Raw genomic sequence first — 56,190 nt, forward strand, 5'->3', positions numbered from 1 at the left:
GATCTGACGAAAAACGCCGTCGACGCCGCGTTCGACGAGCGCGACCACGAACTCGTCGACGACGCGATCGCCCGCGCGGGCGACCGCGAGATGGTCTGCGTCGATCGGCTGATGGGACGCCATCCCGACGCGACCTTCTGTTGCCGACTGTTCATCCCCGTCGAGCACGCCCACATCGCGCTGGGCTGGCGGGACCTGTTCGAACCGTCGGACGGTCGAGAGCCCGACCTCTATACGGTCATGGACCCCGACTACGACGAGACCGCCGTCCGCGTCCTTCCCGACGAGGGCTTTACGGCCGTCCTGGGGACCGATTACATCGGCGAGGCCAAGAAGTCGTTCCTCCGGCTGTACATGTACCAGATCAAGGAACAGGGCGGCCTCGGCCTCCACGCGGGCAGCAAGCGCGTCCGCGTTCGTAACGAGGAGGGCGACCTCCAGACCGTCGGTCAGGTGTTCATGGGCCTGTCGGCGACCGGCAAGTCGACGCTCACCTCCCACGGCTGCTGGCTCGAGGACCCCGAAGACGCCACGATGCTCCAGGACGACGTCTGCGGCCTCCTGCCCGACGGCACCGTCGCCGGCAGCGAGGGCGAGGGGCTGTTCATCAAGACCATCGGCCTCGACGCCGAGGAACAGCCCGAACTCTACGAGGCCGCGACCCACGAGTCGGCCGTCTTCGAGAACGTCGCCGTCGACGACGACGGGACGGTCCACTTCGACGAGGATCGCTACACCTCGAACTCCCGGGCGGTCGTCCAGCGCGACCAACTCGAGAGCGCCGACGAGGAGATCGACTTAGAGCGGATGGACCAGGCCTTCTTCATCACCCGGAATCCGCTGATGCCGCCGGTCGCGAAGCTCACGGACGACCAGGCGGCCGTCGCCTTCATGCTCGGCGAATCGATCGAGACCAGCGCCGGCGATCCGTCACGCGCGGGCGAGTCGATCCGCGTCGTCGGGACCAACCCCTTCATCATCGGCCCCGAGGGCGAGGAGGGGAACATCTTCCGGGACCTCATCGAGGCGCTGGACATCGAGTGTTACGTCATCAATACGGGCTATCTCGGCGAGAAATCCAAAGACATCGGCGTCGAGGAGTCCGTGACCGTCCTCACCGAAACCGCTCGCGGGACGATCGAATGGACCGACGACGATCGCACCGGGCTGACGATCCCCGAGAGCGTGCCCGGATTCGACATCGGCGAGTACTACGTCCCCGACCACGTCGAGGACTACGACGAGGCCGTCGCGGAGCTGCGAGCCGAACGTCGCGACTACCTCGAGCAGTTCGACGAACTCCGCGAGGAGATCAAAGACGCCGTCTACTGATCGGGACCGCCTGCAGAGCGAGTCTCGCGTCAGTGTCGGTACTGCCGGTTTCAGTTCGGACCCTCGTTTTCGGAATTTCCGTTTCGTAACTGCGAGCACGCAGTCGTCTGCCCGCTACCGACAGGCACGCGACCGCCGGTACTCTCTCTCGTCGTCGAGTCCGAAACCACACGGATCAAAACCCGCTCGAGACGGAGTCAACAGCCCGAACCTAACCGGAAGACTATTTACTCATAACTGAGTATCCATTGTATGTATTGGCACGATCTCGTCTTTCTCGGTGGCAGTTTACTCACCGTCGTCGCGTTGCTCCCGACGCTGCGCGACCTCGACGCGCGAATCCCGCTGGCGACCAGCATCCCCAAGTTCGCGCTCGCCGTGATCTATGCCGGAACCTTCTACTCGCTGGGGATGACGTTCTCGGCGATCGGACTGCTGGGGACCGCAGTCATGTGGTCGCTCGTCGTTCGGTACCGCTCTCCGACGGGGCGATACCTCCCGACCGGTCAGTCGGAACCGCCGGTCGACGGCACGACGGTGGCGGAACCGAGCCAGCGTCTCGGCACCGACGGCGACCGACTCTAAGTCCCGCTCGGCGTTGCCCGCGACCCACGCCGATCGATCGAACGCTGTTATCGGCCCGCTAATTTTAAATCCTCCAAAAATCGTGAACGAATCCGGGGCAGAAGTTGCCGCACACGGATAGTGTTATATGCGTTCAGTTCCCACGGTCGACAATGAGCGCGCAAGTACAACCGCCGACTGCCCGCGTCTGCGAACGGTGCGGTCGAACCGAGCGATGGGACGACAACCTCGAGGCCTGGCAAATCGCCCGCGAAGACGGCGAAAAGCAGGTCGGCAATCCACACTGCATTCACGAGTGGGACATCAACGGAACGTTCAATCCCGTCACCGGCAACGTAAACGCGGACTGACGAGGGCGGCCGTCCGGACCGACGCGGATCCCCGGTGCTAGAGCTTTGCGGTCATCTCGTGACGACGGCGTCACGGGACTTTTCTCCGTCTCGAGCGTAGCCGACGACACGAATGCCAACGGTCTACATCACGGCTCCGCCGTCCGAAGCGGATAGAATCGCCGAGACGCTCGTCGAGGACCGACTCGCGGCCTGCGTCAACCGACTGTCGACGACCTCCACCTACCGCTGGGAGGGCGAGGTTCACCGCGACGACGAAGCCGTTCTGCTCGCGAAGACGACCGCCGACGCCTACGACGACCTGATCAACCGCGTCGAAGCGATCCACCCGTACGACGTCCCCTGTATCGAACGCTTCGACGAGGCCCACGTCCTCGAGTCGTTCGCCGAGTGGCGGACCGAAAGCGTCGAGTAACGGCCGCGGCCGCGAGGCGTACGACACCGTATCACAGACCTCACTGCCCGAATTAGCAACCCTTAAAACTCGCGCACGGGTTGTGACGGGTATGGCTGGAACCATCGAAGTGCTCGTTCCGGGTGGCCAGGCCAACCCTGGCCCACCGCTCGGTCCCGAGCTCGGACCGACCCCTGTCGACGTACAGGCGGTCGTACAGGAGATCAACGACCAGACGGAAGCGTTCGACGGCACCGAAGTCCCCGTCACCGTCGACTACGAGGACGACGGCTCCTTCGAAATCGACGTCGGTGTCCCGCCGACGGCCGAACTGATCAAGGACGAAGCTGACTTCGAGACCGGCAGCGGCGAGCCCCAGAAAGACTTCGTCGCGGATCTGTCGGTCGAACAGGTCAAACAGATCGCCGAGCAGAAACACCCCGACCTGCTCGCCTACGACGCGAAAAACGCCGCGAAGGAAGTTGTCGGCACCTGCGCCTCGATGGGCGTCACCATCGAGGGCAACGACGCTCGAGAGTTCAAGCAGCGAGTCGACGACGGCGAGTACGACGACGTGCTGCTCGACGAAGCGGCAGCGTAGTCGACGAACACTTCATCGTTCTTGTAGTCGACACGGGAGTGTCGTTGCGAGTGCTCGGAACGCGAGTAGAACGAGTGTGTCGGTGTGTTTCGACGACGGAGTGACGGCGTACTCGACGACTCCTCGAACCGGGAACGCACCGCGTATCCTTCGTTCGTACCGCCGACCGATAGCGTAGCTGCGGCGGTCGCCCGCACGCCGTTTACTCGGCCGCTATGGCTGGTTTGCCGGTCCCTACTCGCTTCCGAACGCGGCTTCACGAGAGCCCGACGAGAGGCGAACGGAGCCGTAGCTGTGACCTATCCCGCGTTCGGGTGCGCGTACCGAATCATATTGTGATAATAACAAATGATTCGTGGCTGTTGGAGCCTCGGTATGCGAGTGACCTATCTCGAGTCGGCAGCGATTCTCGTCGAAGACGAGCAGACGTCGATTCTCTGTGATCCCTGGCTGGTGGACGGCGCGTACTACGGCTCGTGGGCCCACTACCCCGAACCCGAGTTCGATCCGGAGGATTTCAACGACGTCGACTACATCTACATCTCGCACATCCATCCGGACCACTTCGATCCCGACACGCTCGAGCGCATGGACAGGGACATTCCGGTGCTCGTCCACGACTACCGGTGGGACTACCTCCACGACGCCGTCGCCGCGCTGGGGTTCGACGTGATCGAGCTGTCCCACGGCGAGCGCACGCCGCTCGAGGGCGACATGCACATCAACGTGCTCGCGGCCGACGGCTGCGATCCGGAGCGCTGCGGGAACTACTTCGGGTGTACGTGGTACGACGACGACGCGGAGGAGCCGGGCTCGACGCAAGTCGACTCGATGGCGGTTATCGACAACGGGGAGCAGACGGTTGTCAACACCAACGACGTGCCGTTTTCGATCGCCGAGTCGGTCTGTCGGACCGTCGCCGACGAGTACGGGACGATCGATCTCCTCTGTCACCAGTACAGCGCGGCGCAGTTCTACCCCCAGGCCGTCACCGATTACAGCCACGAGAAGAAGCTCCGCGAACGCGACCGGGTCATCCGCGAGAAACACGAGCGCGCGCTCAAGTTCATCGACATCTTCGAACCTCGTTTCTACATGCCATTCGCCGGCGAGTACGTGCTGACGGGCGATCTCGCCCACTTGAACGAGTACACGGCGAATCCGCCCCGCGAGGAAGCGCTCGAGTTCTTCACCGACGCCGTCGACCCCGACGACCACGAGTGCGTCTTCTTGAACTCCGGCGAACACATCGACCTCGAGACCGGCGAGCGATCCGCGCCGTTCGAGCCGGCGGACCCGGACGCGAAGCGCCGCTACATCGAGGAGGAACTGGCGTCGCGATCGTTCGAGTACGAGGCCGACCCGATGCCGACGCTGTCGGAGCTCCAGGCGTACGTCCCCTACGCCTACGAGAGTCTCGAGGAGAAGCGCGAGCGGATCGGGTACAGCACCGAGACGACGGTCCTGATCTCGCTGGTCGACGATGTCTATCTCGAGCTCTCGATGAACGGCGGCGGCTACCGGTACGTCTCCGATCCGCGCCCCGTGGAGTACGACGGCTACGTGAAACTCGAGGTCGACGCACGGCTCGTAAAGCGGCTGTTCGAGGGACCTCACAGCGCCTACTGGGCGGACGCGAAGATCGGCTCGCACCTGGGAGTCCAGAAGGAGCCGGACATCTACGAACGCGGGTTGTTCCTCTGTCTCGGGTCGTTCCACACCCACGGCTACGACGTGCCCATCGAGGCGGACGCGACGGCGAGTGCGAAAGCGACACAGGACTAGTCACGGCGTCTGGCGACGTTCGGGTGTGACGTCTCGTTGGTCTCGTTCGTCGGTCGACCGCCGGGTTAGATCTTGTTCGCGGGGGGGACGGTGCGGTCGTCGGGCCGGGACGTCCCGCCGGTAGCCATAATCACGCGCACGCCCGCGCCGATCCCGAGGGCGCCGGCGAAACCCGCTACGACGACGGTCAGCGCAAGCGAGAAACCGGCGATGCCGGCGAGTAGACTACCGAGGAAGATACCCACCGAGAGGCGGTCGCGGCCGAGCCGTGCCGCGATCGACCGTCCGAACGCGACGAAACCGAGGGCGGTGAACGCGGGCACGATCGTTCCGCCGAGGACGATCATCGGAATCCCGAAGAACGGTCCCAGATCCGTACCGAGTATCAGGTACCCCGTACTGCCGATTCCGACGACGACGAGCAGTCCCGGCAGGCCGACGCAGATCGAAATAACCGGGCTCCGGCGGGCCTTCGTTACCGTTCGCGGGGCGTACCCCTGAAGCAATCCGAGCACCACGGCCGCGAACACGAACGCCCCGGCGAACAGGAGCCCCGCCCGCTCGAGCGGGCCGATCGTTTCCAGCGTTTCGAAGCCGAGTCCGCCGATCGTCAGCGGCGTAATCGACCCAGTTCCCGTCGCCCCACTAACACTATATAAATCTAATGGCCACATACAGGAAATATACACAATCAAGTAATATAATATTTTCGCTCGCCGGCTGTATTCCTGTGCTTCCCGGCGAGACGGATGCTCGCGTTTCCCGAGCGAACCGAAAAGCGCGCGGTTCGTCAGCTGATAGTTCGAACGGTACAGAGACTCACGCGTATCGACGAGGTCAGCGCTGGCAGTTCGACGGGTTTAAGTTCGGCATGGCACTCCGTTCAAAGGAGACAGGCCTAGCCTGTTTCACTGACCCGTAGGAGCACTCCTGCGTACTACGGAGGTGAACGATGGCAGATTCGGATATTGAAACAGCAGTCGCTCGCGCACTCGAGGACGCCCCCGATCGGAACTTTACCGAGACGGTCGACCTCGCGATCAATCTGCGCGACCTCGACCTAAACGAACCGTCGAACCGAGTTGACGAGTCTATCGTCCTGCCGTCCGGAACCGGCCAGGATACGCGAATCGTCGTCATTGCCGAGGGAGAAACCGCCGTCCGCGCCGAAGAGGCGGCGGACGAGGTTCTCTCGGAAGACGACGTGGCCGATCTGGACGATGACGAGGCCAAGGACATGGCCGACGAGACGGACTTCTTCATCGCCGAAGAGGCGATGATGCAAGATATCGCCCGGCACCTGGGTACCATTCTCGGTCCCCGAGGGAAGATGCCGGACCCGCTCGCGCCCGACGACGACGTCGTCGAGACCGTCAACCGGCTCAAAAACACCGTGCAGCTTCGCTCCGGCGACCGACGAACGTTCCACACGCTCGTCGGCGCCGAGGACATGGATGCGGAGAACATCGCCGACAACATCGACGTCATCCTGCGTCGCCTGCACGCCGACCTCGAGAAGGGGCCCCAGAACATCGACGCCGTCTACGTGAAGACTACGATGGGGCCGTCCGTGGAGGTGGCCTAATATGAGCGCACAGGCTGAACGCAAGACCGAGAACCTTCCCCAGTGGAAGCGAGAGGAAGTCGACGAGCTCCAGGAGATCATCGAGAGCTACGACAGCGTCGGCATCGTCGGCATCACCGGCATTCCGAGCAAGCAGCTCCAGGACATGCGCCGTGATCTGCACGGTACCGCCGAGCTCCGCGTCAGCCGCAATACCCTGCAGGTCCGCGCACTGGAGCAGTCCGGACTCGAGGACCTCGTCGATCACGTCGAGGGCCAGGTCGGGATCGTCGGCACGAACGACAACCCGTTCACGCTCTACAAGGAGCTCGAGGCGTCGAAGACGCCCGCCCCGATCAACGAGGGCGAGGTCGCCCCGAACGACATCGTCATCCCCGAGGGTGACACCGGGGTCGACCCGGGACCGTTCGTCGGCGAACTCCAGAGCATCGGTGCCAACGCACGGATCGAAGAGGGTTCGATTCAGGTCATGGAGGACTCGACGGTCCTCGAGGCCGGCGGCGAAGTCTCTGCTGATCTGGCGAACGTCCTCAACGAGCTCGGGATCGAGCCCAAGGAGGTCGGACTCGACCTTCGCGCCGTCGTCGCCGACGGCGTCCTCTTCGACCCCGAGGACCTCGACATCGACGTCGAGGCCTACGAGAGCGACGTGTCGACCGCCGCTGCACGCGCACGGAACCTCGCGATCAACGCGAGCTTCCCGACCGCGTCGACGGCGCCGACGCTCATCGCCAAGGCCACGGGCGAGGCCAAGAGCCTCGGCCTGCAGGCCGCGATCGAGGACGAAGAGCTAATGCCCGACCTCGTCAGCAAGGCCGACGCACAGCTGCGTGCGCTCGCGGCCCAGATCGACGACGAGGAGGCGCTGCCTGAGGAACTACAGGACGTCGACGTGTCCGCCGATTCGGCGGCCGCCGACGAGGGCGAGGACGAATCGGCTGACGAAGACGACGACACCGAAGCTGACGCCGACGAGGCCGACGCCGACACCGACGATGACGACGACGACGGCGGTGACGGCGGGGCCGGTCTCGGCGAGATGTTCGGATAATCACTACTGGAGGACACTACAATGGAATACGTTTACGCTGCACTCATCCTGAACGAATCGGGCGAAGAGATCAACGAAGACAACCTGACCGACGTGCTCGACGCTGCCGGCGTCGACGTCGAGGAGTCCCGAGTCAAGGCGCTTGTCGCCGCGCTCGAGGACGTCGACATCGACGAGGCAGTCTCCGAGGCCGCCGCGGTCCCCGCGGGCGGAGCCGCCGCAGGCGGCGCCGCGGCCGGTGACGCCGGCGGCGACGAAGGCGGCGAAGAGGAAGAGGCCGAAGAGACCAGCGACGTCCCGGACACGACGGACGAGGACGACGACGAAGACGACGACGCCGGCGGCGAGGGCCTCGGCGAGCTCTTCGGCTAAGTCGCGACGCGACGATTTCAGCAACCTCGATTTTCTTTCGATGCGACGGACGAACAGCTACTTCTCCGTGCCGCGAGACGAACAGCGTGTGACGACCGCCGTCTACTTCGATCTCGACGGAACGCTGTGTACCTACGCGGTCCCGTTCGCGGACCTGTTCGAGGCGACCGTCTCCCCGTACGGCGAGTCGAGCGACGCCGCCTACGAGACGTACGTCGACCGCCTGCTCGAGGCCCTCGAGCGCTGCGAGGCCGACCCCTACCGCGAGGCGTTCGGGGCGGTCGCGACCGCGACGGAACTCGACGCGACGCCGGAGACGCTCGCTCGGGAGTACCGCCAGCGAGAACTCGAGGCTACTACTGCGCCGGCCGCGGCGACGCAGACCGTCGAGCGAGTCGGAAAGACCTGTCCGACCGGAATCCTGACGAACGGCAACGGGCGACAGCAGCGGGCGAAAGTCGAGCGCCACGGATTCGACGAATCGATCGACGAGATCGTCGTCTCGAGCGACGTCGGCGCGTGGAAACCCGACCGACGGATCTTCGACGCCGCGATAGAGCGGCTGCCGGCCGACGAGTACGTGTTCGTCGGCGACGACTACGAGGCCGATATCGTCGGCGCACGCGACGCCGGACTCCGGACGGTGTACGTGACGGGAGATGACGGTCCCGAGGGCAACGAGCCCGCAGCGGCCGCCGACGCCGTCGTCTCGAACGTCGAGGAGTTACTCGAGCCCGAATCCCTTCCGGCACCCGTTCGGAAGCCGTTCGAGTCGTCGCGCTGAGCCGACCGGCCGGAAGCGATAGAGTGACGCGGAACCGTTCGGAGAAACGACATGATCGGCCACGTCGGGCTCCAGTAGGCCGGGAGCGCCTGGATCGCAGTGACCCGACCGGAGACGGCGCCGGTCGCCGATACGACGCCGCGTTCGCTCCGACAATTCCGAACGCCATGGCGATCGGTTCCTCGCCCCGTCGTTCGATCGACCCTCGAGTTTATCCGACGAGCCGCGGCCAGAGGGAGCGATGGCCGCTGTCCCCGCGTCGGTCGAGATCCTCGCCGAGCCGTCGCTGACGCTGGGACTGCTCGCGTGGCTCCTGGCCGGCGCGGCGCTGGGCTGCTGTAGCGGGCTCGTCCCGGGACTCCACGCGAACAACTTCGCCCTCCTGCTCGCCGGCTTCGCGCCGTCGATCCCCGGCCGGCCGCTGTTCGTCGGCTGCGCGATGCTCGCGGCCGGCGTCGTCCACACGTTCGTCAACGCCGTTCCCGCGATGGCGCTCGGGGTGCCCGACGCCGAGATGGCCGTCACCGCGCTGCCGGGCCACCGGCTGGTCCTCGAGGGCCGGGGCTACGAGGCGATCCGGCTCTCGGCGCTGGGCAGTCTGCTCGCGGTCCTCGCGGCGGTTCCGCTCGCCGTCCCGGTCACGCGGGGCGTGACGGCCGCGTATCCGGCGATCCGGACCCACCTCTCAGTCGTGCTGGCGATGGTCGTCGTCGCGCTGATCGCGTCGGAACGGACGTGGTGGACCCGCCTCGGCGGCCTCGTTTCGTTCGCGCTCGCCGCGACGCTCGGCGTGCTGACGCTCGATCTCGCGACGGACGCGCCCCTCGAGGCCGGCGGGATGCTCGCGCCGCTGTTCGCGGGCCTGTTCGGCGCGCCGGTGTTGATCGACGCGATCCGCGGCGGCGGGGTGCCGCCACAGCGCGACGAGTCGATCGCGATGTCCCGACCGCTCGTCGGCGGGACGGCCATCGCCGGGGCGCTGGCGGGCGCCGTGGTCGGCTACGTTCCGGGCATCTCGGCGGCGATCGCCGCCGTCGCGGTCCTGGTGGTCGTCCCGGGACGATCCGGCGACCGCGGCTACATCGTCGCGACGAGCGGCGTCGACACGGCGAATACGATTTTCGCGCTGTTCGCCCTGGTCGCCATCGGCCAGCCTCGGACCGGCGTGATGGTCGCTTTCGACGCCGTAAACGCGCCCCTCGAGTTGCCGGTCCTGGTCGCTGGAATCGTCCTCGCCGGCTGCGTCGGCTTCGTCCTCGTGATCGTCGTCGGGGACGCCTATCTCGACCTCGTCGGTCGGACGGACTACTGGAAGATTTCGGTCGCCGTCCTCGCGCTCCTGTGCTGTCTCTCCTATCTCTTTACGGGGCTCGTCGGTGTCAGCGTCTTCGCTGTCGCGACCGCGGTCGGACTGGTTCCGATTCGCGTCGGCGCCCGCCGCGTCCACCTGATGGGCGTGCTGATCGGCCCGCTGATCGTCGGCGCGTGACCGCCGCGGCAAAAGTGCTCGCCACCATCTCTGGGTGTGATCCTCACGCAAACGTTTTTTCGCGGAATCAGTGTAGGAACTCGCAGTGTCTTCAAATGGTTGACGCGACCGTCGACGTGATCCACCGGGGTGGTCTCGAGTGCGACCAGAACTACATGATCGAGGGCCAGACCCTCGGAACTCGCGACGAGCCGAATCCGGACCTCGATTACGAGGAGATCCCGGTCTGGAACCTCGTCATCGACCACCCCGAGGCGACGATCCTCTGGGACACGGGCTCTCACCACGAGGCCCTCGAGGGCCACTGGCCGGAGGCGCTCTCGCAGGCGTTCTACCCGCACGACGCCCACGAGCATCGGCTCGACGACGACCTCGAGGCAGCGGGGTACCGCCTCGACGACATCGATGCGGTGTTCCAGACGCACCTGCACCTCGACCACGCCGGCGGACTCGAGTTCTTCGACGGAACGGACGTCCCGATCTACGTCCACGAACGAGAACTCAAGTTCGCCTACTACAGCGCGAAGACCGACAAGGGCAGCGGCGCGTACGTCCTCGAGGACTTCGATCACGACCTGAACTGGGAGGTCGTCCACCGCGACCGCGAGGTGCATTTCACGGACGTCGAGTTCGTCCGGTTCCCCGGCCACACGCCCGGGTTGACGGGCACGGTGATCCACCTCGACGACGACGGGACACTCGTCTTCACCGGCGATCAGGTCTATCAGGCGCCGAACTACGAGGCGGAGGAACCGCTCGGCGCGAGCCTGCTCTGGGGGAAAACCGAGTGGTTCGACAGCCTCCAGCGGATCAAGGAACTCGAGCGCCGCCACGACGCCGAGGTCGTCTACGGCCACGACACCGAGCAGTTCTCCGAGATCGAAGACGGGTGGGGGAACTGATGTCGGGCTACGACCGCTCCGTGTCGGCGCCAGAGCACGACCTCGGGCCGGAGACGGTCTGGCACCTCCAGATGCCCCAGATCCGGTTCGGCCGCAACGCGGTCGAAGAGTTGGGCTTTCAGCTCGCCGATCTGGGTGTCGACGCCGCGGACGACCCGCACGGTCTCGTCGTCACCGACGAGACGCTCGCGGACATCGGCCACGTCGACCGCGTCACGGACCACCTCGAGGACGCAGGCTACGACGTCACCGTCTGGGATGGCGCCGAACGCGAGCCGTCGATCGAGAACGTCGACCGCTGCATCGAGTTCGTCCGCGCGAACGAGGGCGAGGCGGGCTACGACTTCTACGTCGGCTTCGGCGGCGGCAGTTGCATCGACGTCGCGAAGGCCACCCGCGCGGTGATCGCCAACGGCGGGCAGGTACTCGACTACATCGCGGAGCCGACCGGCGCGGGCGAGTCGCTCACCGAGTCGGGCCCGCCGCTGGTACTCATGCCGACGACTGCCGGGACCGGCGCCGAGATTTCGCCGGTCGCCATCCTCTCGGTCGAGGAGCAGGATATCAAGGAGGGGATCTCGAGCAACCACATCCGTGCCGACGCGGCCGTACTCGATCCGACGTTCACGACGACGCTCCCGCCCGAGACGACGGGGAAGACGGCGATGGACGCGCTCGGCCACGCCATCGAGGGGTACACGACCCATCCGTTCGACGGCCTCCTGCGGGCGTCGGATCCGGAGACCCGACCCGTCTACGCCGGTCGGACGGAACTCACCGAGATGTTCTCCGAGAAGGCCATTCAGTTGCTCTCGAGCAACGTCCGGACCGCGGTCCACAACGGCGACGACCTCGAGGCGCGGGCGGCGATGCTCAAGGGCGCCCTCTTCGGCGCCATCGCCGGGCTCACGGCGGGCGCGAGCCTCTGTCACGCGATGGCCTACCCCGTCGGGAACCGGTATCACACCTACCACGGCGAGACGATCGCGGTCCTCACGCCCGCGAGCACGCTGGGGTACAACGTCGCTAGCGACCCCGAGCGGTTCGTTCGCGTCGCGGAGATGCTGGGCGCCGACACCGACGGGCTCGGGACTCGGGAAGCCGCCGACCGCGCTCGAGCGGAGTACGTCCGCCTCCAGCGGGACCTGAACGTGGTCCCCAGCGGACTGAACGAACTCGCCGGCGTCACCGAGGAGGACGTCGACTGGCTCGCGAGCCAGACCGTCGAGACCCAGCAGCGGCTGCTGCGCTGTAACCCGCGACCGGTGACGGAAGCCGACGCGGCGGAAATTTTCCGGGACGCACTGTACAACTGGGAGTAGAGCCGTGTCGGCCGGCCGGAAACGTCAGTCCGCACTCGAGTCCGCGTCCCGTGCGGCCACGAGGTCCCCGACGCGCTCGCTCGAGACGGGGTTGGTCGTCTCGGCGCCCTCCTTCAACGCCGTGCCGACGATGACGCCGTCGGCGCCGGCCGCGAAGCAGTCGGCGACGGTGTCGGTCGTGACGCCGCTGCCGACGAAGACGGGCGGTTCGGAGTCGTCACTGCACCGCTCGGACAGCGCGTCGGCGACCCGCTCGACCGCCTCGAGTGCGGTCTCGGCGCCCGTACCGGGCCCGGAGACGATCACGCCGTCAGCCCGGCCGCGCTCGACCGCCTCGAGGGCGGCTCGATCGATCGATCGGTCGCCGACCGGCGTCGCATGTTTGACGTGGACGTCCGCGAGGATGGCCACGTCGGCGTCGATCCGGTCGCGAAGCCGGAGCGTCTCGTGGGCCCGTCCCTCGAGGACGCCCTGATCGGTCGCAGCGGTGCCGACGTGGACGTTGACGCGGACGAAGTCGGCGTCGACGGCCGCGGCGACCGAGAGGGCGGCGTCGGCGTCGTTACGCAGGACGTTGATCCCGACCGGGACGTCTACGGCGTCGGTTACTTCGGTCGCGACGGCGGTCATCTCGGCGACGGTGTGTTTCGGGACGTCGTCGGGGTGAAAGGGCGCGTCGCCGAAGTTCTCGAGGACGAGTCCGTCGATCCCGCCGGCCTCGAGGCGACGGGCGTCCTCGAGGGCGCGCGTGCGGACGGCGTCGCGGTCGCCGTCGCACGCTGGCGTGCCGGGCAGGGGTGGAAGGTGGACCATCCCGATGACGGGTCGATCGGCGTCGAAGCGCGTTCGGAGCGGCGTAACCGTGGGCATAGCGGCGCTGGCACCGCCAGCGAGATAAATCATCGCGGACATCGTCAGCGCGAGCGGAGTCGGCCGCTGACGGAGGGTCAGTCGCTCGTCCTCGAGTGCGACTGCGGTGGCGTCTCCGGAGTTTTGTCGGGATTCCACCGACCCTCGTGTATCAGCTCGTCGCCGTCGATGCGCTCGCGCCAGCCCTCGCGTTGCAGAACCGGTTGTTGCGGAAATCCGTCTTCGGGGTAGCCGACACAGAGGTACGCGACCGGACGGATGTGCGGCGGAACGTCCAGTACGTCGCGGAGTTCGTGGGGGTAGAGAAAGGACACCCATCCGACGCCGACGCCTTCGGCGCGAGCGGCGAGCCAGAGGTTCTGGACGGCCAGACACGTCGAATACACGTCCATCTCCTGCATCGTGTTGCGACCGAGGACGTGGGGCGCGTCGCGGGTCGGGTCACAGGTAACGCAGATATTCACCGGCGCGTCGGTGATCCCCTCGAGCTTCAGCCGACCGAAGTCCGACTTCCGCGGTTCCCGATACCCTTCGCGCGCGGCGGCGATCGCCCGTTCGGCGATCGATGCGATTTCGGCCTTCGTGCCGTCGTCTCGAACGACGACGAAGTCCCAGGGCTGCGAGAAGCCGACGCTGGGTGCGTGGTGTGCAGCGTCCAGCAACCGCGATAACACCGCATCGGGAATCGGCTCCTCGCTGAAGCGTCTGATATCTCGGCGCGCGTAGATGGCTTTGTAAATCGCCTCTCGCTCGCTCGAACTGAATTCAACCATAGTCGCGGTAGTAAAGATGTACTTGTATATCGGTTTTGGGTGTGGGAGCGCGGCGAGCGCAGCGGGCCGGTCGCTTTCCTCCCGCCGAATCGAGTGGCAGAGGGCTTAACTGGGCGACCGGGCTCTCTTCGAGCATGCAGATCGAGGGAACCGCACTCGTCACCGGCGGCTCTGGCGCGGTGGGACACGCGATCGCGGCGGAACTGGCTCGCGCGGGCGCCGATGTCGCGGTCGGCTACCACACCGACGAGGCCGGTGCGGAGCGGACCGCCGACGTCGTCGAGTCCAGCGGGCGAACGGCGACGGTCGTCGGCGGAGACGTCGCCGATATCGACGACGCGAGGGCGCTGGTCGACGGCGCCGCCGAACTGGGTCCGCTGTCGACGGTCGTCAACGCCGCCGGCGTCGTCGCCCCGGGGCCGGCCGAGTCCGCGCCGTCGCGAGTCGGCGATGTCCTCTCGACCAACCTCGAGGGGGCGATCAACGTCGCGGCGGCCGCGGTCGATCCGCTTCGCGAGACCGAGGGGGCGATCGTCAACGTCGGCAGCGTCGCGGCCGAACTCGGAACGGTCGACGTCACGTACGCGGCCTCGAAAGGGGGCCTCGTGGGAGCCACGCGAGCGCTGGCCCGCGAACTCGGGCCCGACGGGATCCGCGTGTCGGCGGTCGCGCCCGGCCCCGTCGACACGCCGATGAACGACGAGATCACCGAATCGTTCGAGGAGCGGCGCTTCCGGGGCCATCACACCGTCGACACGCTCCTCGATCGCTACGAGGCGACGCCGGCGGAGGTCGCCACGGCGGTCCGGTTCCTCGCGGCCCACGAGTTCGTGACGGGAGAGGTGCTCCGCGTCGACGGCGGCATGTCGATCGACTGAGCGGTGCCGGCGGCGCTACGCCGGATCGTAGGTGGTCGTCTCGTAGAGGAACGACGCGAGGTACGTCTCGTGGGTCTCCCGGAGGTCGACGCTCGCGGGATAGCCGCCGCCGTAGACCTTTCTGAACGCGGGCGAACGAACCAGCCGTCGCTCGAGGTCGTCGTCGCCGATCGCGACCGCGAGGTAGGCGCCCTCGAGGCAGTCCGGAAGCGCCGACCGCGCGCGTTCGGTCACGCCGACGAACGGGAACGGGAACTCGGGCACGAGTTCGTCGGTTCGGAGGACTGTCGGTAGCAGTCGGGCGGCGCCGTCTCGCTCGACGAGGCGCGTCTCGCGGTCGGCCGCGGTGACGTCACTTCCGTCGATGGCCGCGATCGCGTCGTCGATTCTGACGGCCGCCTCGCGATCGACGAACGCGGGAACGTCGGTGCGCTCGTCGTGAAGCGGGCCCGCGTCGGCACCGGCCAGCCGATCCGCCACTCCCTCGGCGAGGGCGTCGGGATCGCAGTCCCCGGTCGCGACGATCCGGGTGAGGTTGAAGCAGGCCCGTCCGCCGGCGCGGCGGACGCCGCGGGCCAGCGTGTCCAGTTCCCGATCCGTCGGGTCGCGGCCGAGGACCGCGACGCTCTCCCCGGGTCCGTAGGTCTCGACGGCGTGATCGTCGCGAAACGGCGCGACCGCCTCCGCGCCGCCGAACGCGAGGGCGTGGTCGGCCTCCCGGCAGATCGTCTCGCCGACGGCCCGATCCCCCGGCAGGACGTGGACCGCCGACGGCGGGATCCCGGCGGCGAGCAGCGCTCGAGCCAGCCGGATCGCGGTGAACGGCTCCCGGTCCGAGGGGCGGAGGACGATCGGAATCCGCATCCCGATCGCCAGCGCCGGCCACGCGTAGACGGTGGGGTCGTTGGCCGGCATCGACGCGCCGAGGACCCGCACTCGAGGGGTGAACGCGAGTCCCACGGTCGTCTCCCGCGTGTAGGTCGGGTCGTCGTAGACGTCGAGCTCGCCGGTCGGCGACTGCGCCCGGAGCGACTCGGCGGCGTGTCGGAGCCCGACGGCGAGCCAGTGGGCGCTGGTTCGGACCCAGCCGGCCGGCAGCCCAGTCGCCTCGGTGACGCGTCGGCGGTACGTCTCGAACGGCTCGAGCGGATCGGCGCCGGCTGACGGAGCGCCCTCACCGAGGAACAGCGCGCCCGCGGTCGCGAGGCGATCGAGCAGTTCCGCGATCGGGACGTCAGCGAGTGCGTCGAACCCCTCCTCTCGAGCGGTCGAGAGCGCGTCGCGGACGCGGACGGTCGGCGCTCGCGCCGCCTCGGCGACGGGACCGTCGATCCCCTCGACCGTCGTCGACCGGACCGTCTCCCGCTCGCCGTCGGAGACGACCGGGAGCACGTCAGTACACCCCTTCGACGGCGTCCTCACTCGCCCGGTCGCTCGTGCCCGGCGTGCGGACCCAGTCCCACGGCAGGTCGCCCGCCCCTTCGATCCGGATCGCCGCGTCGCGCTCCGGCAGCAGCGGGAGGAAGAACTCCTCCGTCAGGACGGTGAGTCGCACCGTTCCCCGCTCGCCGTAGGGGACGACCTCGCCGTCGTCGTCGACGATTTCCGGGACGAAATACGGGTAGCAGGGGACGTAATCGAGGTGGTACGCCCGCTCGGACGGCGACCGGAGCGACGGCGGCGCTTCCGGGGCGACGCCCATCAGCGTGTTGCCGTACTCCCCGGCGAGGGCGACGTCCGCGTACCACTCCTCGCGGAAGACGCGGTGGGTGTCCCGGTCGAGCGCGGTGCCGCCGTGGACGATCCCCTCGATCGAGGAGTCGGCGACGAGGTCTCGAACACGTGGCCGCTCGAGCAGGCGCGCCGTCGTGAACAACACCGCGATCGGCTGACTCTCGAGGACGCGCTCGGCTTGCTCGAGGAGGTGGTCGACGTACTCGTCGAACTCGCGGTCGTCGGGTCGCTCGGAGAGGCGCTTGGCCCACCGGGGGTCCATCGTCACGTGGTACGGCAGCGCGTCCCACTCGTGGGCGAGGTGCTGGACGAACGTGCCGGCGTTGTTCGCGCCGCCCGGCGGAGCCAGTCCGAGGACGTTTCCGGTCGGGAACTCCCACTCCGCCAGCAGTCGGGCCGTCCAGCGGGCCTGTTCGCGCCAGTACTCGCGCATGACGACTCGCTTCGGCGCGCCGGTCGTCCCGCCGGTCTCGTAGACGCGCCGATCGCCGTCGAGCGACTGCGGCGCGAACTCCGCGGCGGAGAGCGTTCGGAGGACGTCCTGGTCGAACGGGTCGAAGACGTCCCGGAGGTCCGCGAACGAGTCGACTCGCTCGCGAACGTCGATCCCGCGGTCGTCCTGCCACTCGAGCCAGTAGGGGGTGCCGCCGTCGGGATCGAAGTGGGTCGCGACCACGGTTTCGACCCACTCGTCGAGCGTGGCGTCGGTCGGTGCGTGCGGGTTCGTGTACGTCGTCTCCATCATGATGGTGAGTGTGATCGTCTGTTCGTGACGTGGGGTGGAATCAGGACCTGTTCGCCTCTACGAGCGCGGTCGTCTTCGACTGCCCCGAAAGCAGCGATCCGACGGCAAGGGCGCCGCAGGCGACGAGCAGCGCGGGGACGAACGGGAGGAACGCGAACGACGGCGCGGGGCCGAACTCCGCCGCGACGAAGTACGCCTGACCGCAACACACCGACGCCAGCGCGCCCCACGCGGAGGCCCGCCGCCAGTACAGCGCGCCGAGGAACGCCGGGAGCAACAGCGCGTTCCCCTGGATGAAGTAGACCGCGAGGTCGATGATCGTCCCCTGCTGGACGAGCGCGATCGCAAGCCCGAAGCCTAACAGGACGACCGCGGTCAGCCGGCCGACCCACGTCTCCCTGCCGCTGCTCGCGTCCGGGTTCAGGTGAGCGCGATACAGGTCCCGGGAGACGATCGACGACAGCGTGAGCACGAGGCTGTCGGCCGTGCTCATCATCGCCGCGAGCGCGCCGCCCATGACGACGCCGAAGATCCACGGCGGCGCGTGCGCCGACAGCAGCGCCGGCAGGATCGCGTCCGGGTCCTCGAGGCCGGGCATCGTCGCGGCGCCCCACACGCCGAGGAGGACGGGGACGAGTGCCGCGACGACGACCATCACGGGCCACCAGACGAGCAGCGACCGGAACGCGCGCTCGTCCTCCGCGGCGAGGAACCGCTGGAACATCTGCGGGTAGGCGATCATCGCCATCGCGTTCATCAACAGGAACGAGAGCCACACGCCGGGGGTGAAGAAGCCGAGTTCGCCCGCCGGCGTCAGCAGCTCGGTCTCGCTGGCCAGCTCCGCCGTCACCGCGGCGGGCTCGAGCGCGGGGAGCAGGTAACCGATCGCGCCGCCGAGGAGGACGACGACCGCGATACCCTGCAGGACGTCGGACCAGGCGACGCTCCGAAGGCCGCCGAGCGTGAGGTAGATCCCGGTGACGACGGTGAGCAAGACCGCGCCCTGCGTGAACGTGATCGCGCCGTCGGTGATGGACTCGAACAGCAGGCCGCCGCCAATCGCCTGGATCGCGAGGTACGGAATCGCCCAGACGAACTGCGCGACGAGGACCGCCAGCTTCACCGCGTCGCTGTCGTAGGCCGCGCCGATCAGTTCCGTCGGCGTGAGAAAGCCCCGATCGCGGCCGACCCGCCACACCCGGAGGCCGATCAGCGCGAGCGGGATCCCGGCGACCGCCTCGACGCCGAGGAGCGCGAACCACCCCATCCCGTGCTGGTATCCCCAGCCGGCGCTCCCGAGGAAGATGAAGGCGCTCATCAGCGTCGCGAACATCGTCAGCGGAAAGACGACCCGTCCGAGGGTTCCCCCCGCGAGGAAGTACTCGGCCGGCGTCGTCCCCGTCCGGACGTATCCGTACCAGCCGATCATCAGCGTCGCGACCAGATAGAGGCCGACGATGGCGAGGACCGTTCCGTTCATCGTCCCTCACTCGGCCAGCCGTAGCCGATCCCCGCGATCGCGGCGACGACGACGGTCGCGAGCATCGCGAGCAGCGCCACCGTCGACCAGAGCGGAAACACGCCGACGATCGGTTCGACGGGCGCGTACACCGACGCGGCCATCACCGCAAACAGTCCGCCGAAGACGATCCAGAGACCGCGCTCGAGGCGGCCGTCAGCCGAAGTTCTCATAAGTGGATTGTATAACCGCGTTTGGACGGTTTGAATCTGTTGACCGGCGCGTCGATCGCTCCCGCGGAACGGACGTACGGTAGGCTCGGCCGCGAGACCGGCGAACACGCACTGCGCTCGGACCGCGTCACGGCGATACCCCCTGACGGTACAACCCGGCTCGCGCCGCCGCGCCGCCGGTCCTTCGAAACGGGCAATCCCCGCTCCCTCCGCGGGCGTTTTCCCGTCGCCGTGAGTACTACCGCGCCGATGTCAGAGTTGTTCTCTCCGCTTTCGCTGCGCGATCTCGAGATACCCAACCGACTCGCCGTCTCGCCGATGTGCCAGTACTCCTGTGACACCGACGGCCTCCCGACCGAGTGGCACCGCGTCCACCTCGGGAGCCGGGCCGTCGGCGGGGCCGGCATCGTGATGACCGAAGCGACCGCCGTCGAGCCCCGCGGGCGGATCACGCCCCACGACCTCGGCATCTGGAGCGACGAGCACGCCGAGGCGCTCGAGCCGATCACCCAGTTCATCCGCGAGCAGGGTGGGGTGCCCGGCATCCAGCTCGCCCACGCGGGCCACAAGGCCAGCAAGCGGCGCCCGTGGGACGGCAACGTTCCGATCGCGCCGGACGAGACCGACCCCGACGGCGCGGAAGGCTGGGAAGTGCTCTCGCCGTCGCCCGACGCCTATCCGCCGTTCGACGGCGATCGGCCGGCGATGCGGAAGGCCGATTACGACGACATTCAGACGGTGATCGACGCCTACCGCGAGGCGGCCGAGCGCTCGCTCGCGGCCGGCTTCGAGATCGCCGAAGTGCACGCGGCCCACGGCTACCTGCTCCACGAGTTCCTCTCGCCGGCGACGAACCGCCGCGAGGACGAGTACGGCGGCAGCTTCGAGAACCGCACGCGACTCGTCCGCGAAGTCGTCGAGGCGGTCCGCGAGGTCTGGCCCGACGACAAGCCCGTCTTCGTCCGCATTTCGGGCACCGACTGGCTCGACGACCGCGAGTCCTGGGACATCGACCAGTCCGTCCGGCTGGCTCGTGACTTCGCCCAACTGGGCGTCGATCTGGTCGACGTCAGTTCCGGCGGGCTCCACCCCGATCAGCGGGTACCCGGCGGGCCGAACTTCCAGGTCCCCCTGGCAGAAGCCGTCCGCGAGGGAAGCGACGTCGCCGCCGGCGCCGTCGGCGGCGTCACCGAACCCGCACAGGCCGACGCCGTCGTGCGAAACGGCCGCGCGGACCTCGTCCTCGTCGGCCGGCAGTTCCTCCGAGACCCGTACTTTGGCCTGCGCGCGGCCGGCGAACTCGAGGACGACGCCGCCCCGCACTGGCCCGTCCAGTACCGGCGCGCGGTCCGGTAGTCGACCGGTCTGAGAGCCGTCGCGTTCGCTCCCCGTCGTACCGCGCCCGAACATAGTCGGACGTACTCCCACCCCTCGGGAATATACGTCTCGCTCAATGTCCCCTGGTCGGTACTGTTCGGTGACGCTACCATGACCGAACACACTCGACGGACCGTGCTGAAGGCCGCCGGTGCATCGACGCTCGCCGTCGCCGTTGCCGGCTGTACGGGCGGTGACGACGACAGTGACGACGAGAACGGTGACGAGAGCGGCGACGACACCTACGAGATCGACGCCGGCGAGACCATCATGCTCGAGGGTCAGATAGGCGGCTGGACGGGGCTCCAGCCCGCGGCGATCGAGGACGTCGAGAACCCGACGCTCGTCCTCGAGGCCGACGCCGAGTACGAGATCGGCTGGGAGCCGGGCGACAGCGCGTCGCACAACATCGAGCTCTGGGACGAAAACGAGGAGCTCGTCGACGAAGCGTACAAACTCGAGCTCACCAGCGACCCCGACGAGACCCTCTCGTTTACGGCCAGCGAGGATATCGCGTACTATCGCTGTAACCCCCACAGCAACATGCAGGGGGAGATTCGGGTCGAGTGACGATCTCGACCGCGACGCGTCCGCCTGCCGTCCGCTAGGTTTCGCCGTGATCTGTCGTCGGTCGAATCCCGTTTTCCGACCGTCCGTCGCATCCGTTCTCCGACCGACCGTCGGCCCGCTCGAGCCCGCCGGTTCAGTCCTCGAGCGGCGAGACCGCGCTCCCGCGATCGATCCCGCCGTCGACGGGGAAGCTCTCCTCGCGCGGCGCGTGGACGCGATGCGGGTAGGGGATGTCGATCCCCTCGCGGTCGAACGCCGTCGTTATCGCCTCGATCACGTCCGACTGCGCCTGCAGTCGTCGCCGCATCGTTGGATCGGCGATCCAGACGCGACACTCGAGCAGGATCGCCGACTCGCCGAACTCCGTCGCGATCACCTGCGGGTTCGGCGCGTTCTTGACCGGCTCGAGGTCCTCGGTCGCGTCGACGACGACCGATCGGGCGCGGTCGATATCGGTGTCGTAGTCGATACCGACCTCGACGTCGACGCGGAGTTGGTCGTTCTGCGAGTAGTTGACCAGCTGGCTGTCGGTCACCTCGTCGTTCGGAACGAGGACGTGTTTGTCGTCGAAGGTCTGGATCTTGGTAGTGAAGATGGTGACGTCGGTGACGATCCCGGTGGTCTCGTTGACCTCGATCCAGTCGCCGACGTAGAACGGCCGCGAGAACAGCAGGATGAAGCCGGCGAGCATCGCCGTCAGCGTCTCGCGGGCCGTCAGCGCGACGACCGCCGTGATCGCCCCCGCGCCGATGAAGATGTTCGTTAAGTCGATCCCCCACAGGGTCAGGAGCACCGTGGCGGCGAAGGCGACGATCGCGACGTCGGAGACGTGGTAGGCCACCTCGCTCTGGTGTTTCGTGAGCGCCCGCGTCTGCGCGAGTTTGTCGATCGAGCGGTTGACGAACCGCATCGCGAGGTAGGCGGAGAGGGCGATCGCCAGCGTGACCAGTTGCTGGGCGGCCAGCCACCGGTCGATCATCATCGCTGAAAGGGTGTACTCGAGGACGTACGTGACCCGCCAGATGACGCTGAAGCCGTAGACGCCGCCGGTGACGAGGCCGCCGAGGACGAACACGTAACTCGCCTCGGCGATCTGTCGGCCGCGCCGTCGGCGGGCGAGGTCTCGCACCCGGGAGGCGACGCCGATCCCGACGAGGAGGAGCGCGACGAGGAGTACAGTCGCGAGGAGTCGGACCCCCGGCGAGTCGAGGTACGTTCGCTGCAATTCCGGGATCGGCGACGGTCGAAGGGAAAACACGACCACGAGAAGGACCGAAGCGAACCAGGCCATTCGTCCTCCGTGATAGGAATGCGAGCGCCCTTAACGAACGCCCGGCAATCGCAACCCGTCGTCGCGACCACGTTCACAACTGCCTAAAGCGGTCGTCCGTTCCGATCGGCGATCGGTCGGCCGCTCGAGGCGGGTAGCCGTCGATCGTGCGAGGAAATCGGTCGTCGGTCGATCGGTTTGCGTAGTCAGTCCGCCGAGACGGTCAGTCGTCGATCCACTTGATCGAACAGCCCTGCGACGGCTTCCACTCGAGGTCGACCGACTCGCCGGCCAGCACCGAGTCGATGGCCTCCCGGATCTGGAACCGCGTCGGTTCGTCGTCGGGGTTCAGCGCGTCGTCGAGGCGGCCCTGATAGACCAGTTGGAACGCCTCGTCGGCGTTGGACCACGCGAAGAGGAACGGGTCCGGCGTACAGACCGCGCCGTACGCTCGAGCGACGGTCTGGCTCTCGTCGCGCAGATAGGCGTCGTACTGGATCCGTCCCGAAGAGACGTAGTCCCGCATCTTCTCAAGCGAGTCGTCGGGGTACTCCTCGGCGTCGTTGGGGTTGATGCCGACGACGGCGACGTCGTCGTACTCGTCGGCCAGCTCGTTCAGCAGGTCGAACTTCGCCTTCGCGTAGGGACAGTGGTTGCAGGTGAAGACGACCAGCAGCGCCTCGTTGTCGGCGAACTCCTCGAGCGCGTGCGTCTCGCCGTCGGCGCCCTCGAGTTCGAAGTCAGGCGCCGGATCGCCGGCCTCGAGTTCGGTGTCGGACTCTTTCAGTACCATATCTGATAGTTCGGTTTCCCGGCCCTTAACGGTCCCGTTCGTCGCAATCCGCGAGACTGGAAGCCCGGCGGTGGTCGGCAGCCAGTGATCGGCCTCGTCTCGAGGAGCGACCGGGTCGGCGGCCCCTCCGTTCGGCGCGCTCGAGGCGCGAACCGATCACGACGACTCACATATTTGTACCCCCGGCCGCATCGACTGCATATGCAAACGCTCGAGGTCACCGACGAACAGTACGCGGTCATCCAGCAGCTTCGCGAGGAAATCTCCGAACAGGTCGTCGGCAAGTACGGCTTCGTCCGCGAACGCGACGCGGTCCAGTTCCTGATCGACAATCTCGAGGGCTACCCGGACCTCGACGTCGATATCGATACGGAACTGGACTCCTCGGCGACCGACGACGTCGCCGCCTCGGTCGGCGCCGCCATCGACGGCGAGTCGGCTTCGGACGACCTCGAGGCGGTCTCCTACATCGAAGACGACTCCGTCGACGGCGACGACGGGACGGCGGTCGATGCCGCGACGGACGCGGAGGTCATCGATCCCGATTCCGAGCCAGAGCCGGAGCCCGACGCCGAGAGCGAAGACGAAACGGTCGACTCGAGCGACGAGGACGCCGAAAGCGAGAGCGACACCGCCGACGCGACGGACGCTGACGACGGCGACGACGCGAATGACGACTCGAGCGACGGCGACGGCTCGGCCGACGACGACGACATGCTCGATGAGATGATGAGCCTGCTCGAGACCCACGATGACAAGTGGGCGGAATCGAACGCCGCGGACTACCGCTACGAGGTCGAACTGCCGGACGGCACGACCGAGCAGGTCCAGACGAAAGACGACGTGCGGGCGCTCCTGTTCAAAAATTACCGCTAGGATAATACTACCGGGAATCTGTCGTCGGCCGTGACCCTCCGTGATCCGCGTCCCGCCGACGATTGAACTTCGGATCCGCCGCCCCTACTCAGTTCTCATGACTAACCCGCCGTGCGGATAGTCTCCGCCGCTTACGACGTAACTTATGGTAGTAGTCGGTGTTCGTTCGAACGGATCTCTATGGACCGAGTATACCAGTTTCAGTTGGAGGAGGATATCACCTGTCCCGCTTGCAACCGACGCGTCCCGATGCACTCGCGAATCTGTCCCGAGTGCGAAACCGCGCTCCACTAGGTCGCCGATCGAACCGCCGCTCCGGTGAGCGAACAACGTTAGAACTTTACTCGCGGTCGCGCTTCGCGTTGGTATGAGTGAACGCGAGGTGCTCGAGTTGCTTCGTGAGAACGCGCGGTACTCGACGGCCGATATCGCGCGAATGACCGACCTCGAGGAGGACGAGGTCGAAGCAGCCATCGAGGAACTCGAGGCAACGGGCGTCGTCTGCGGCTATCAGGCGGTCGTCGACTGGGACAAGCTCGAGGACGAGCGCGTCCGCGCCGAGGTCGAGTTGAACGTGCGCCTCGACCGCGAGACGGGCTACGACGACATCTCCCAGCGCCTCGCACGGTTCCCGCAGGTCAAAGCGCTGCGGCTGGTCAGCGGCGACTACGACTTCGACATGGAGGTCGAGGGCGACTCCATCCGCGAGGTCTCGCAGTTCATCAGCGAGAAGGTCGCGCCCGTCCCCGAGATCACCCAGACGGTCACCCACTACGTGATGACCTCCTACAAGGAGAACGGGATCGAACTCGGGGACGGCGAAGACGACGAGCGACTCTCGTTTTCACCCTGACCATGACGTTCGAACTGTCCGATCGCGTCCAGACGGTGCCGCCCTCGGGGATCCGGCGGTTCTTCGAGATCGCCGAGGAGCGCGACGACGTCATCTCGCTGGGCGTCGGCGAACCCGACTTCGCGACGCCGTGGGCGGCCCGCGACGCCGCGATCACGTCCTTGGAGCAGGGGAAGACCTCCTACACGGCAAACCGCGGCCGGCGCGACCTCCGGGAAGCCATCGCCGACTACGTCGCCGACCGGTTCGATCTGGGCTACGATCCCGACGAGGAGATCATCGTCACCGCCGGGGCCAGCGAGGCCGTCGACCTGGCCTTCCGGGCGTTCGTCGACCCCGGCGACACGGTCGCCATCGCCCAGCCGTCGTACATCTCCTACGAACCCGGCGTGATTTTCGCCGGCGGCGAGGTGCTTCCCGTGTCGACCGACGAGGAGGACGACTTCCGGCTCACCGTCGAGGGGCTCGAGGAAGCGGGCGCCGACGAGGCCGACATGCTCGTCCTCTGTTATCCGAACAATCCGACGGGCGCGATCATGCCCGCGGAGGACCTCGAGCCGATCGCCGAGTTCGCCCGCGAGCACGACTTGATGGTCCTCTCGGACGAGATCTACGCCGAACTCACCTACGACGGGGAGCACACCTCGATCGCGACCTTCGAGGGGATGCGTGAGCGCACCATCGTCTTCAACGGCTTCTCGAAGGCCCACGCGATGACCGGCCTCCGGCTGGGCTACGCGCTCGGCCCCGCCGACGCCATCGCCGCGATGAACAAGATCCACCAGTACACGATGCTCTCGGCGCCGACAACGGCCCAGTACGCCGCTCTCGAGGCCTTGGATTCCTGCGAGAGCGACGTCCGAGAGATGGTGAGCCAGTACGACCGCCGCCGACAGTTCGTCCTCTCGCGGTTCCGCGAGATCGGGATGGACGTCTTCGAGGCCAAGGGCGCCTTCTACTGCTTCCCCGAAGTGCCCGAGGGCTTCACCGCCGAGGAGTTCGCCGAGGAAGTCCTCCGCGAGCAGGGCGTCGCCGTCGTCCCCGGCGACGTCTTCGGCGCCGGCGGCGACGGCCACCTGCGGATCTCCTACGCGACCGGCCTCGAGGACCTCCGTGAAGCGCTGGCTCGCATCGAGGCGTTCGTCGACGACCACGCCTGAGACGGGCGACGCCGGTTCGATCGCCCGCTATCGGTCCCGCTCGGGGCCTGCGCGGTACCCGACCACGCTGTCGGCTACCCATTCGGTAGCTTCTTACTCCGCGACTAGTTACTATCCCATCATGAGTCCGTTGTCGCGCCGCGAAGTGTATCTGTACTACGTTTCGATGGCCGTCTGCGGTGGCTCTCTCGGCCTCATCGGGCTCTCCGGACTGCTCTCGGGCGGCCTCGGCGTCGTCCCGGTCCTGCTGACGATCGGCGGCCTCGGAATGGTCGCCGGATCGGTTTTCGAGGCGCTCTCGGGGGCGCCGAAGGAATCGGTTCCGGATCGGCGACTGCTCTGGCTCACCGTCGCTGGCGCGGCCCTCGCGATCGTCGGTGGCGTACTGATCGTGCTTGACTGACGGACGGTCCGGTGAACGCGCCTCGAGTCGCTACGCGGCGATTCGAGATCACGAAGGGTTTTCTGGGTCGCCCTCGCTCACGTTCGCATGGTCGACTACCGTCCCATCCCGGACGAACGGGACGTCTTCCACGAGTACCGTAGCTACGCGTTCAGCCCGGAAGAGGGCCTCCCGGCGTACGATCCGGACGAACACGAGACGCCGCGGGCGACGCTCGGCTCCCGGCGCGGCCTCTACGCGAGCGAGGCGGCCGACGACGCCGATCCCCGCTGCGTCTGTCGGCACTACTGGCTCGAGTCGCACGTCCGCGGCGACCGCCACCGGACCGCCGGGCTGGCGTCGGTCTCGACGCCCCCCGAGTACCGCCGGCGCGGTCACGTCCGGCAGTTGCTCGCCCGCTCGCTGGCGGAGTACCGCGACCGCGACGTCCGCTTTTCGGTGCTGTGGCCGTTCCGCTACCGCTTTTATCGGCAGTACGGTTGGGACACCGCTAACCGGGTCCGAACCCACGAGTTCGAGCCGTCGCTGCTGTCGGTCGCGACCGGTGAGACGGCCGATGGCGGACGGTTCCGTCGTCTCGAGGCCGACGAGTACGGCCACCTCGAGTCGGTCTACGCGACCCACGCGAACCGGTACGGGCTGGCCCTCGAGCGCGACGCGGACTGGTGGCGCTACCGGATCTTCGACGGCAGCGACCGCGATCCGTTCGTCTACGCGTACGAGCGCGACGGCGACGTCGCAGGGTATCTCGTCTACGCGATGGAGGGCGGACAGGGCGACCGGCGGATGGACGTCTCCGAACTCGTCTTCGCCGACCGCGAGGCCCTGCTGTCGCTGCTGGCGTTTTGCTACAGACACGAGTCGCAGGTCCAGCGCGTCCGCTTCGAACTCCCCGCGGACGTCCCGATTCGCGATCTCGTCCGTGACCCCGACGAGGTCGAGACGACGGTCTCGGACGGCCCGATGGTCCGCATCGTCGACGTCGCGGAGACGCTGTCCGCACTGTCCTATCCCGACCGCGACGCCAGTCTGACGATCGCCGTCGAGGACCCGCTGGTCGACTGGAACGACGGGACGTTCACCCTCGAGGTGACCGACGAAACCGCGACGTGCGAGCGCGTCGGCGACGGCACCGACGCGGCCGACGTCCGCCTCGAGATTAGCGCGCTCTCCCAAATCGTCGTCGGCACCCGGTCGGTACGGGATCTCGAGCGAACGGGCCGACTCGCGGTCGGCGATTCGGCGGCGCCCGAGGCGTTCGAGACGCTCGCAGCGCTGTTCCCCGAGACCGACGTCTACCTCGGCGAATTCTTCTGAAGACGGGTCGCCGCCGACTCGTCGGTCCCGCGCGGTCGTCGGCTGATCGTGCGGTCGGACGGCCGAAGGTCGCCGGCGGCCGCCATCGGCGACCGTCGCCCATCCCCGCGCCGTCGCGTCCACACTGAAGTACTCGAGCGCATATGCTCGACTATGGTTCGCGTGCTGTCGGACGACGACGTCGCGTCGGTCCTCGACCTCGAGGAACTGCTGCCGGTCGTGGCCGACGCCTTCGAGAAGCAACGCGCGGGCGACGTCGAGCGGCCCGAGCGACCCCACTACCCGATCGGAACGGGGCTCGACCCGGACGCTCCCGACGACCCCGCCGGAACCGGACTCTGCATGCCGGCGTACGTCCACGGCGCCGACTACGCCGCGACGAAACTCGCGACCGTCGTCGAGGACAACCCCGAGCGCGGACTGCCGACGGTCACGGCCCAGATCGAGGTGATCGACGCCGAGACTGGCCAATCCGTCGGCTATCTCGCCGGGAAGCGAGTCACCGGCGCTCGGACGGGCTGTATCGGCGGGCTGGCCGCCCGCGAACTCGCCGTCGACGGCTCGCTCGAGGTGGCGGTCGTCGGCGCCGGTACCCAGGCCCGCTGGCAGACGCGAGCCATCGCCGCCGCGGTCGGCGTCGACCGATTCGAGTCGATCCGGGTCACCTCGCCGAGCGACTCCCGGATCGACTGCGCCCGGGACCTCGAGGCGGAACTGGGCGTCCCGGCGGCGCCGGTCGAGAGCCCGCGGGAGGCCGTGACGGACGCCGACGTCGTCGTCACGGCGACGACGAGTACCGAGCCGGTCTTCCCGGGCGGAACCCTCGCCGACGGAGCGCTCGTGATCGCCGTGGGCGCGTACACACCCGAGATGCGCGAACTGGACGACGAGACGATCGACCGCGCGGCTCGCGTCTTCGCCGACGTTCCCGACGAAGCCCGCGAAACGGGCGACCTGCGCGGGCACGAGGGGCTCGACGTTCGCCCGTTCGGGGACGTACTGGCCGGCGACGACGGCCGCGAGTCGGCGGCGGAGATCGTCGTCCTCGAGAGCGTCGGGACGGCGGTTCTCGACGCTGCGACCGCCGAATTCGTCTTTGACCGGGCCGTCGATCGCGGCCTCGGAACGACGGTTTCGCTGTACGAGCGGGAGTAACGTGCCGTTGTTCGGCCACGACACTGAAATACGCGGTCCGCAAAGAGGGAACAACTGGCTGTCGATGATCGCAACGAGGAAGCGGGTCGATCGTCCCGCAGTGGGGGATGTCATCGCGCCGGCACCGACCGGCGCGGGGGGTGACCAGCCGTGACGCTGCGATCCGTCCCGATCGTCGACCGAGTGACCGACGCCTTCTTCGCGCTCGATACGGACTTTCGCTTCACGTACGTAAACGAGCGCGCCGAGACGCTGCTGAAACGCTCTCGCGAGGAGCTGATCGGACGGGTCATGTGGGACGAGTTCCCCCAGACCGTCGAGACGCAGTTCCCCGACGGCTTCCACCGCGCGATGGACGAACAGGTCCCCGTCTCCTTCGAGATCTACCACGCGCAACTCGAGACCTGGTTCGAGGCGCGGGCCTACCCCTCCGAGAGCGGCCTCTCGGTCTACATGCGCGACGTCACCGACCGGAAGGTCCAGGAGACCACCCTGGCCCAACACGCCGCCGTCGTCGAGGCCGTCAACGACGCCGTCGTCACCCTCGATCGGACCCGAGAGATCGTCACCGTCAACGACGCCACCGAGACGGCCCTCGGCATCGACCGGTCGGAACTCGTCGGCGAACACGTCGAACGGCTCATCGACCGCGCGGGGATCACCGCCGAGGACGCCGTCGAGATCGGTCGAGCGATCACCGATATCGACATCGGCAGCGCGGTCGAGCGGACCGTCGAGGTGCCGTATATCGACGCCGACGGCGTCGATCGGATCGGCGAGTTCCGCTTCGTCCCGATCGAAGACGACGTCGCGACCGTCGCCGCCGTGATCCGCGACGTCACCGACCGCCGCGAGTACGAGCGCGTCGTCACGTCGCTCCACGAGGTGACCCGCTGGCTGCTCGAGTCCGACGATCCCGAGGAGATCTGCGCGATCGCGGTCCACTCCGGGAGCGATCTGCTCGAACTGCCGATCAGCGGCGTCTGGCTGTTAGAAGAGGAGAAGGGCTATCTCGAACCCGTCGCCGGGACCGCAGGGGCCCACGACGAGTTCGGCGGCCTCCCTCGCTTCAATCCGGGCGAGGGGCTCGTCTGGGACGTCTTCGAGTCCGGCGAGGTCGAGCGGTTCGACGACCTCCGGGAGGTTGAGGACATCTACAACCCGGAGACGCCGATCCGGTCGGAGATCATCGCGCCGATCGGCACCCACGGCGTTCTCATGACCGGGTCGCTCGATCCCCACCGCTTCGACGAGACCGACGTCGACCTCATCTCGACGCTCGTCGAGAACACTCGGGCGGCCCTCGACCGGGCCGACCGGGAGCAGGTCCTCCGGGAGCGGACCGCCGAACTCGAGCGCCAGACCGAACGCCTCGAGTCGGTCGCGAACGTCCTCTCGAGCGATCTGAAAGCCCAGCTGTCGACCGTCGCCGACGCCCTCGAGAGCGACGGCGCCGCCCGCGCCGGCGCCGGCGGTGAGACTCACGAGGAGTGGGAGTTCCCGCTCGCGGAGGACTCCGTCGAAGCGACGCTCGATCGGGCCGAACGGCTCGTCGACGACATCCGCGAGTTCGCACGCAACGCCTCGACCGTCGGCACCCGAAGCCGGATTTCCCTCGAGTCGGCGATCGACGAGGCGCTAGAGCGCTCCCGACTCGATTACGACTCGGTCGTCGTCGAGGAGCCGGCGACGCTGCGGGCCGACGCCGACCGGTTCGTCCACCTCCTCGAGACGGCGTTCGATGACGCCGCGGCCCGCGCCGACAGCGAGGTGACGATCCAGGTGGGGTTCGTCGGCTTCGAGAACGGGGAGCGTTCCCGCGGGTTCTTCCTGCTCGACGACGCCGCCGAGATCCCGCCGACCGCTCACGAGAGGGTCCTCGATCCGACGGCCGAGACCGACGACGGGGTCGCGGCCGACGGGCTGGGGCTGGCCCTCGTCCGGGCAATTGCCGAAGCCCACGACTGGGAGCTGTCGGTCGACAACGGCGAGAACGGCGGCACGCGACTCGAGATCCGGGACGTGACGACCCTCGAGCGCGACGCCTAATCGGTCCGACTCCCGAAGACGCGTACTCAGTCCGATTCTTGGAGGATCGAATCCCGCGTGATGTCCTGACAGAGCTGTCGATACCCGTTCTGCTCGAGCAGTTCCTCCATCGTGTCGTTGACCTGGACGCGAAGCACCGCGAGTCGATCCCGGAGCCGCGCGTACTCCTGGCTGGATTTGAGCTCGGCGTCGGTCTTCTGGGCGTCCAACAGCGCCTTCTTCGAGGCGAGCGCGAAGAACTCCTGCAGTTGTTCGTCGTAGCTCGCACGGAGGGTGAGCTGATCGACGATCCGCCGGAGTTCGTCCTTCGAGACGGGTTTGACCAGGTAATCGTCGAAGCCCATCTCGATGATGTCGAAGTCCGGTTCGACGGCCGTGACCATCGCGACCCGGCAGTCGAGCCCGCGGTCGCGGATCGTCGTGAGGATCGTATCGCCGGACAGTCCCGGCATCCGCCGGTCGAGAAGGACGATGTCGACCGTCTCGTCGATGGCGTCGAGCGCGGTCTCGCCGTCGTAGGCCGTCTCGAGGTCACAGGTGTCGCCGAGCCACGCGGCGTAGAGATTCGCGAGATCTGGCTCGTCTTCGACGATCAGGACGGACGGGGTATCAGTGGCCATTGACGGGTCCTCCGGTAGCGATTCGTGGAAGCAATTGTACCGGGAGTATATCAAGATACCGGCAGACCGCAGGAACGGCGCGACTTCCGATCGGACCCGACAGGATCGAGACGACCCGCTTACTCGAGTTCGCGCTCGATCGTCTCGCGTCGCTCGCGGATCGCGGCCGCGTCGGTCGCGATCGTTCGGTTGCCGACCGTCACCTCGAGGCGGCCGTCGTCGGTCGCCGAGCCGAGTTCGACGACGGGCGCGACGCCGTCGAACGCCTCGCGGACCGCGTCGGGCGAGTCGGTCTGGATCAGGGCGCGCCCGGGCTGTTCGTGGAACAGCGCCGCCGCGGCGACCGTCTCGTCGGCCGACTCGGAAACGGGGAGCGAGACCTCGAGGCCGGCGTCGTCGGAGACCATCTCCGCGAGGGCGACCGCGAGGCCGCCGTGGCTGACGTCGTGGACCGCGCGGGTGGCGTCGTCGTCGGCCACGGCGGCGAGCGTCTCGATCAGGGCTGCGGGGTCGTCCGGGAGCGCGGGGAACCGATCGCTGCCGTCGAACTGCGCGAGGTACTCGGAGCCGCCGAGGCGGGCCTCGCCCTCGAGGCCGAGGTCGCCGACGAGCAGGAGGGTCGCGCCGTCGTCAGCGTCGGCCGTGACCGACAGCGGCGGCGCGTCGTAGCCGTCTTTCGTCCCGACCAGCGCGAGCGTCGGCGTCGGCGGGATCGGCCCCGCCACGGAGTCGTTGTACAGCGAGACGTTCCCGCCGACGACCGGCGCCGACAGACTCTCGCACATCTCGGCGAGGCCGTCGACGATTCCGGTGAAGCCGCCGTAGACGTCGGGCTTCTCGGGGTTGCCGCCGTTCAGGCAGTCGACGGCCGCGAGGGGCGTCGCGCCCTTGGCCGCGACGTTCGTCGCGTTCTCGAGGGCCACCGCGCGAGCGCCCTCGTAGGGCGCGACGTCGGTCCAGTTCGGCGCCGCGCCGGACGAGATGGCGAGTCCCTGCTCGGCTTCCCGAACCGCGATGATCGCCGCGTCGTCGCCCGGCCCGACGCTCGTGCGGACACCGACCTCGTGGTCGTACTGCCGGTAGACCCACCGCTTCGAGGCGGTGTTCGGACTCGAGACGACGGCGTCGAAAACGTCTTCGAGGTCGACCTCGGGGAGGTCGGTTTCGGGCTGTTCGGGCACCTCGCTGGGGAGGTCGTTCATCGGCGCGCCCTCGCCGAGGAAGTAGGCGTCGACGTCGACGACGGTCTCGCCCTCGAACGTGCAGGTGTAGTTGCCCTCGGTGACCTCGCCGATCACGGAGCAGCCGAGATCGAACCGCTCGGCGATCTCCGCTACGCGGTCGACGTTCTCCGGTTCGACCTCGTAGCACATCCGCTCCTGGGACTCGGCGAGCAGGATCTCGAGGGCGTTCATGTTCGGTTCGCGCTGGTGGACCCGCTCGAGTTCGATCTCGGCGCCGAGGCCGCCCTTGGCGACGAGTTCGCTCGAGGCTCCGCCGAGACCGGCGGCGCCGAGGTCGCGGGCCGACTCGATCAGGCCCTCGTCGACGAGTTGCTCGTTGGCCTCGATGAGCAGTTTCTCGGTGTAGGGGTCGCCGACCTGCACGGCGGGTCGGTCCTCCGTCTCGGCGTCCTCCGCGAGGTCCTCGCTGGCGAAGGAGGCGCCGCCGAGTCCGTCGCGGCCAGTGCCGTTCCCGACGAGGACGAGTTTGTTGCCCGGCTCTTGGGCCTCGGCGGTGACGAGTCGCTCCTCGTTCGTGAGGCCGACGCAGGCGACGTTCACCAGCGGGTTGCCCTCGTAGTCGGGGTGGAAGTCGACGCTCCCCGCGACGGTGGGGACACCGATGCAGTTCCCGTAGTGGCTGATCCCCTCGACGACGCCCTCGAGGAGGTACCGCGAGTGATCGGCGTCGAACTCGCCGAAGTACAGCGAGTCCGCCAGCGCGATCGGGTAGGCGCCCATCGAGAGCGTGTCCCGGACGATCCCGCCGACGCCCGTCGCGGCGCCGTCGAACGGGTCGACGTAGGAGGGGTGGTTGTGGCTCTCGATACCTATCGTGATGTAGGTCCCATCGTCGAGCGCGACGACCGCCGCGTCGTCGCCCGGCCCGACGACGACCTGCTCGCCCTCGCTGTCGAACGCGGAGAGAAGAGGTCGCGAGGAGCGGTACGCGCAGTGTTCGCTCCAGAGGTTCTCGAACAGCGCCGCCTCGGCCGGAGTGGGATCCCGGTCCAGTTCCTCGACGACGAGTTCGCGGTCCGAATCGGCAAGACTCATTCACGTCAGTGATGGAAGTCGGGGAGTAAAGGGGTTTCCATATACACGTTCGTGCATCGATTCGGCCGCGGGCGCGAGCGAGACCGAGCGACCGACGGGCGTCGACTCGCCTCGAGCCGCCGAATCGCGCCGCTCGCGGATGGAGAAACCGATTTATGGCTCCCTCGCTACGATTGACGACATGAGCGATTCGGACGGGCAGGTCGAGCCCCGAGACACGCGGGACGTGATCATGGAGGCCACCTTTCGGGCGCTGAGCGAGCACGGCTACTCGGACCTGCGAGTCCGCGATATCGGCGAGGAGATGGACCTCTCGCGGCAGGTGATCCACTACCACTACGACGGGAAGTACGACCTCCTGTCGTCGTTTCTCGAATACGTCATCGACCAGTACGAGGGGAGCGTCGAGGTCGACGCCGACGCGGACCCTCGGTCGGAACTCGAGACGCGGATCGACCGCTGTCTGTTCGGGCCGGAGTTCGACGACTTCACCCACTGGGACCGGATGAAGGTGTACCACGAACTGTACGCCCACGCCCAGAACGACGAGGAACACCGGGAGCTGTTCAACGAGCACTACGCCCGGCTCCGCGGGAGTATCGTAACGGTCATCGAAGACGGCATCGAGCAGGGCGTGTTCCGGGAGGTGGACGCAGAACTGATGGGACAGCACATCACCGACAGCATTCACGCGGCGCGAGAACGGCGGCTCTCGCTCGGGCACGAGGACGCACCCGAAGAAGCGCGCCGGGCCATCCGCGAGTTCATCCTCGACTCGCTGTATCTCGAGTCATAACAGTAGTCGGTAGCGCAATTTTTTATTTGGAGATGCGGTCGAAACTGAATTGGACGATTCGGTAACTACAGATGCGAACTTACCGCTGAAAATTCTACCAGTTACAATAGGTGTTCTCGCTGCCGTGCAAGATACAGGGCGCGTATCTCGTACAGGGGTTTCGTAAAAAACTGGGTGGTCAGCTTGCTCAATACAGCAATAAAACACCTCAGAACCCGGGTTGTTCGAGAAACGTTTTCTACACTATACCGAACTCATGGGGATAATCAGTTAGGTTCTCGTAGCTTGTCTCGGTCACCTCGACGAGTTCCTCGAGGTGGACACCGCCGGTTCCTTGTTCATAGTCCCGGTTCGACCGTGACGACGTGACCGGGCTAGAGTTCTCCACCGTCCCAGATGAGTTTGGGTTACTCGTAGATGTCGCGCCCTCGATGACCTTCTCCAGCTGCTGGCGCAGCTGCGCTTCGTCGTCCACGCTCCACCACCACGGCACGTCCACGTTGTTCGCCTTCCGGTACTCCGACTGGAGCACGAACGGTGTCACGAGTTCGAGGATAAACGCCTCGCCGTCTTCGAGATGTGAGTAGTCTAGAGGTCTCATATCTTGCATTCACCCGTGTTCTGTGGTGAGATCTGCTGTGTGAATCTGGATGGCACTCTTTTTGACGGTCAATTAGTGCAGTTGCAAAGAGCTGCCTTCCACAAGCTTCGCACTCATGCTTGTCCCGCCAGTCTCCTGGCTCTCTTGATACTATGGCGCATGGGTAAGAAATATTTGATGTACCCTTTAGATATCAGTCATGCCTGAGTTCCTTACTCCTCCCCCTGTCGAACCTGGTGATCAGGTCGCGGTTGTCGCACCGGCATCAAACGCACCCGAGTCTGCGCGGTTCATCTACGAACTCGGTCTTGAACGAATGCGCGAGGTTTTCGACCTTGATCCGGTTGAGTATCCGACCGCGACCGCCGACCCGGAGTGGCTTGCGGACAATCCAGAGGCACGCGCCGAAGAGGTTATGAATGCCTTCCGCGACTCCGACATCTCGGCCGTGATCGCTAATATCGGAGGCCACGACCAGATCACGATCCTCCCGTATCTCGATGGCGACGTACTCCGCGAACACCCGACGCGATTCTATGGTTACTCAGACAACACGAACCTAGCCCTGTTTCTCTGGAATCACGGAATCGTTTCGTACTACGGTGGATCGACACTACTTGAATACGCGATGGATGGCAAGATGTTTGACTACACCGAAGAGTACCTACGGCGTGCGCTCTTTGAGGATTCTATCGGTGAGTGGACCGAAGCAGAGGTTTTCACTGATGAGGCCGGTGACTGGGAAGATCCAGAGTCAGTCAAAACCACGCGCGAGATCGAACAATCTGATGGCCGAATTTGGCGTGGTGGTGAAGAGACTGTTTCGGGTCAAATCTGGGGCGGTTGCTATGCAGTCCTCGTTGAGCAGTTCCTCGCCGACCGCTACCTGCCTGATCCTGACACACTGAATGGCACTGTTCTTGCGTTAGAGACGAGTGAACTCATCCCTGACCCAGCTGTCATCGGTGCGAATCTCCGGGCACTCGGCGAACGCGGTCTTCTCGAACGATTCGACGGTGTGCTTGTCGGACGCGCCGCCGCACGCTCACACGCTAAAGAAAACCCTCGAGAATGGCGAGTGGAGTATCGAGAGCGCCAGCGCGACACGATTGCTGACGTGTTCGAAACGTACAATCCGAACGCACCCATTGTCTTCAATTGTGAGTTCGGTCACACGTATCCGACGTGTCCCATTCCAATCGGCGGTGAGGTCGAAATAGAACCCTCAACCAAATCCATTCGCTTTCCATAATTTCACGGCAGGTTAGAATCTTGTCGGCCACTCGCTTGCTAACAGTGGGAGTTTCGATAGCTAATAGGCACGAGATGACAACAGCACTTAGATACCAGACAGATCCTCTATATTCAGCAGGCCATTTCTGACGCCTATCCGAGAGATTCGTAGCGGCTCCGGTAACGTCTCGGCCTATACTGAACACGAGTTTCGCGGAAATCTTTGGATAACGAAACCGATCATCAACTACTGATAGCGCTACGGGAGTCGGTCATCAAAAAACGGGGTCTCGAGAAATCAGCGCCCGGTGATCGGTCGTCGCGGCGTCGTCTTACAGTTCCGGCACGTCCGACGGCATGTCGAAGTCGTGGTAGTACTCGCCTTTCTCCTTCGAGAGGATATCGAGGACGGCGGCGGCACCGTCGCCGGCCGCGATGACCGCTTGCCACTTCTCCGCGCGGCCCATCGCGCCGGTCGCGTACACGTTCTCGACGGAGGTCTCCATGTCGAGGGTCACGTCGACGACCTCCTCGTCGGTGAACTCGCAGCCGAGATCCTCGGCGAGGCTCCGGTCGCCGCCGGTCGCGAGGACGACGTACGCCGCGGTGTACTCGTCTTCCTCGGTCCGCACGACGAACCCGTCGTCGGTCTCCTCGACGGCGGTCACTTCGTCCTCGTGCAGCGTCGCGCCGCGGTCGCGGGCCTGGCCGCGGGAGAGTTCGAGGTACTCGTCGCCGCTGATGCTGCGAACCGCGGGGTAGTTGAAGAGGTGCGCCTTGTGCATCCACGACTCGTCCGTGTCGAAGACGATCGTCTCGAGGTCGTTTTTCGCTGCGTACAGTGCGGCGCTCAGGCCGGCGGGACCGCCGCCGACGATAGCTACGTCTGCCATATTCGATGAAACTCACCGCTCGAAGAAGTATTTTACCATTTGGTAAAACTGGTCGGGCCGGCGGCTCAGAGGACGAACGGGCCCTGCTGCCGGATCGATTCGCCGTGGGGCTGTCCCGAAACGGCGACGACGCGCAGCGTCTCGTCGCTCCGCAGTTCGACGTCTCGAGCGTCGGTGACCGGGAGCACGTCGCCCTCGGCGAACGCTGCCCCGTCGACCGTTCCCTCGCCGGCGACGCCGTAGAGGAATCCGGACCAGCCGTCGGGGACGGTCCACGTCCACGCGTCGGCGACCGAGACGTCCAGATACTCCATCGGCGTGCGGAGGTCGATCGGCGAGCCGTCGCCGACGACCGTCGTGATCGTCGTTCCGTCCTCGACGCTCGTCGGGAGTTCCTCGGCCGTCGCGTCGACGTAGTCCGGTTCGATATCCTTCTCCTCCCGCGGCAGATTCACCCACAGCTGGAGCCCGCTACAGCCCTGCCCGTCCGCGGGGAACTCGGAGTGGCGGATGCCGCCGCCGGCCGTGATGCGCATCGCGTCGTTCTCGTAAGCGGTGTTCGCGACGCCGAGCGAGTCCTCGTGTTCCATCCCGCCGTCGATCATGTACGAGACGATCTCGAACCCGCGGTGGGGGTGCATCGGGAACCCCTCGTCGGGGTCGATGTAGAACCGTTCGAACAACACGAACGGGTCCAGGTTGGACGGGTAGCTGTTCGTCGGGAACGCGCGGTTCGAATTCACGCCCGTCCCGTGGCGGACGACTTCCCCGGAAATCGGGCCGTCTGGCGTTCCGTGGGACTTGGGTGAGGCCATACCTGTCATTCGTTTACCGGCCGGTAAAACCTGTCGGAGGAGGGGGTTTGCTGCGAGCGCACTCGAGTCGCACCCGCCGAGAACGGGATCGCTCCTGAATCGATACTGACTCCACTCGCGTACGGAACGGTCCGCACTGTTCGGGGACGCAACTCGCACGATCGGTAGGCTGGTCGATCATTGACCGGTCGGCAGAAGTGACGCTCTCGCTCGAAACGCTATCTTAGTCCTCGCACTCCTCGAGCCACGAGCCGGCCCAACACTCGATCTCGTCGAAGACCGGTTCCAGGGACTCGCCCTTGGGGGTCAGGCTGTAGTAGGTCGCGATCGGGGCGTCCTCCTCGAGGCGGCGTTCGACGAACCCCATCTCGCCTAAGTCGTCGAGCACACGCGAGAGGGTGCGGGCGTTCGCGCCGGTCGAGCGCTTGAGTTCGTTGAACCGCTGTTCGCCAGAGAGCAGTTCGTGGAGGACCGCGAGCCGCCACTGGGAGCCGATCTGTTCGAGCGATTCGATGACCGGGCAGGCGTTGGGACCGTCGGTCTCGGGCGTCTCGTCGCGGGGTTGGGTCTGGGGCGAAGACATTCGCGTCGACTTTCGGCGCGGACCGCTTTAGCAGTTCGGGTTCGAACCAGCTAACACGACGTTAGTAGATTCGGCGAGTACACTACTATACACGCCGCTGACACGACGAACAGTCGGTCGACGAATGAATCGCTGCGAAGGCGACTGATGGGGACCGGGTCGTTCACCCGAGTGACCGCACCGCTACGCTCCCGGCCGGCGAGAGCGAGTTCGATCGCGCCAGGCCGAACGGGGCGACTTACGGGGAGTCTCTACGCGCGAATCCGCGACCAGTTCGGCCTCAAGGGACCAGCGTACCGATAGTCGGCAAACCGTGATATACGTCTGTGAAATGGCTACTGGGGTTCCGACCAGTTTCAGGTGATGTCCGGCGAGTTGCGTTGAACCGGAGCACGAGTCAGGCGTGGTCCCACTGGATTAGGCTCGCCTAAAACCGAATCGTATTAGTTCTTTTAGGCCAGCCGAAACCACATGGCAAACGACGCCAGCAAAGACGGGGCACTGACGCGGCGCGATTACATGACGTACGGCGGTGCGGTCGTCGGCGGAGGCCTGCTCGCGGGTTGTATCGGCAACGGCGACGGACCGTCCAAATCCGATGGCTCCTACACGGTGACGATGGATCCGATGGGCGAGGTCACATTTGACGAGGCGCCGGAGACCTGGATGTCGTTCCTCAGTACGTACGGTGACATGGGAATCGCGCTCGGCAAGGCCGACGGGTTGCAGGGACTCTGGGATCCGTCGAACTACCCCGAGTTCGTCTACGACTACTTGCCGGGCGTCGACGTCTCCCTCGACGTCCCGAAGATCGCGGGCGACAGTGGGTTCGACAAGGAGGTCTTCTACGAACTCGATTGTGATGTCCACCTGGTCGATCCGAACTGGCTTGGCGTTCTTTCCGACGACTGGACGGACGATGACATCGACGAGATCAGTAGTCAAGTCGCCCCCTTCTTGGGGAACTACATCCGCCGACGCGGCGACGAGTGGCATGACTATCGCTACTACTCGCTGTACGAGGCGTTCGAGATCGTGGCCGACGCGTTCCGCGAATCGGAACGGTATGATGCGTACCGAACGGTCCACGACGAGATGCGGTCGACGATCCAGTCGACGCTGCCGCCGACCGACGAGCGACCCACAGTTGGCCTCCTCTCGGTCAACTCCGACTTCGAGAAGGGATCGTTCTACGCCTACCCGCTCCAGTCGGGCAACAATCACAAACAGTACCGCGACCTCGAGATGCAGGGTGCCTTCGACGAGCACATCGACGGCAGTTACGCCAACTGGGACTACGAACAACTGCTGGAGGTCGATCCCGACGCGATCGTGTTCCAGTACGGGCTCACGCACGTCTCGACCGAGGAGTTCGAGGCCCTGATGGAGACGATGCGCGACGACCCGACCGGAACACAGTTGAGCGCCGTGCAGAACGACCGCCTCTATCGCGGCGGCGGCTCTTACCAGGGACCGATCGTCAACCTCTTCCAGACCGAGGCCGCGGCGCGACAGTTCTATCCCGATTCGTTCGGCGAGTGGAACGGACTCGAGACGCTGCGGGACGAGTCGTTAACGCTGTTCGACCGCCAGCGCATCGCGGACATCATCAACGGCGATAGCTAACGGTGGGGTCGTCGAAGCTCGTCACGCTCTCTTCACAGACGCAACGTTACGCTGAAAGGGCCGCTCGCTCCCGCGAGTCGTTGCGGGTGCAGCGCTTGCATCTCGATCGGAGTGCTAACGCCTCCGTCTCTACTGAACGCGAGTTTCAGGCCCGATACCGAATAAAGAGACTGTATTACCAACTACCGTGAGCGTCTCCACGATAGTCGGCAGGTTGTTTCTGTCAGCCACTGACGGTCTCGAGGGACCGGCTGAATCAAAACGGCTCGCCGCCGGTGGCATCTGAAGAGATTATCCCGCTTGACCACCGAGACCCTGTATGCAGTGGTGCGACCAGCCGACGAGATCGTCCGGGAGCGAGTATATGAGGGCCTGGAACCGAAGCCCGAAGGGGAACCTGGCATGACCGACGATCCCCTCCCAGCCGAACACCTCTCGCCGCTCGCCGCGCTCGTCGACGAAGTACTCGCGGACGTCGGCTACGAGGTGGCGGCCGCCACCGACGTCATCGACGACGCCGTCCCCGGCTACGGCGGTCTCTTCGACCCCGAGACCTCCTCGGACGAGCTGCGTTCCGCGCTCGAGAGCCTGCTGGAGTCGGGACTCACCCGGCCATCCGTCCCCGAGTCGACGAGCGACGCGTTCGTCCTCTACGTCGACGGCAGTTCGCGCGGTAACCCCGGTCCCGCAGGTGCGGGCGCCGTCATCATGGACGCCGCGGAGGACCAACTCGCCCGTCTCGGCCGCCCCGTCGGCTCCCGGACGGGGAACAACACCGCCGAATACGTCGCCCTCCAACTCGGGCTCTCCGAACTGTTGGCTCGCTACGAGCCGCGCAGGGTGGAAGTGCGCATCGATTCGATGACGGTCATCCGAGACGTCTGGGGCGGCGACGACCCGACGGAGCCGGGCGTCGAGACGTACAGCGAGGCCGTCGCGGCGGCGCTGGCGAGCGTTCCGGAACACCGGTACACGCATCTGGCCGACAGCGACCCGAACCCCGCCGACGCGTTGGCGACGGTTGGCGCCGATATCGCGGCCTTCGGACCGGGGTAGGAGCGGTACGCCGCTTCCGCTCGGCACGCGATTCGCGGCGGCTATCGGTGAGATCGGTTCCCGCTCCGTCACCGACTCGACCCCTACCGAACGGGTCACCCCTCGTTCGATTCGGCGACGCGATCCTCGAGCAGTCGGTCCTCGAGTCGCTCGAGCGCGCGCAGACAGACGGGCGCGTAGCCGGTCGCGGTCGGGGGCAGTTCGAAGGCGAGCCGACAGCGGTTCGCGCCGAGGTCGTCGACGCGGTGACTGGCACCCGGCAGTCCGAGCACGCGCCAGTTCCAGCGCCGTTCGGCGGGGAGGTACGCCGTGACGCGAAACGGAACCCACGCGCCGGGGATCCGAATTCGACCGCTCGTGTCGAGTCGGAGCCGTCGCTCGGTCGCCTCGACGCCGGTCACGAGGGGCGACCACTCCGGCCAGCGGGCGGTGTCAACGAGCAGGTCCCACGCCTCGGATGGGGGTGCGTCGACGACGTGCGAGACCTCGAGTCGCCGGCCGTCGGGCGTTCGCGTCCGCCGGAGACGAGTCATCGTACACGACGGTACGGCGGCCTCGACAATGGGGTTTGCCCGGGACCTTCAGGGGCCACTAGACTTTACTGGGGTGGCTCCCTCCCTCGGGTAACGAATGGCGATACTCGAAGTCGACTCCCTCCGCAAAGAGTACGGCGGCTTCACGGCCGTCGAAGGCAGCTCTTTTGCAGTCGAGCGCGGCGAGGTGTTCGGCGTCGTCGGTCCCAACGGCGCGGGCAAGACGACGACGCTGAAGATGCTCGCCGGGCTCATCGAACCGACCGCCGGCGCCGCCGCAGTCGCCGGCCACACCCCCGGCGAACCCGCGATGCAGCGCCGACTCGGCTTTCTCCCCGAGGAGTCTCCCCTCTACGAGGAGATGACCGCGAACGGCTACCTCGAGTTCTTCGCGGACCTCTACGACGTTCCCGCCGAGGTCGCCCGCGAACGGATCGATCACACGCTCGAGCGCCTCGATCTGGAACACCGCGATCGACGCCTCGGCAACATGTCGAAGGGGATGAAACGCAAGGTCGCGATCGCGCGGGCGCTGGTCAACGATCCCGACGTGCTCATCTTCGACGAACCCGCGTCGGGGCTCGATCCGCTCACGACGAACTACATCATCGAATTCACGCGCGAACTGAGCGACGAGGGAAAGACGATCATCTTCAGCGCGCACAACCTCTTTCACGTCGAGAGCGTCTGCGACCGGATCGTCATCATGAACGACGGGCGGATCGTCGCCCGCGGGACCGTCGACGAGATCCGCGACGCCCACGGGGGCACGGAGTACCGCGTCTACGCGACCGTCGACGCCGGCGGCGACCCCGTCGCGGGCGAACCGGTCGACGATCGTCGCGACGGCGACGCGGCGACCGAGTTCCGCCACGTCGTCGGCGACATGGCCGCCGTCGAGGCCGTCCGCGAGACCGTCGAGGGCGAGGGCGGTCGCGTGACCGATATCCAGACGAAGACGCCCAGCCTGGAGGAGATCTTCCTCGAGGTCGCCAGCGAACCGGCCGGAGACGGCGACGGTCTCGCGAGCGGCCGCCCCGACCGGCGAACCGAAACGGACGCCGCGGCGCGGACGGACGACGGAACTCAGCGATCGGACGAGCGAGAGCCCACCGAGGACGCGGCGGAGGCGGAGACGTGAGCGACGAGACCGACCAGAATCCGGACCGTCGATCGCGGTGTCACCGACTCCGCGGCGCGCTGGCGCGGACGGCTCGGATCTCCCGCTGGGAGGTCTCCCGGAGCGCGGGCACCGTCGATCGGAAGACGGTGCTCGTGCTGGCGGCGCTGGCGCTCGTCGTCGGCCTCGTCGGCGTTTCGGCCGCCGGCGAAGGGGTCGGCCTCGAGGACGAGATCTACGTCGTCGCGGTCGACGAGGACAGCCGGTACCACGACGTCGCCGTCGAGAGCGAGGCGTTCAGACCGATTCCCCTCGACGAACTCGTGGTCGAGAGCGGCGACGAGGCCAACGCCGACGTGGTGGTGACGCGAAACGGCGAGCTCGCCCGCTACGGACCCCACGGAGCGGCCGCCCACGACGCGTTCGTCGAGGCAATCGACGCGTACAACGAGGAGCGCTTCCGCCAGGAGGCCAACGAGACGGCGGCCTACCCGGTCCACGTCGAACTCGACTATCAGGAGCGCAATTTCGACGGGGAAACCGAGCAGGGCGGACGCGACGGATCGTCGAACGGCGATTCGGACGGCGGGACCGGAACCGGTCCGGCCGAGAACGGAACCGGCGACGACTCGACGGCTGACGGAACCGATGGCGAGGGCTCGGGCGACGGCTCCGGCGACGCCGCCGATGGAGACACCGACGGGACCGATCGAAACGACGGGACTAGCGATGACGGAGACGGTCGGCTGCAGGTGCCGAACATCGGCGGCGCCGGCGGCGCAGTCGACGGAACCGTCGGACCGCCGGGATCGATTTCGCCGCCGTTTCCCTTCCAGTCGCTGCTGCTCGCGTTCCTGTTCGTCGTCCCGATGAACTTCGTCATCCAGGCCTACGGGAGCACGATCATGGACGAGCGGGTCAAGCGACGCGGCGAACTGCTGCTCGTCTCGCCGGCCTCGAGACGCGAGATCGTCGCTGGCAAGACGCTACCGTACCTGCTGGGGCTGGTCGCCGTCGCGGTCGGGATCACCGTCGCGGTCCGGGGCGGCCTCCTCTCGGTCGCCGCGGCGATTCCGATCGCGCTGCTGTTCCTCGCGGCGACGTTCGCCGGCGCGATGCTCGCCCGCTCGTACAAGGAGCTGACGTTCGTGACGGTCACGATCAGCGTCTTCCTCACGACGTACACGTTCATCCCGGCGGTGTTCACCGACGTGAACCCGATCGCGCTGATCTCGCCGCTGACGCTGATCGTGACGGATCTGCAGGGCGAGTCGGTCTCTCTCGGTGAGTACGTCTTCTCGACTGCGCCGTTCTACTGCAGCGCCGCGGTCTGTTTCCTGCTCGGGATCGGCGTCTACCGCGAGGAGGACATGTTCGCCCAGAAGGCGCTCCCGGCGAAAGTGCTCGACGCGATCGCGAGCCGGCTGCACGGTTACCGGAGCGTCGCCGTCCTGACGGCGCTGTTCATTCCCTTCGTCTTCGCCGGCCAGTTGCTCGCCGTGGCCCTGCTGTTCGCCGTCCCAGAGCAACTCGCCGTGCCGCTCGTCATCGTCCTCGCGGCAGCTATCGAGGAGGTCGCCAAGAGCGTCCACGTCTACGCCGGCTTCGTCCGCTCGCGGTTCGAGGCCTCCCTGCGCGTCGCCGCCGTCCTCGGCGTCTGCTCCGGCGCCGGCTTCTTCGTCGGCGAGAAGCTCACACACGTCGTCCAGTTCGTCGGCCTCCCCGAGTTGACCGTCGGCGCCGCCGCCTTCGGTCCCGAGCTCTCGGGCGATCCGCTGCTGGCCGCGGCGGTCTTCCTCGCGCCGCTGGTCTTGCACGTCGTGACGGCCGTGATCTCGGCGATCGGCGCGAGTCGCAGTCGGATCGACTACGCGCTCACCGTCGTTCTGGCGACGCTCGTTCACGCGATCTACAACCTGGGGGTGATCGCCCTTGTCGCGTGATCGCTCGAGCGACGAGTCGACGCCGATCGAGCGCGGACCGAATCCGCCGGAACCGGCCGGCGACGGCGACTCCCGGTTCTCCCTGCCGTTCGGCCCGCGCTGGGCCGTCGCCCGCCGCGAGCTCGGGTCGCTGCGCTCCGAGAAGACCATCGTCCTCGCGCTGGCGATCCAGCTGGTCATCGCGGCCTTCTCCTCGTTTCTGGTCGTCGGGCTCGTCTCGCTGTACGATCCGAGCTCCGTTGGCGACTCCGATAACCGGGTCGCGATCACCGGTGCCGACGAAGCCGATATCGAACGGCTCAGCCAGCTCGCCAGCGAACAGGACGGTCTCAAGCCGACGGCCGCCGAGTCCAGAGCCGACGCGTTCGCGGCCTTCGACGAGGGGCAAGTCGCGGCCGTCCTCGAGGTGACCAGGGACGCGGACGGGCGACTGGTCGTCGACGCGACCGTCCCCGACGGGGGGCTAGAGACGACGCTGCTGATCGTCCAGCTCCAGGAACTCCTCGAGACCCTCGAGCACGAGGAACGACTCGCTAACGCCGACGCCCTGGAAGCCCCGCCGCTCGACGTCCCCGACGAGGTCGGCGCGAGCCCGTACCTCGAGTTCACCTACACGATCCTCGTCCCGCTGTTGCTGTTCCTGCCGGTGTTCATCAGCGGCTCGATCGTCGTCGACTCGCTGATCGAGGAGCGATCCCGCGGGACCCTCGAGTTGCTCCGGGTCAGTCCGCTCTCGCTCGTGGACGTGGCCGACGCGAAGCTCCTGACGATCGCCGCGCTGGCGCCGGTACAGGCGGTCGCCTGGCTGCTTCTGCTCGCGTTCAACGAGACGGTGATCGCCGCGCCGGCGGCGCTGATCGTTCTGGTCGCGGCGTTGGCGCTCGCCGTCACCGCGGCCGGGGCGGGCGTCGCGCTCGTCGCCCCCGACAGGCGGCAGGCCCAACTCGCCTACTCCGGCGGGATCGTCGGCGCGCTGGTGCTGTCCACGTTGCTCCCCGAGCACCCGGCCAACACCGTCGCCAAGTTCGCCATCGGTAGCGCTACGGCGACGACGTGGCTGTCGCTCGCGACCTACTGTCTCGTCGCGGTCGGCGGCTATCTTGTAGTCAGGCGCGGCATCGGCCGGCTGGCGGCCGACTCCCTGTAGCCGTCGGACGCCGAACGGATCGAACTCCGTGCGGTGGCGTGCGCTGAGCTGCGGTGAACGAACAGTGAACCGCAGCACGGAGACGCGCGAGGGACGAGGACCGCAGCGACCAGCGGGAGCGAGGACCGCAGTCGGTTGGGGAGGGTGGGGAAATCATCGTTGCCACGGTAGTAGTGCGACCGAGTCGATTGGGGCTTCGACGACAGATCCCGGCCAATCACACGGACGTCGGTCGAAATCGTCCACTGTAGGTATCGAAGAGTCGTTCAGTGGTACTACCGTGGCAACGGGGAATCGCCGCGCCCTCCCCAACCGATTCACTCACTCCCTTCGGTTGCTCACTCATCTCTCGCATGATTTTACCCCGCGGTTCACTGTTCGTTCACCGCGGTCCAGTGCGCGCCACCGAACGTCGATTGCACGGTTCGGAGCCCACCGTCTCGAGACCCGACTGCGCAGATATCGAGCGACTCGAGCCGTCTCTCGACAACACCTGCCCGTACGGTGGCGCGAGAAAAACGGAAAACCGAACGGAACCGATCGATGGCGGGCGGCGGTACGACGCGATCGCACTACCGAATAACGGGACTCAGACCTGTTGTCCGCCGTGACGCTCGTCCCGGCGACCGTCAGTTGCCCCGGCACGTACTGTTTTTTCGCCGGCGGCCGTTCGCCCGGTATGGAGTACACCACGCTCGGTTCGACCGGCATGGAAGTCAGTCGCCTCTGTCTGGGCTGTATGAGCTTCGGCTCGAGCGACTGGCGCGAGTGGGTCTTAGACGACGAGGAGAGCGCGGAAATCATCGATCGGGCGATCGACCTCGGGATCAACTTCTTCGACACGGCAAATATGTACTCGAAGGGCGAGTCCGAACGGATTCTGGGCGAGGCCCTCGAGGGCCACCGGGAGGAGTCGGTCGTCGCGACGAAGGGGTACTTCCAGATGCGCGAGGACGACCCGAACTCGGGCGGGCTCTCCCGGAAGGCGATCGAGCAGGAACTGGAAGCGAGCCGCGAGCGACTCGGGATGGACACGATCGACCTCTACCAGATCCACCGCTGGGACGACGACACGCCGATCGAGACGACGATGCGGGCGTTAGACGACGCCGTCCGCCGGGGTCACGTCCGCTATCTCGGCGCCTCCTCGATGTGGGCCCACCAGTTCGCCGAGTCGCTCCAGACGAGCGATCGGCTGGGCCTCGAGCGGTTCGTCACGATGCAGAACCACTACAACCTCGTCTACCGCGAGGAGGAGCGAGAGATGTTGCCGCTCTGTGAGAAGGAAGACGTCGGCGTCGTGTCCTGGTCGCCGCTGGCGCGGGGCTATCTCACCCGGCCCCACGAGGAGATCGACGCGACGACCCGCGGCGAGAACGAGGAGCACCTGTACGATCACCCCTACCGCGAGGGCGGCGGCCGGGAGATCAACGAGCGCGTCGCCGAGATCGCCGCCGACAAGGGCGCGACGATGGCCCAGATCTCGCTTTCGTGGCTGCTCCACAAGGACTGGGTCGACGCCCCCATCGTCGGGACGACCAGCGTCGAACACCTAGAGCAGGCCGTCGAAGCGCTCGAGATCGATCTCTCCGCGTCCGATATCGCCTACCTCGAGGAACCCTACGAGCCGGTGCCGGTATCGGGACACAGCTGAGGCTATGACTGGGAGGGCGATACCGTCTCGGGCTCACGGAATTTCCGTGACGGCCTCGCGCAGCTCGTCCTCGGTCCCCCACTCGTACAGCCGTCCCTCGGACTCGAACAACTCGAAGACCCCGTCCTCCATCCAGCCGTAGGGGTGGTCCTCGTCGGCGTCGGGGTACGCCCGCTTCAGGACGTGGGTCTTCGCGAAGTACTCCTCGGTGCCCGCGAGCAGCCCCTGTTCGACGAGGAAGCCGCTGGGCTCCTTCTCGGCGACGCCGACGACGTGGCTCACGAGATCCGCGAGCAGGCAGAACTTCGCGATGCCGTTCTCCCAGTCGCCGCGGACGTCGCTCATGAGGAACGCGTAGGCGTCGTCGCGCCGGTTGAGGCGGTCGACGACGAGATCCAGCCGGCCCATCGGTCTGGGATCGTAGTTTCCGAGGACGAAATACGAGCGCTCGGTCTCGTAGATCGGCGTCAGATCGCTCAGCGCGCGGAGCAGTTCCTCGTTGTCCGCAAGCGAGCGCTCCTCGGCCTCGAGGCGCTCCGTCGCGCTCGTGAGCACTGCCTCGGGAACGGGCGGCGACTCGTCGGTCATACCCCACGGTTCAAAGGAGACGACAATAGGGTTTGCTCCACGGTTTCCGTTTCCGAAACGCGGCCGGCCGCTAGAGAGTACTCGGGGGGTAAATTACTCCGAGGTAATTTACTCCAGGGTAAACTACTTGATGGAGGGATCCGTAGGGCCTCGCATGAGTACCGACGTGGGCGCGGCCGACGGGGCAGCGGGGCGCGAACTCCTCCACTTCGTCACCCAGGAGACCCGGTTCGCGATCGTCGCCAACATCCTCCAACACCCCGAGGGGCTGCCCTCGATGTACGAACTCGAGGAGCTGAATCCCAGCGTCAGCGACGCGACCGTCTACAAACACGTCCAGAAGCTGATCGACGCCGGGATCGTCGAAGCGGTCGCGTTGCCCGACGACGAGCGCCGACAGGGTTACCCCTGGAAGTTCTACGGCCTGACCGACGGGGGCCGGGCGTTCCTCGAGCGACACAACCTGCTGCAGGCCGAGGCGACGCTCGAGCGGATCTACGGAACGATTTCCGATAAATCCGAGAAAATGGTCAAATACGAGAACGCGCCGCGGCCCGGCCGGAACTGAGTCCAGACTCGGGTTCGAGTCGTTTCTCGCGCTACCCCTCAGCCGCCGCCTCCGCCAACGCGGTCTCCAGCGCGTCGATCTGCTCGGGGAGCCGGTCTCTGTACGCCTCGGCGCGCTCGCGTCCTCGCTCCGCGAACCCCTCGTAGACGTCCGGATCGTCGAGTTTCCCGAGCGCTTCGGCCCAGGCGTCCGGATCAGCGTACTCGTCGACGAGCAGGCCCGCGCCGCCACAGGCCTCCGGGAGTCCGCCGCGATGGCTCGCGACGACCGGGATGCCGTTCCACATCGCCTCGAGGACGACGCGGCCGAACGTCTCCGCCCAGACGGACGGCACCAGCAACACGCCCGTCTTCGCGTAGACTTCCAGAATCCCCGGCTCGCTCGTGAACGCGACGTTCTCGAGGTCGTCGAACGCCACGTCGGTCGGTCCACGCTCCAGGATCTCCGCCTCGGGAACGTCGGGCGGGGCGCCGTGGAACGTGCTGCCCTGGAGGTGCAGCGCCTCGACGTCCCAGCTGAAGTCGTCGTTTCGGAAACTGTACCAGCCGCCCTTCGCCAGGAACTCCCGGTCGGGGAACCGCTCGGCGACCGCTCGGAAGGTGTGCCCGCCCTTCATGTCGATCGGGTTGATCATCGAGATCCGATCCGACGGCCCTTCGGGTGCGGTGTAAAAGTCGAAGTCGATGTGCGGGTAGACGAGCGTCGAGTCGCGCCCCCAAACGCTCGTGATCCACTGCTGGGTGTACCGCGAGTTCGCGACGAACCGCGTCGGCGAGAGCTCGGCGACGACCTCCTCCGTCGCGTGGGTCGTCGTCAGCGAGAGGACAGTCGGGATACCGTGCTCCGCGGCCGCCTCGAGCGCGATATCGGCCCAGAGGTCTTGCACGAGCGCGACGTCGTACTCCCCGTCCGCTAGCCGTGCCGCGATTTCGTCGCGCGGCTCGAAGCCGGACAGTTCCGTGATCTCGATCCCGCCCTCGACGCGCGAGACGTCCGATTCGCCGCGGCAGATGACGTCGATTTCGACGCCCCGTTGGCGAAGTTCGTCGATCCACTTGTCGGCCGTGTTCGCCGCGCCGCCGATCGAACTGATCGGGTTCGACGCGCTGATGTATGCTATCTTCATGCTGTCGGGAGCCGAAGTAAACGGCGAACGCGAATAGGACGTTCCCTCAGCCGTCCGGCAGTTTATAACCCCTCGGGAGTCCCTGCCGGAGCGGCCAGTCAACTCATGAACAGCCGCCGCCCCGCGCGCTCGTGGCGCATCCCCATGATCTCGGCCAGCGGTGCGAACGAAACCATCGCGTCCGGCTCGTCGTCGACGTGGCGCTCACAGACCGCGGTGATCGCGGGCTCGAGGGCCGCGAGCGCCGACTGGATCTCCGTGTGGCCGAACCGGCCGAGCCGTTGGGCCGCGCCCAGCAATCCCGTCACGAACGAGTGGGCGTGGGCCAGGCAAGCCTCGCGTCGCGAGAGCCCGCGCGCCTGCGCGACGACGCCGAAGGCGACCGGGTAGTGGCACGGCGTCTCGTCGGCCGCGACGGCGTCGGCGAAGGCCGACTCGAGGTCGGAGCCGTCGGACTCGGTTTCGTCAGAACCCTCGGCGCCGTCCTTGGTGTCGGTCTCGGCAAGTAGCTCGCAGAGCTTCGCCCCCGCTTTCGTCGAACTCTCGCGGAACTCGCGAGGCATGGTTACCGCGTGGAGGCGTTCGTCGACCGCCAGCAGCGCCTCGAGGTCCCCCGCCGCGCTCGCCGCGTGGGCGTTGGCCAGCGCCACGGTCTCGCAGGGCCCGACCACGCGCCGGAGGTAGGCCGCGATCAACTCCCGCAGGTCGTCGCCGTCTTCGATCCGATCCTCGTTGATGTACTGCTCGAGGCCGTAGGAGGCCGTGTACCCGCCGACCGGCAGGAACGAGTCCGAGAGTCGAAGAGCCGAGAGGAACGCGCTCGCGTCCGATATCCGGTCAGAATCCAGTGTCCGGTCCGAGTCCGCGTTCGGTTCCGGAGGTTCCGGATCCACGTTCCTGTCAGTGGTCATGGTCGTGTTCGGGGGAGTGGCCGTGGCTGTGTTCGGCGTGGTCGTGGCCCTGTCCGTCGTGCCCGTGAGCGTGCCCGCCGTGTTCGTGGGAGTGATCGTGCCCGTGCTCGTGCTCACCGCCGTGACTGTGCTCGTGATCAACGTCGCGAGCGCCGGCGTCGTCGATATCCGTCACGAACAGGTCCGCCTCGACGGTCGTCTCCCGGAGCTCCGAGCCCGGGACGACGTCGGCGACGACGCGCTCGGCGATGTGGCGGTCGGCCTCGAGCGGAACGTAGACGACGCCGTCCTCGACCGCGAGATCCCAGTGCTGGTTGCCGATGCGGTGACCGAGTTCGACCGCGGCCTCGAGCGCCTCGTCAGTCGCGTCGGGCAAGGAGACGGCCAGCGCGTCCCGCGGTTCGAAGGCGACGACGATCATCCGGTCGTCCTCGACCAGCAGCACGTCGCCGGCCGAGACCGCGGCCCTGTCCACGATGACGCCGACGTCCGTCCCGGCGTCGGTCGTCGCGCGGAACCGCGAGCGCCGGCGGTTGTCCGCGTCGACGACGACGCGCTCGAGGGTCCCGCGCTCCTCGTGGTCCGCCCGTAACGCGGCCAGTTCGTCGTCGGCGTGGATGTTGCCGACGACGCCGTCGATGCGCTCCATCAGTATCGCCGGTCGGCGGGTGCGCCGACTCCCAGTAGCTGTCGTCTGGTCTCGTCCCACGCGGACCGGAGCGTCTCGGTCACGTCGGCCTCGCGGTCGCCGAGGATGCGGACGATCGCGCCGACCTCGTGGGGAAGCGTGGAGACGCCCGCTTCGACGTCGTCGCGGTCCGAGAGTCGCTCGTGGACGCCCTCGATCAGCGACTCGAGGGTGGCCGATTCCGCGTCGGTCTCCACAGCGGCAGCCGTCGCCCCCGCGATCTCGTCGCTCGAGGCGGGCGCGAAGACGTACAGCGAGCCGACGACGTCGTACTCGCCGACGCTGGCCGGATCGCGCGGTTCACGCTCGCTCGGCCGCAGGTCGACGGCGTCGGCACAGACCAGCCGACCGTCGTGTTCGGCCTCGACGCGCGCGTGATAGTGGTCGAAGCTAAAGGACTCGTGGTCGGTCAACCCGTCCGGAACCAGCACGTCCGCGACGACGACGCAGGCGTCGTCGGCGAGGTCGACGTCGATCGTCTGGAGACAGCGCGCGTCCTCGTTGACGATCGTCGGACCCGGCACGTACTCGAGGTAACTCCCCGATTCCGCTCGGAGCGTGGCGTCGAGGTGGGCGTAGTTGGCGTCCATGCTGTGGACCTTCGTCGCGCTCTGGGTCGTCACGTGCGCGCGAGCCCCCTCACGGGTCTCGATCCGCAATCGATGCCGGTCGCCCTGTGCCACGCCGCCGGTGGGCTCCTGCGCGACGAGGGTCGTCAGCCCCGGCGCCGGATCGGTCTCGAGGGTGCCCGTCAGGTGGTAGGGGACCTTCACGCGATCGCGGATCAGCCGCGTCGGGCCGTCGCCCCGCCGGGCGAACGTCGCCTCGAGCAGGCCGTTCTTCCCCGGGCCGCCGGCCGGCGCCTGCGCGAGCGACTCGTCGGCGTAGCCCTCGAAAGCCGGCGGCAGGGGCGTCCCCTCGTCCGGCGGTGAAGAGCGCCCCGCGCTCACGCGAACAACACCTCCCGCTCGACGTGCTCGAGCACCGCGTCGACCCCCTCGGCGTCCTTGCAGTTGGTGAAGACGAAGGGGTCGTCGCCGCGCACCTCGCCGGCGTCGGCCTCGATCACGTCCAGATCGGCGTCGACGTGGGGCGCGAGATCCGTTTTGTTGACGACCAGCAAATCGGCCTGCGTGACGCCGGGCCCGCGCTTGCGCGGGATGTCTTCGCCCTCCGCGACCGAGATTACGAACAGGAAGTAGTCGGCCAGTTCGGGGTTGAAGGTCGCGGCGAGGTTGTCGCCGCCGCTCTCGATCAGGACGACGTCCAGTTCGGGGTGGCGCTCGGTGAACTCGTCGACGGCCGCGAGGTTCATCGAGGGGTCCTCGCGGATGCCGGTGTGCGGACAGGCGCCGGTTTCGACGCCCTCGACGAGATCCTCCGGCAACAACTCCGCGAAGGACTCCCGGAAGACGTCGGCGTCCTCCTGGGTCATGATGTCGTTGGCGATGACGCCGACCTCGTAATCCCGCTCGACCAGTTCCGGGACGAGTCGCTTGACCAACGCCGTCTTCCCGGAGCCGACGGGACCGCCGAGGCCGACCTTCGCGACGTCTCGGTACCCCATTACTCCACCTCCCCCTCGAGGTCCTCGCCGGGGTCCGGATCGACCGTCTCGAGTTGCTCGGGGCCGTCGGCCCGGATCGGGTCGTGGATCGTCACGAGCTTGGTGCCGTCGGGGAAGACGGGTTCGATCTGGATCATGTCGACCATCTCGGGGACGCCGTCCATCACGTCTTCGCGAGTGAGCAGCTGGGTCGCCTCCGAGCGGATCTGCGAGACGGACTTGCCCTCGCGGGCGGCCTCGCAGGCCCAGTCGGAGATGTAGGCGACCGTCTCGGGGTGGTTGAGCTTCACGCCGCGGTCCTTGCGTCGCCGGGCGAGTTCCGCGGCCATGAACACCGTGAGCCGCTCCATCTCCTTCGGCGAGAGATTCATTCCCATCGGCTCACCTCCGTCGGGCGGCTCGAGGCCGGTCGCGTCGGTCGTAGTTGCGTCGTCGATGCGGTCGGAATCGTCGTCGGAGTCAGGGCTGTGTCTTCGGAGTCCATCGTTCAGAGCAGGTATCGCTGTGCGAGCGGCACTTCTTCGGCCGGGTCGCAGGTGACGTGTTCGCCGTCCACTTCGACCTCGAACGTCTGGGCATCGATCTCGATGTCGTCCGGGCAGTGGTCGTTGTGCAGCATGTCGGACTTGCGGACCTCACGCGTGCCCGTGACGGGTCGAACGGGCGTTTTCAGGTCGTAGGCGTCGCCGACCTCGTTCTCGGAGGCGGCCTCGCTGACGAACGTCACCGAGAGCCCGTGTTTCGCCCGGCCCTGCGCGCCGGCGCGCTCGCGGCCGATCACCGGTTCGCAGGTCATCAGCGAGCCGTTTGCCTCGCCCATCTGGGACCAGACCGGGAAGCCGCCCTTGATGACCGCCTTGGGCTTGACGCCGAAGAAGGCCGGATCCCATAGCGCGATGTCCGCGAGCTTCCCGGGCTCGAGCGAACCGACGTAGTCGTCGATCCCCGCCGTGATCGCGGGGTTGATCGTGTACTTGGCGACGTAGCGCTCGATGCGGGCGTTGTCGGCGTCGGTCCCCTCGTCGGCCTCGAGCGGGCCGCGCTGGGCCTTCATCTTGTGGGCGGTCTGCCACGTCCGACCGATCAGTTCGGCCATCCGCCCCATCGCCTGCGAGTCGGTGGTCATCATCGAGATGGCCCCCGTGTCGTGGAGCACGTCCTCGGCACCGATCGTCTCGGCGCGGATACGTGATTCGGCGAACGCGACGTCCTCGGGGACGTCTGGGTTGAGGTGATGACAGACCATCACCATGTCCAGGTGCTCGTCGAACGTGTTCTCGGTGTAGGGCATCGACGGGTTCGTCGACGAGGGCAGCATGTGCTCGTGGCCGATCAACTCGAGGACGTCCGGCGCGTGGCCGCCGCCGGCGCCCTCGATGTGGAAGGTGTGGATCGCGCGCCCGTCGATGGCGTCGAAGGTGTGCTCGACGAAGCCCGATTCGTTGAGCGTGTCCGTGTGGATGCAGACCTGAACGTCCTCCTCGTCGGCGACCTCGAGGCAGGTGTCGATCGCGGCGGGCGTCGAGCCCCAGTCCTCGTGGAGCTTCATGCCGCAGGCGCCGGCCTCGACCTGCTCGCGGAGCGATTCCGGTCGGCTGCTGTTGCCCTTCGCGTAGAAGCCGACGTTGACCGGCCAGTCCTCGGCGGCCTGCAGGAACCGCTGAATATTGCGGGGGCCGGGAGTACAGGTCGTCGCGCCGCCGCCGAAGCCGCCGCCGAGCATCGTCGTGACACCCGACCCGAGCGCGTGCTCGACCAACTGCGGGCTGTTGAAGTGAACGTGGATGTCCAGCGCGCCGGGCGTCGCGATCAGCCCGTCGGCGGGAATCGTATCGGTGCTCGGCCCGATCACCATGTCGACGCCGTCCATCGTGTCTGGGTTGCCGGCCTTCCCGACGCCGACGATCTGCCCGTCGCGGACGCCGATGTCGCCCTTGCAGACTCCCAGCACGGGATCGATGATCACGACGTTCGTAAAGGCCCAGTCGAGGGCCCCTTCGGTCTGGGTCGTGCCCGACTGCATCCCCATCCCGTCGCGCATCGTCTTCCCGCCGCCGAAGACGGCCTCTTCGCCGAGGACGCCGTAGTCGGTCTCGATTTCCGCGAAGAGGTTCGTGTCACCGAGCCGGAGGCGATCGCCCTCGGTCGCGCCGAACAGCTCCGTGTACTCCTCGCGAGGGAGGTCGCGGCTCATTCGTCGCCCTCCGTCGATTCGCCGGCCGTCTCCGCGATGTAACCGCGCTCTCGAGCGCGCTCCATCGCCCGTGCTTCGATCGCCTCGTCGTCGAGGTCACCGCCGACCAGTCCGCCCATGCCGTGTACGATCCGGTCGCCGCCGATGGCGACGAGATCGACCTCGCGCTCGCAGCCGGGTTCGAAGCGGATCGCGGTTCCCGCCGGAATGTCGAGGCGCATGCCGTAGGCAGTTTCACGATCGAACGCGAGTCCGGGGTTGATCTCGAAGAAGTGAAAGTGCGAGCCGACCTGCACGGGTCGGTCGCCGGTGTTCTCGACGGTCACCGTCTCCGTCTCGCGGCCCTCGTTGAGCCGAACCGGCTCCTCGGCCGGGCGCAACTCGCCCGGGACGAACTCGCTCATCGGTCGATCACGCCGGACGTGGCACCGACAGCTGTGCGCAAACGATAGCTCATCATGACGCCAGATAGGCGGACGAACAACGTAAATAGATTCGTGGACAACAATACTTGCCCAGGTAATTTCGAGATTCTAGCAGAAGGCGCATAAAACCGAATTATGCAAATTCCGATTGATAACT

The 56,190-nt window shown here is 66.7% G+C and carries 57 protein-coding genes (1 of these 57 only partly in view); 32 read left to right on the top strand and 25 right to left on the bottom strand.

The features are described from left to right. From C477_RS21895 to C477_RS21920, 6 genes are all read left to right on the top strand, one after another. A protein-coding gene (locus C477_RS21895) for a phosphoenolpyruvate carboxykinase (ATP) (RefSeq protein ID WP_008896763.1) crosses the window boundary here: on the top strand, positions 1-1,332 show its 3' portion. Its footprint begins 180 nt before the window's first position; only the last 1,332 of its 1,512 coding nucleotides appear in the window; its start codon lies off the left edge, out of view; its stop codon occupies positions 1,330-1,332. Between the two features lie 252 nt (positions 1,333-1,584). Next, positions 1,585-1,917, top strand: coding sequence for a hypothetical protein (locus C477_RS21900; RefSeq protein ID WP_008896764.1), 333 nt, complete (start codon positions 1,585-1,587; stop codon positions 1,915-1,917). A gap of 152 nt (positions 1,918-2,069) precedes the next feature. Then, on the top strand, positions 2,070-2,267 hold the full coding sequence (locus C477_RS21905) for an HEWD family protein (protein WP_008896765.1): 198 nt from the start codon (positions 2,070-2,072) through the stop codon (positions 2,265-2,267). A 112-nt stretch (positions 2,268-2,379) separates the two neighbouring features. Further along, entirely contained in the window at positions 2,380-2,682 is a 303-nt protein-coding gene (gene cutA, locus C477_RS21910) for a divalent-cation tolerance protein CutA (RefSeq protein ID WP_008896766.1), read from the top strand. A gap of 91 nt (positions 2,683-2,773) precedes the next feature. Then, entirely contained in the window at positions 2,774-3,262 is a 489-nt protein-coding gene (locus tag C477_RS21915) for a 50S ribosomal protein L11 (RefSeq protein WP_008896767.1), read from the top strand. A gap of 375 nt (positions 3,263-3,637) precedes the next feature. After that, positions 3,638-5,047, top strand: coding sequence for an MBL fold metallo-hydrolase (locus tag C477_RS21920; RefSeq protein WP_008896768.1), 1,410 nt, complete (start codon positions 3,638-3,640; stop codon positions 5,045-5,047). A gap of 65 nt (positions 5,048-5,112) precedes the next feature. Here C477_RS21920 and C477_RS21925 read toward each other — a convergent pair whose 3' ends face one another. Further along, the gene (locus C477_RS21925; protein ID WP_008896769.1) at positions 5,113-5,721 is read right to left on the bottom strand and encodes a hypothetical protein; all 609 of its coding nucleotides are present in this window, start codon (positions 5,719-5,721) and stop codon (positions 5,113-5,115) included. Positions 5,722-5,999: 278 nt separating this feature from the next. Here C477_RS21925 and C477_RS21930 point away from each other — a divergent pair, with 278 nt between their 5' ends. From C477_RS21930 to C477_RS21960, 7 genes are all read left to right on the top strand, one after another. Further along, positions 6,000-6,632, top strand: a complete 633-nt coding sequence (locus C477_RS21930; RefSeq protein WP_008896770.1) for a 50S ribosomal protein L1 — start codon at positions 6,000-6,002, stop codon at positions 6,630-6,632. A gap of 1 nt (position 6,633) precedes the next feature. After that, complete coding sequence (locus C477_RS21935; protein WP_008896771.1) at positions 6,634-7,683, top strand: 50S ribosomal protein L10; 1,050 nt, start codon at positions 6,634-6,636, stop codon at positions 7,681-7,683. A 21-nt stretch (positions 7,684-7,704) separates the two neighbouring features. Further along, positions 7,705-8,055, top strand: a complete 351-nt coding sequence (gene rpl12p, locus C477_RS21940; RefSeq protein WP_008896772.1) for a 50S ribosomal protein P1 — start codon at positions 7,705-7,707, stop codon at positions 8,053-8,055. Positions 8,056-8,095: 40 nt separating this feature from the next. After that, positions 8,096-8,839: an HAD family hydrolase gene (locus C477_RS21945; RefSeq protein WP_008896773.1), complete on the top strand. Its 744-nt coding sequence runs from the start codon at positions 8,096-8,098 to the stop codon at positions 8,837-8,839. A 241-nt stretch (positions 8,840-9,080) separates the two neighbouring features. Continuing rightward, complete coding sequence (locus tag C477_RS21950; RefSeq protein ID WP_008896774.1) at positions 9,081-10,328, top strand: tripartite tricarboxylate transporter permease; 1,248 nt, start codon at positions 9,081-9,083, stop codon at positions 10,326-10,328. Between the two features lie 95 nt (positions 10,329-10,423). Next, complete coding sequence (locus C477_RS21955; protein WP_008896775.1) at positions 10,424-11,230, top strand: N-acyl homoserine lactonase family protein; 807 nt, start codon at positions 10,424-10,426, stop codon at positions 11,228-11,230. Then, positions 11,230-12,552 carry a hydroxyacid-oxoacid transhydrogenase gene (locus C477_RS21960; protein WP_008896776.1) on the top strand — a complete coding sequence of 441 codons (1,323 nt, stop codon included), beginning with the start codon at positions 11,230-11,232 and terminating at the stop codon, positions 12,550-12,552. The genes C477_RS21955 and C477_RS21960 overlap by 1 nt, the downstream gene beginning before the upstream one ends. 24 nt (positions 12,553-12,576) lie before the next feature. Here the strand turns inward: C477_RS21960 and C477_RS21965 are convergent, their stop codons facing one another. Then, positions 12,577-13,422 carry a BtpA/SgcQ family protein gene (locus C477_RS21965; RefSeq protein ID WP_049914793.1) on the bottom strand — a complete coding sequence of 282 codons (846 nt, stop codon included), beginning with the start codon at positions 13,420-13,422 and terminating at the stop codon, positions 12,577-12,579. A 77-nt stretch (positions 13,423-13,499) separates the two neighbouring features. Beyond that, positions 13,500-14,195: a 5,6-dimethylbenzimidazole synthase gene (gene bluB / locus C477_RS21970; protein WP_008896778.1), complete on the bottom strand. Its 696-nt coding sequence runs from the start codon at positions 14,193-14,195 to the stop codon at positions 13,500-13,502. A gap of 134 nt (positions 14,196-14,329) precedes the next feature. On the opposite strand from bluB, the gene C477_RS21975 reads away from it, so the two are divergent. Beyond that, complete coding sequence (locus tag C477_RS21975; RefSeq protein WP_008896779.1) at positions 14,330-15,073, top strand: SDR family NAD(P)-dependent oxidoreductase; 744 nt, start codon at positions 14,330-14,332, stop codon at positions 15,071-15,073. A gap of 15 nt (positions 15,074-15,088) precedes the next feature. Here the strand turns inward: C477_RS21975 and C477_RS21980 are convergent, their stop codons facing one another. The 4 genes from C477_RS21980 to C477_RS21995 are packed head-to-tail and all read right to left on the bottom strand — an operon-like array spanning position 15,089 to position 19,244. Next, positions 15,089-16,495: an aldehyde dehydrogenase family protein gene (locus tag C477_RS21980; protein ID WP_239641917.1), complete on the bottom strand. Its 1,407-nt coding sequence runs from the start codon at positions 16,493-16,495 to the stop codon at positions 15,089-15,091. Then, positions 16,467-17,552: a phenylacetate--CoA ligase family protein gene (locus C477_RS21985; protein ID WP_049914764.1), complete on the bottom strand. Its 1,086-nt coding sequence runs from the start codon at positions 17,550-17,552 to the stop codon at positions 16,467-16,469. Before C477_RS21985 ends, C477_RS21980 begins: the two co-directional genes overlap by 29 nt. 40 nt (positions 17,553-17,592) lie before the next feature. After that, positions 17,593-19,032, bottom strand: a complete 1,440-nt coding sequence (locus C477_RS21990; RefSeq protein WP_008896782.1) for a sodium:solute symporter family protein — start codon at positions 19,030-19,032, stop codon at positions 17,593-17,595. After that, positions 19,029-19,244: a hypothetical protein gene (locus tag C477_RS21995; RefSeq protein ID WP_008896783.1), complete on the bottom strand. Its 216-nt coding sequence runs from the start codon at positions 19,242-19,244 to the stop codon at positions 19,029-19,031. The genes C477_RS21990 and C477_RS21995 overlap by 4 nt, the downstream gene beginning before the upstream one ends. A 249-nt stretch (positions 19,245-19,493) precedes the next feature. Between C477_RS21995 and C477_RS22000 the strand changes: the two genes are divergently transcribed. Beyond that, positions 19,494-20,600: an NADH:flavin oxidoreductase/NADH oxidase gene (locus tag C477_RS22000; protein ID WP_049914795.1), complete on the top strand. Its 1,107-nt coding sequence runs from the start codon at positions 19,494-19,496 to the stop codon at positions 20,598-20,600. Positions 20,601-20,732: 132 nt separating this feature from the next. Next, on the top strand, positions 20,733-21,191 hold the full coding sequence (locus C477_RS22005; RefSeq protein WP_008896785.1) for a cupredoxin domain-containing protein: 459 nt from the start codon (positions 20,733-20,735) through the stop codon (positions 21,189-21,191). A gap of 133 nt (positions 21,192-21,324) precedes the next feature. On the opposite strand, the gene C477_RS22010 is transcribed toward C477_RS22005, so the two are convergent. Beyond that, positions 21,325-22,482, bottom strand: coding sequence for a mechanosensitive ion channel family protein (locus C477_RS22010; protein ID WP_008896786.1), 1,158 nt, complete (start codon positions 22,480-22,482; stop codon positions 21,325-21,327). 202 nt (positions 22,483-22,684) lie between these two features. Beyond that, the gene (locus C477_RS22015) at positions 22,685-23,254 is read right to left on the bottom strand and encodes a thioredoxin family protein (protein WP_008896787.1); all 570 of its coding nucleotides are present in this window, start codon (positions 23,252-23,254) and stop codon (positions 22,685-22,687) included. A 201-nt stretch (positions 23,255-23,455) separates the two neighbouring features. Here C477_RS22015 and C477_RS22020 point away from each other — a divergent pair, with 201 nt between their 5' ends. The 7 genes from C477_RS22020 (at position 23,456) to C477_RS22050 (ending at position 31,067) form a co-directional block, all read left to right on the top strand. Continuing rightward, complete coding sequence (locus C477_RS22020) at positions 23,456-24,130, top strand: hypothetical protein (RefSeq protein ID WP_008896788.1); 675 nt, start codon at positions 23,456-23,458, stop codon at positions 24,128-24,130. Positions 24,131-24,497: 367 nt separating this feature from the next. Continuing rightward, complete coding sequence (locus C477_RS22025) at positions 24,498-24,983, top strand: Lrp/AsnC family transcriptional regulator (protein WP_008896789.1); 486 nt, start codon at positions 24,498-24,500, stop codon at positions 24,981-24,983. Between the two features lie 2 nt (positions 24,984-24,985). Further along, entirely contained in the window at positions 24,986-26,143 is a 1,158-nt protein-coding gene (locus C477_RS22030; protein ID WP_008896790.1) for a pyridoxal phosphate-dependent aminotransferase, read from the top strand. A 121-nt stretch (positions 26,144-26,264) separates the two neighbouring features. After that, positions 26,265-26,546, top strand: coding sequence for a hypothetical protein (locus C477_RS22035; protein WP_049914766.1), 282 nt, complete (start codon positions 26,265-26,267; stop codon positions 26,544-26,546). An 87-nt stretch (positions 26,547-26,633) separates the two neighbouring features. Beyond that, positions 26,634-27,863 carry a GNAT family N-acetyltransferase gene (locus C477_RS22040; protein ID WP_008896792.1) on the top strand — a complete coding sequence of 410 codons (1,230 nt, stop codon included), beginning with the start codon at positions 26,634-26,636 and terminating at the stop codon, positions 27,861-27,863. 153 nt (positions 27,864-28,016) lie between these two features. Continuing rightward, on the top strand, positions 28,017-29,018 hold the full coding sequence (locus C477_RS22045; protein WP_008896793.1) for an ornithine cyclodeaminase family protein: 1,002 nt from the start codon (positions 28,017-28,019) through the stop codon (positions 29,016-29,018). Between the two features lie 150 nt (positions 29,019-29,168). Beyond that, on the top strand, positions 29,169-31,067 hold the full coding sequence (locus tag C477_RS22050; protein WP_008896794.1) for a PAS domain-containing protein: 1,899 nt from the start codon (positions 29,169-29,171) through the stop codon (positions 31,065-31,067). Positions 31,068-31,093: 26 nt separating this feature from the next. On the opposite strand, the gene C477_RS22055 is transcribed toward C477_RS22050, so the two are convergent. Together C477_RS22055 and purL are read right to left on the bottom strand one after the other, a co-directional pair. Beyond that, complete coding sequence (locus C477_RS22055; RefSeq protein WP_008896795.1) at positions 31,094-31,687, bottom strand: HalX domain-containing protein; 594 nt, start codon at positions 31,685-31,687, stop codon at positions 31,094-31,096. Positions 31,688-31,806: 119 nt separating this feature from the next. Continuing rightward, positions 31,807-33,966, bottom strand: a complete 2,160-nt coding sequence (gene purL / locus C477_RS22060) for a phosphoribosylformylglycinamidine synthase subunit PurL (RefSeq protein ID WP_008896796.1) — start codon at positions 33,964-33,966, stop codon at positions 31,807-31,809. 181 nt (positions 33,967-34,147) lie between these two features. Between purL and C477_RS22065 the strand changes: the two genes are divergently transcribed. Then, complete coding sequence (locus C477_RS22065; protein ID WP_008896797.1) at positions 34,148-34,762, top strand: TetR/AcrR family transcriptional regulator; 615 nt, start codon at positions 34,148-34,150, stop codon at positions 34,760-34,762. Positions 34,763-35,000: 238 nt separating this feature from the next. On the opposite strand, the gene C477_RS23310 is transcribed toward C477_RS22065, so the two are convergent. Continuing rightward, entirely contained in the window at positions 35,001-35,363 is a 363-nt protein-coding gene (locus C477_RS23310) for a hypothetical protein (protein ID WP_152423377.1), read from the bottom strand. A gap of 199 nt (positions 35,364-35,562) precedes the next feature. On the opposite strand from C477_RS23310, the gene C477_RS22075 reads away from it, so the two are divergent. Continuing rightward, a complete protein-coding gene (locus C477_RS22075; protein ID WP_049914767.1) occupies positions 35,563-36,615 on the top strand; it encodes a S66 family peptidase in 1,053 nt (350 codons plus the stop codon). 313 nt (positions 36,616-36,928) lie between these two features. Here the strand turns inward: C477_RS22075 and C477_RS22080 are convergent, their stop codons facing one another. From C477_RS22080 to C477_RS22090, 3 genes are all read right to left on the bottom strand, one after another. Continuing rightward, positions 36,929-37,489, bottom strand: coding sequence for an NAD(P)/FAD-dependent oxidoreductase (locus tag C477_RS22080; RefSeq protein WP_008896800.1), 561 nt, complete (start codon positions 37,487-37,489; stop codon positions 36,929-36,931). A 65-nt stretch (positions 37,490-37,554) separates the two neighbouring features. Next, positions 37,555-38,304, bottom strand: coding sequence for a pirin family protein (locus tag C477_RS22085; protein WP_008896801.1), 750 nt, complete (start codon positions 38,302-38,304; stop codon positions 37,555-37,557). A gap of 223 nt (positions 38,305-38,527) precedes the next feature. Then, positions 38,528-38,887 (bottom strand): winged helix-turn-helix transcriptional regulator, encoded by a 360-nt coding sequence (locus tag C477_RS22090; RefSeq protein ID WP_008896802.1) that lies wholly within the window; start codon positions 38,885-38,887, stop codon positions 38,528-38,530. A gap of 471 nt (positions 38,888-39,358) precedes the next feature. Between C477_RS22090 and C477_RS22095 the strand changes: the two genes are divergently transcribed. Further along, on the top strand, positions 39,359-40,513 hold the full coding sequence (locus tag C477_RS22095) for an ABC transporter substrate-binding protein (RefSeq protein WP_008896803.1): 1,155 nt from the start codon (positions 39,359-39,361) through the stop codon (positions 40,511-40,513). Positions 40,514-40,915: 402 nt separating this feature from the next. Continuing rightward, a complete protein-coding gene (locus C477_RS22100; protein WP_008896804.1) occupies positions 40,916-41,569 on the top strand; it encodes a ribonuclease HI family protein in 654 nt (217 codons plus the stop codon). 95 nt (positions 41,570-41,664) lie between these two features. Here C477_RS22100 and C477_RS22105 read toward each other — a convergent pair whose 3' ends face one another. Continuing rightward, a complete protein-coding gene (locus C477_RS22105; RefSeq protein WP_008896805.1) occupies positions 41,665-42,102 on the bottom strand; it encodes an SRPBCC family protein in 438 nt (145 codons plus the stop codon). Between the two features lie 97 nt (positions 42,103-42,199). On the opposite strand from C477_RS22105, the gene C477_RS22110 reads away from it, so the two are divergent. The 4 genes from C477_RS22110 (at position 42,200) to C477_RS22125 (ending at position 47,966) form a co-directional block, all read left to right on the top strand. Next, positions 42,200-43,243 (top strand): ABC transporter ATP-binding protein, encoded by a 1,044-nt coding sequence (locus C477_RS22110; RefSeq protein WP_008896806.1) that lies wholly within the window; start codon positions 42,200-42,202, stop codon positions 43,241-43,243. After that, on the top strand, positions 43,240-45,165 hold the full coding sequence (locus C477_RS22115; protein WP_008896807.1) for an ABC transporter permease family protein: 1,926 nt from the start codon (positions 43,240-43,242) through the stop codon (positions 45,163-45,165). The genes C477_RS22110 and C477_RS22115 overlap by 4 nt, the downstream gene beginning before the upstream one ends. Then, positions 45,155-46,312, top strand: a complete 1,158-nt coding sequence (locus C477_RS22120) for an ABC transporter permease (protein ID WP_008896808.1) — start codon at positions 45,155-45,157, stop codon at positions 46,310-46,312. The genes C477_RS22115 and C477_RS22120 overlap by 11 nt, the downstream gene beginning before the upstream one ends. A 679-nt stretch (positions 46,313-46,991) precedes the next feature. Then, positions 46,992-47,966 (top strand): aldo/keto reductase, encoded by a 975-nt coding sequence (locus C477_RS22125; RefSeq protein ID WP_008896809.1) that lies wholly within the window; start codon positions 46,992-46,994, stop codon positions 47,964-47,966. A gap of 33 nt (positions 47,967-47,999) precedes the next feature. Here C477_RS22125 and C477_RS22130 read toward each other — a convergent pair whose 3' ends face one another. Further along, positions 48,000-48,554: a hypothetical protein gene (locus tag C477_RS22130; RefSeq protein ID WP_008896810.1), complete on the bottom strand. Its 555-nt coding sequence runs from the start codon at positions 48,552-48,554 to the stop codon at positions 48,000-48,002. A gap of 154 nt (positions 48,555-48,708) precedes the next feature. On the opposite strand from C477_RS22130, the gene C477_RS22135 reads away from it, so the two are divergent. Beyond that, the gene (locus tag C477_RS22135) at positions 48,709-49,122 is read left to right on the top strand and encodes a winged helix-turn-helix domain-containing protein (protein WP_008896811.1); all 414 of its coding nucleotides are present in this window, start codon (positions 48,709-48,711) and stop codon (positions 49,120-49,122) included. Positions 49,123-49,153: 31 nt separating this feature from the next. Here C477_RS22135 and C477_RS22140 read toward each other — a convergent pair whose 3' ends face one another. The 8 genes from C477_RS22140 to C477_RS22175 all read right to left on the bottom strand — a co-directional run bounded on the left by C477_RS22140 (position 49,154) and on the right by C477_RS22175 (position 56,012). Beyond that, positions 49,154-50,248 carry a glycosyltransferase family 4 protein gene (locus C477_RS22140; protein WP_008896812.1) on the bottom strand — a complete coding sequence of 365 codons (1,095 nt, stop codon included), beginning with the start codon at positions 50,246-50,248 and terminating at the stop codon, positions 49,154-49,156. Positions 50,249-50,346: 98 nt separating this feature from the next. Then, entirely contained in the window at positions 50,347-51,159 is an 813-nt protein-coding gene (locus C477_RS22145) for an urease accessory protein UreF (RefSeq protein ID WP_083870337.1), read from the bottom strand. Next, positions 51,149-51,808: an urease accessory protein UreE gene (ureE, locus tag C477_RS22150; RefSeq protein ID WP_008896814.1), complete on the bottom strand. Its 660-nt coding sequence runs from the start codon at positions 51,806-51,808 to the stop codon at positions 51,149-51,151. Before ureE ends, C477_RS22145 begins: the two co-directional genes overlap by 11 nt. Next, positions 51,808-52,797, bottom strand: coding sequence for an urease accessory protein UreD (locus C477_RS22155; RefSeq protein WP_008896815.1), 990 nt, complete (start codon positions 52,795-52,797; stop codon positions 51,808-51,810). The genes ureE and C477_RS22155 overlap by 1 nt, the downstream gene beginning before the upstream one ends. Beyond that, on the bottom strand, positions 52,794-53,414 hold the full coding sequence (ureG, locus tag C477_RS22160; RefSeq protein WP_008896816.1) for an urease accessory protein UreG: 621 nt from the start codon (positions 53,412-53,414) through the stop codon (positions 52,794-52,796). The genes C477_RS22155 and ureG overlap by 4 nt, the downstream gene beginning before the upstream one ends. Further along, on the bottom strand, positions 53,414-53,791 hold the full coding sequence (locus tag C477_RS22165; RefSeq protein ID WP_008896817.1) for an urease subunit gamma: 378 nt from the start codon (positions 53,789-53,791) through the stop codon (positions 53,414-53,416). Before C477_RS22165 ends, ureG begins: the two co-directional genes overlap by 1 nt. 110 nt (positions 53,792-53,901) lie before the next feature. Continuing rightward, a complete protein-coding gene (gene ureC, locus C477_RS22170) occupies positions 53,902-55,608 on the bottom strand; it encodes an urease subunit alpha (RefSeq protein WP_008896818.1) in 1,707 nt (568 codons plus the stop codon). Then, entirely contained in the window at positions 55,605-56,012 is a 408-nt protein-coding gene (locus C477_RS22175) for an urease subunit beta (RefSeq protein WP_008896819.1), read from the bottom strand. The genes ureC and C477_RS22175 overlap by 4 nt, the downstream gene beginning before the upstream one ends. Positions 56,013-56,190 lie beyond the last annotated feature (178 nt).

The sequence above is a fragment of the Haloterrigena salina JCM 13891 genome, from assembly GCF_000337495.1.
GTDB classification, from domain to species: Archaea; Halobacteriota; Halobacteria; order Halobacteriales; family Natrialbaceae; genus Haloterrigena; species Haloterrigena salina.

Coding starts and splice junctions, on each gene's coding strand:
- C477_RS21900 (WP_008896764.1), top strand. CDS start 1,585: ATGTATTGGCACGATCTCGTCTTTCTCGGTGGCAGTTTACTCACCGTC.
- C477_RS21905 (WP_008896765.1), top strand. CDS start 2,070: ATGAGCGCGCAAGTACAACCGCCGACTGCCCGCGTCTGCGAACGGTGC.
- cutA (WP_008896766.1), top strand. CDS start 2,380: ATGCCAACGGTCTACATCACGGCTCCGCCGTCCGAAGCGGATAGAATC.
- C477_RS21915 (WP_008896767.1), top strand. CDS start 2,774: ATGGCTGGAACCATCGAAGTGCTCGTTCCGGGTGGCCAGGCCAACCCT.
- C477_RS21920 (WP_008896768.1), top strand. CDS start 3,638: ATGCGAGTGACCTATCTCGAGTCGGCAGCGATTCTCGTCGAAGACGAG.
- C477_RS21925 (WP_008896769.1), bottom strand. CDS start 5,721: ATGTGGCCATTAGATTTATATAGTGTTAGTGGGGCGACGGGAACTGGG.
- C477_RS21930 (WP_008896770.1), top strand. CDS start 6,000: ATGGCAGATTCGGATATTGAAACAGCAGTCGCTCGCGCACTCGAGGAC.
- C477_RS21935 (WP_008896771.1), top strand. CDS start 6,634: ATGAGCGCACAGGCTGAACGCAAGACCGAGAACCTTCCCCAGTGGAAG.
- rpl12p (WP_008896772.1), top strand. CDS start 7,705: ATGGAATACGTTTACGCTGCACTCATCCTGAACGAATCGGGCGAAGAG.
- C477_RS21945 (WP_008896773.1), top strand. CDS start 8,096: ATGCGACGGACGAACAGCTACTTCTCCGTGCCGCGAGACGAACAGCGT.
- C477_RS21950 (WP_008896774.1), top strand. CDS start 9,081: ATGGCCGCTGTCCCCGCGTCGGTCGAGATCCTCGCCGAGCCGTCGCTG.
- C477_RS21955 (WP_008896775.1), top strand. CDS start 10,424: ATGGTTGACGCGACCGTCGACGTGATCCACCGGGGTGGTCTCGAGTGC.
- C477_RS21960 (WP_008896776.1), top strand. CDS start 11,230: ATGTCGGGCTACGACCGCTCCGTGTCGGCGCCAGAGCACGACCTCGGG.
- C477_RS21965 (WP_049914793.1), bottom strand. CDS start 13,422: ATGCCCACGGTTACGCCGCTCCGAACGCGCTTCGACGCCGATCGACCC.
- bluB (WP_008896778.1), bottom strand. CDS start 14,195: ATGGTTGAATTCAGTTCGAGCGAGCGAGAGGCGATTTACAAAGCCATC.
- C477_RS21975 (WP_008896779.1), top strand. CDS start 14,330: ATGCAGATCGAGGGAACCGCACTCGTCACCGGCGGCTCTGGCGCGGTG.
- C477_RS21985 (WP_049914764.1), bottom strand. CDS start 17,552: ATGATGGAGACGACGTACACGAACCCGCACGCACCGACCGACGCCACG.
- C477_RS21990 (WP_008896782.1), bottom strand. CDS start 19,032: ATGAACGGAACGGTCCTCGCCATCGTCGGCCTCTATCTGGTCGCGACG.
- C477_RS21995 (WP_008896783.1), bottom strand. CDS start 19,244: ATGAGAACTTCGGCTGACGGCCGCCTCGAGCGCGGTCTCTGGATCGTC.
- C477_RS22000 (WP_049914795.1), top strand. CDS start 19,494: ATGTCAGAGTTGTTCTCTCCGCTTTCGCTGCGCGATCTCGAGATACCC.
- C477_RS22005 (WP_008896785.1), top strand. CDS start 20,733: ATGACCGAACACACTCGACGGACCGTGCTGAAGGCCGCCGGTGCATCG.
- C477_RS22010 (WP_008896786.1), bottom strand. CDS start 22,482: ATGGCCTGGTTCGCTTCGGTCCTTCTCGTGGTCGTGTTTTCCCTTCGA.
- C477_RS22015 (WP_008896787.1), bottom strand. CDS start 23,254: ATGGTACTGAAAGAGTCCGACACCGAACTCGAGGCCGGCGATCCGGCG.
- C477_RS22020 (WP_008896788.1), top strand. CDS start 23,456: ATGCAAACGCTCGAGGTCACCGACGAACAGTACGCGGTCATCCAGCAG.
- C477_RS22025 (WP_008896789.1), top strand. CDS start 24,498: ATGAGTGAACGCGAGGTGCTCGAGTTGCTTCGTGAGAACGCGCGGTAC.
- C477_RS22030 (WP_008896790.1), top strand. CDS start 24,986: ATGACGTTCGAACTGTCCGATCGCGTCCAGACGGTGCCGCCCTCGGGG.
- C477_RS22035 (WP_049914766.1), top strand. CDS start 26,265: ATGAGTCCGTTGTCGCGCCGCGAAGTGTATCTGTACTACGTTTCGATG.
- C477_RS22040 (WP_008896792.1), top strand. CDS start 26,634: ATGGTCGACTACCGTCCCATCCCGGACGAACGGGACGTCTTCCACGAG.
- C477_RS22045 (WP_008896793.1), top strand. CDS start 28,017: ATGGTTCGCGTGCTGTCGGACGACGACGTCGCGTCGGTCCTCGACCTC.
- C477_RS22055 (WP_008896795.1), bottom strand. CDS start 31,687: ATGGCCACTGATACCCCGTCCGTCCTGATCGTCGAAGACGAGCCAGAT.
- purL (WP_008896796.1), bottom strand. CDS start 33,966: ATGAGTCTTGCCGATTCGGACCGCGAACTCGTCGTCGAGGAACTGGAC.
- C477_RS22065 (WP_008896797.1), top strand. CDS start 34,148: ATGAGCGATTCGGACGGGCAGGTCGAGCCCCGAGACACGCGGGACGTG.
- C477_RS23310 (WP_152423377.1), bottom strand. CDS start 35,363: ATGAGACCTCTAGACTACTCACATCTCGAAGACGGCGAGGCGTTTATC.
- C477_RS22075 (WP_049914767.1), top strand. CDS start 35,563: ATGCCTGAGTTCCTTACTCCTCCCCCTGTCGAACCTGGTGATCAGGTC.
- C477_RS22080 (WP_008896800.1), bottom strand. CDS start 37,489: ATGGCAGACGTAGCTATCGTCGGCGGCGGTCCCGCCGGCCTGAGCGCC.
- C477_RS22085 (WP_008896801.1), bottom strand. CDS start 38,304: ATGGCCTCACCCAAGTCCCACGGAACGCCAGACGGCCCGATTTCCGGG.
- C477_RS22090 (WP_008896802.1), bottom strand. CDS start 38,887: ATGTCTTCGCCCCAGACCCAACCCCGCGACGAGACGCCCGAGACCGAC.
- C477_RS22095 (WP_008896803.1), top strand. CDS start 39,359: ATGGCAAACGACGCCAGCAAAGACGGGGCACTGACGCGGCGCGATTAC.
- C477_RS22100 (WP_008896804.1), top strand. CDS start 40,916: ATGACCGACGATCCCCTCCCAGCCGAACACCTCTCGCCGCTCGCCGCG.
- C477_RS22105 (WP_008896805.1), bottom strand. CDS start 42,102: ATGACTCGTCTCCGGCGGACGCGAACGCCCGACGGCCGGCGACTCGAG.
- C477_RS22110 (WP_008896806.1), top strand. CDS start 42,200: ATGGCGATACTCGAAGTCGACTCCCTCCGCAAAGAGTACGGCGGCTTC.
- C477_RS22125 (WP_008896809.1), top strand. CDS start 46,992: ATGGAGTACACCACGCTCGGTTCGACCGGCATGGAAGTCAGTCGCCTC.
- C477_RS22130 (WP_008896810.1), bottom strand. CDS start 48,554: ATGACCGACGAGTCGCCGCCCGTTCCCGAGGCAGTGCTCACGAGCGCG.
- C477_RS22135 (WP_008896811.1), top strand. CDS start 48,709: ATGAGTACCGACGTGGGCGCGGCCGACGGGGCAGCGGGGCGCGAACTC.
- C477_RS22140 (WP_008896812.1), bottom strand. CDS start 50,248: ATGAAGATAGCATACATCAGCGCGTCGAACCCGATCAGTTCGATCGGC.
- C477_RS22145 (WP_083870337.1), bottom strand. CDS start 51,159: ATGACCACTGACAGGAACGTGGATCCGGAACCTCCGGAACCGAACGCG.
- ureE (WP_008896814.1), bottom strand. CDS start 51,808: ATGGAGCGCATCGACGGCGTCGTCGGCAACATCCACGCCGACGACGAA.
- ureG (WP_008896816.1), bottom strand. CDS start 53,414: ATGGGGTACCGAGACGTCGCGAAGGTCGGCCTCGGCGGTCCCGTCGGC.
- C477_RS22165 (WP_008896817.1), bottom strand. CDS start 53,791: ATGGGAATGAATCTCTCGCCGAAGGAGATGGAGCGGCTCACGGTGTTC.
- ureC (WP_008896818.1), bottom strand. CDS start 55,608: ATGAGCCGCGACCTCCCTCGCGAGGAGTACACGGAGCTGTTCGGCGCG.
- C477_RS22175 (WP_008896819.1), bottom strand. CDS start 56,012: ATGAGCGAGTTCGTCCCGGGCGAGTTGCGCCCGGCCGAGGAGCCGGTT.